The sequence below is a fragment of the Nitrospirota bacterium genome, assembly GCA_016235245.1.
Classification (GTDB): Bacteria; Nitrospirota; Thermodesulfovibrionia; order Thermodesulfovibrionales; family UBA6898; genus UBA6898.
The window spans coordinates 1-57671 of the sequence record JACRLO010000010.1 but is presented as its reverse complement, the minus strand read 5'-3'; the positions used below and the strand labels follow the sequence as shown (position 1 = coordinate 57671).

The following is a 57671-nucleotide window of genomic DNA, read 5'->3' as shown; positions in this document are numbered from 1 at the left end:
AAAGGAGCTTGATTGCCTCCCTGTTGTCCTTGAATTTGTTAACCGCTTCCTCGCCGTCAACAGCATCAATGACCGTGTACCCATACTCCGTCATGACGCTATGGTTAAGTTTCCGAAGCGATTCATCGTCCTCCGCTATCAAAATCGTTTCCTTGCCGCCCACAACAGGCCGCTCTTCCACAATCGGTGCTTTCCCCTCAAATTCCGCTGAGGCCATAAGCGGCAGGTAGATCCTGAATGTCGACCCTGTCCCCTTCTCACTATAAACACTGATATGCCCCTCATGCTGCCGGATAATGCCGTAGGCAACGGCAAGACCGAGTCCCGTGCCTTTTCCTACTTCTTTTGTCGTAAAGAACGGCTCGAAGATCTTCTGCCTGGTTTCCTTGTCCATACCATGGCCTGTATCTGAAATACTGATCAATGCATATCTCCCGGGCATACTGAGCCCTCGTGCAGAGGCAAACTCTTCTGACAGGGTGACCTCTTCTGTCGTGATCGTGAAGGTGCCTCCCTTTGGCATGGCATCACGGGCATTTGTCGTGAGGTTCATAAGAACCTGCTCAAGCTGGTGTGAATCAGCCGATATGACAAGCCTTTCTTCCGAGAGCGTCGTACTGCAGATAATATCCTCTCCAATAACCCTCATGAGAAACTTCTGCAGTTTCCCGATGATCTCATTAAGCTCAACCGGTTTTCTGTCAATCGCCTGTTTCCTGCTGAACAGCAGCAGGTCCTTCGTAAGATGCGCTGCCTTCTCAGAGGCCTCAAGTATGTGTTCAATGTTCAGGCGATTAGGATCATCCTCTGCCATCTTCATCAGACTCAGATGGCCATAGCCGACTATGGCAGACAGGATATTGTTAAAGTCATGGGCCACACCGCCCGCAAGATTGCCGATGGATTCCATCTTCTGTGACTGTCTGAGCTGGTTTTCGAGCTGCCGGTGCTCGGTGATGTCAAAGTTTACGCCGAGCATGCGGACAGGGGTTCCCTCCGAATCCCTGATAACAATTCCATTGGCTTTGAGCTGTCTTACGGTTCCGTCAGGGTGCAGCACTCTAAAGTCCGTATCCCACTCCTGCTCTCCCCTTAAGGTTGCCTGGCATTGTTCAATAGCCCTGTCACGATCATCGGGATGAAGACCGTTCTGCCATGCCTCGATGCCTCCCGGAAATGTCTCGGGCGTAAGGCCGTAGAGTTTGAGCATAAGGGCATCCCAAACCATCACGTTACTGGTGAGGTCCCAATCCCATATGCCGAGCCTGGCAGCCTGGGTCGCCAATTTAAAACGCTGCGTGATTGAAGCGAGCTCTTCCTCCGCCCGCCTGCGCTCGGTGATGTCGATTGTGTATCCCGCCAGCAGGGTTTTATCGCCCAGGACGATCGGGAATTTGATCGAGGTATAGTTGCGGCCATTCAAATCCTCATCTGTCCTGAGAACTTCACCGTTGGACACTACCGTCCAATCGTCAGCGGTCATCTTTGCGGCTAATTCGGCAGGAAACAGCTCGGCCATGGTCTTGCCCATCATGTCCGGGCCGGCGATGCCGATCATCTGTCTAAAATTATCACTGGCCTGCAGTACGCGGCTCTCGGAAGGAGTCACTTCCTTGATGTACGTATAAATGGGTGAATGCCGCATAAACAGGGAGAATTGTTCATTGGATTCCCGCAGTGCCTCAACACTTGCCTTCAGTTCCGCCGTTCTGGTATTGACCGCACTACGGAGGGACCGATTCCAGAGGAACAGGGCCAGGGTCAGCAGGCCGAGACTGCAGGCAACAATACTAAATATCCAGAAGGGAAAAGAACCGGTGAGGGATGAACCGGCCCAGGTGTTTTCAATTTTTTTCAGTTCGGCAGCCGAGATTCTGCCAAAGCCCTCCTGCAGCACCTGCAGCAAATCTTCTCTCCCCTTGCGCACAGCCCGATGGAATTCTCCTACATGCAGGGGGGCTGAGTGTTTGAACTCGTCATGAATACCAAACTTGTAAAGAAAATAGAGTGCGGGCGGTTTATCGACAACAAAGACATTGACTTTATGCTCCCTGGCAGCGCGGATAATTGCCTCGTAGCTGTCGAAAAGCAGCAAGTTGTCGATACCGTTGCGCTTCAGGAGATCAACAGCGTCATCGCCCGCCTTGGCAGCTACCACAAAACCTTTCAGGGATGCTGCATCGCTTATACCTGTAATATTTCTGTTAAAAAATATTGGCACCTCAAGCCTCGCATACGACTTGGTGAAATCAAGCCAGGCTGAGCGCTTCTCGGTCTTGAAGATCGTGTCGATAACATCGAATTCACCGGCCTGCATACGGCTGAGGGCCTTGCCCCAATCCATGGCGCTGATCTCAACCCTGATGCCGGTCTTCTGCTCCCATAAGCGCCATTGGTCGATGAGGATACCCTGCAGCCTGCCGTCACTGTTTTGAAAGACATAGGGCGGGTAGTTATTGTCCATGACGACCCTGAGGGATTGAGGAGGCGGTGCGGTAAAGGCATTTGAAGGCATGGCCGGAAACACGATAAAAATAATGACGACAAAGCAGAGGAGGAAATGCCTGTTACGCATGGACTTCACCGAGCAGGGTGATCTTCGGGGATAGATTCCTGGAGATAGTAATCGCATGTAATCCATTTCGATCTGCCTTTTATTACTGTTAAGCCACCGATCTGCCTACCCGTTCAGCTTTCTCTGATTATAGAAGACAAATCGCCTGCGCGCAATACAATATCCTCCGGGCTGTATTCCTGCCAGTGCATTTGCAGGCAGGCAGAACTCAGAAAACGCTACTCTTCTTTATAAATATCCGGATAGAGTTTTTTTGCGCAGTCAGGACAGATGCCGTGGGAAAATTCGGCCTCGGAATGGTCGCGGATATAGGCCTCGATCTGCTGCCAGTATCCCTTGTCGTCCCTGATCTTTTTGCATGCCGCGCAGATAGGCAGAAATCCGGACAGGAGCTTCACGTTTGAAAGAGCTGCCTGCAGTTGCTCCATCGACTTCCGCTGCTCCTGCTGGTAGAGCAGCTCCCTTTTCCGGTACTCGATGACCTCGCTGCACTTCTGTATGGCAGCAAGCAGCTTTTCCGTATCCACCGGTTTCATTACATAGGCATCGATGCCTGTTTCGATCGCAGAGAGCAGATAGGGGGTGTCACTATGCGCACTGGTAACAATGATTTTGGCCTCCCTATCGATCGCCTTAATCGTCTTTGCCATCTCAAGTCCGTCCATCACCGGCATCCGGATATCCGTTATCACAAGATCAGGTGCGTATTGTCTGAACAGTTCAAGCCCCTCCCTGCCGTCTGCTGCAGCAAAGACTTCCCGCACCCTGCGTTGCAGAAACAGCAGCACCTCCTCACGTGTTGAAGGCTCATCCTCTACATATAATATCGAGATATCATATCGTGCCTGTTCGTTCAAGCTATACCCGCCTTTTCCGCCTGCCGCAAAATGATGGTAAATACAGCCCCTCCCGGACCATTTTTCACGGTCAGACTTCCTTTCATATGATCTTCTATAATTATCTTTGACATGTAAAGTCCGATGCCTGTGCCTTTTGACTGTTCTTTCATCGTGAAATAGGGCTCGAATATACGTGGCATGACCGCATCCGGGATGCCTGTGCCGTTGTCGCCTACCTCGATAATAACATTGTCATCCCTGTTGAAGAAGTCAAATGTCATAAGCCCCTTTATGGATGATTTGTCCTGGACCGTCTCTCTTCTGGTTATTATTGAGTCTTGGGCATTGCTTATCAGGTTGAGGATCACATGCTCGAATTCATTCCTGTATCCCTCAACAATCTTCTCCGGACAGACTTCGATGCCGCCAACCTGCACAAAAGTTCTTGAATGGGTATGACAGGTAAGACGAAATGCAATATTGTTTGACGTCAACTGGGCGGAGAAGAGAGAAAGGACTTCGCCGATCACGGTCATCGTGTCAAACGTTGACAGCTCTTTATCGGGCCGGAAGAAATTCCGGAAGTCATCGATGGTTTTTGACATGTGCTGTATCTGGTCCATCGATTTCTGGACGGTTCTGTCAAGATACGATCTGTTGAGATCGCCATGGATATATGCATCATGAATATTCTGGACACACATGCCAAGGCTGTTCAGCGGCTGGCGCCACTGGTGGGCAATAGCTCCTAACATCTCACCCATGGCCGCAAGTTTTGACTGCTGGATCAGGATCTGCTCGTTTCTTGTCCGTGCAGCGATCTCCTCCTCGACCTGTTTTTCGAGATTGCATGTCAGATGTTCAAGCTGTCCGGTCTTCTCACGGAGGACATCTTCTGCATGCCGGCGTTCCGTAATATCCTGGAACATCCATATCGAGCCATCGGCGGGATCGTTTGGGTTCACCGCCTGCCCGACCAGGCTGGCCCAGAACGTTTCGCCCTGCTTGTTCACAAGCAGCAATTCTGTGGAATAGCTTTTTCCCAGGGCAATATGGGCATATCCTGTTGCGCCCGTTCGTTCATAATCATCCTGGGTCACATACAGGACTCTGGTACTCAGCCCCCAGAGTTCCTGAGGCTCATAGCCGAAGATCTTCTCGACATAGGGATTGGTCCATATGATCCTGCGGTTTTTGATAAAGCTGATGCCGATCGGTGCAGTCTGAAGAATGACCTGCTGCTCGTTCATAAGCTGCTTTATCTTTTCTTCTGCCTGTCTACGTTCGGAGATATCATGAACAATAGAATAGAGCATAGTCTTTCCGCCGGCCTGAATTGGGCCGGAATAAATTTCAACATCCCTGATCGAGCCGTCAGCCCGTCGGTGCTTGAACAGAAAGAAGGAACGCTGTTCTGTTTTGGCTGCCTGCATCTCTTTACGGACATCTTCAGCCTGCAAGATATTGATTTGAGATATCTTCATGGACAGAAGCTGATCATGTGACCACCCATAGAACATTGTTGCTGCAGTATTGGCATCGATGATTGCCCCGTCTGCCGGATCAATGACCAGCGCGACTACATGGACCTTTTCGAACATGCTCCGAAAACGCTCTTCGCTTTCGCGCAGGTCCGCTGTCCGCTTCTCAATGGTCTGTTCGAGGCCTTCATTCATTTTTTGAACTTCTCTGAACTGACCGGCAAGTGCCAGCATCATATTTCTGAAGTTCTCTATCAGAATATGCAAATCAACAATGTTGCTTGAAGGCCATTCAATCTTGTCAGCTGACGCAAATTCAGCCGAAATATCTGAGGATATCAGGGCAAGTGCTTCCAGCGGAGACGCAATGCGACGACTCAGAAGCTTTGCAACTGCCATCCCTGCCATCAGCAGCATGAAAATCTCAAAAAGATATTTTGCATACTTTTCGTAGATTCTTTGCTGAACAGGGGCAATCGGCAACTCCAGTATCAACCCCCACTCTGAAGTGCCTCCGACCCTACTTTCAGCTACATAGAACGAGTCTTTCCAGCGATCAGATCTCGATATGTTCTTTCTGCTTAACGGCAGCCACTGATACAGGCCTTCGGCCAACGGGATTATTTCTCCAGACGGCCGGTTGTACACATCCATGACCTTGAGATCAATTCTGTTGGTAACAATAACCCGTCCTTTTTTGTCCAGCAGGATAAAATTCAGGTCCTTCACGATCTGGCCCTTTGCGTTTAATGCAATAATATCATTCAATCGACCGAGATCCAGGACCCCGATCACATATCCTGAATATTGTCCGCCAGTAACAACAGGCGCCACTATTGCCACCCGTGGTCTGGGTGCACCAACTCTCCCCATTTCTACTTCAGTGAGCATTGTCCTGAGGTTCTTTTTCAGGACCGGAATAAATGGACGGTCGGCATAATTCATGCCAATATTCGGCGTTCCAAGATCATCAACAAGAGGAGAAAAGGCAACAACGGTTGCATTTCTGTCAAGAAGGCCAATGCGGAGAAGGTCTTTCTCCAGGGAATGGATATGTTCAATGCTCTGCTGCATTCTGGCCACAGTATTGCCCTGTGCCATATGCGCAAGATGATCCATCATATTCATATTTGACTTCAGCCACGTTTCAAGGTTGCTGTCAGTTCTCTCTGCTGCCTTGCTGAGGGAGCCCCGAATTGCAATATCTGTCTCGGCCAGTTCTCGCCTGCTTTGGCTGGCCAGTAGAAGCAGCGATGTGGCCAATATTGAAAATGCGAGCAGATTGAAAAAGATATCCCGGAGCTTGAACAGCTTTTCTCTGCCGCCGGAATAGATCATCATAAAGACAAGCCTTGCCACCAGAACATTAGCGATTCCGTTTACCGCCTGCTTCATCATACTGACGGCGACATTGTACATTGGCAGGTGCATGACTCCGTAATAGAAGAGGAAGATCATCGGAATGCCGATGCATACCCAGAAGAGCGTATCAGCAACAACAAGGTCGACTTTTTTTCGGTCATTGAGCAAGCCGGCACAAAACACTTCACACGTCATGATCACCATTGCCCAGGGATGATTCCAGAGAGAAAGCGTACTGGAACTAATAATAAAGGCCGAAAGGACCCCCATGCGGAGACCGAATATCTGAAGAGCCAGCATGGCAAAGATACCGCCGAAAATAAACTGAATGTCAAAAAATAGTTCGTAGTTGAAATAGTTGCCTGCAAGGCCTGCAGCGATCAGGCCGATGAGGAAAAGCAATTCTCTGAGTTTCGGTTCGGTTTTCATCAAACGCTTTCTCTGGTAACGAAGCATCCTTCGGGATACACGATGAGCTCCGCAGGCCTATTCTAAATCTACAAGCAGAGTATTCAGGCAGTCTTCGAGCGCTTCGATTCTGTAAGGCTTGTTCAGAACTGCCGCAAACCCATATGACCGGAATTCTGACATCACCGGGGTATCAGCGTAGCCGCTTGAGACGATTGCCTTCACCGCTGGATCTGACTCGCGCAGAATCCTGATAGCCTCCTCGCCGCCCATGCCACCCTTGATCGTCAGATCAAAGATAACAATATCAAAAGGCCTGCCGTCCTCCTTTGCCTGCCAGAACTTCTCCAGGGCGGCCGCTCCGTCAGCAGCACTTTCCACTTCATGGCCGAGTTCTTCGAACATCTCCTTTGCCACATCCCGCACAATCTCTTCATCGTCCATCAGAAGAATTCGCCGTGATCGTCCGGTGCCGGGCGATGCTTGAGCTTCTGCTTCCTCCTCAGTCTCACAGGAAGGCAGATAAAGAGAAAAACAACTGCCCTTGCCCTGTTCAGAGTCTACTTCTATCACTCCACCGTGGTTCTTTACTATGGAATACGAGGAGGCAAGCCCAAGCCCGCTGCCCTTCTGTTTTGTCGTAAAATAAGGATCAAATATCTTCGATAGATGCAGCTCAGATATCCCAATGCCGGTGTCTCTGATCTGTATCCTGACAAACCGTCCACCGTCCGATATTGCCTGCTTACTCCCTTTGGCAAGTTCTATGTTGTCTGCTGCGATCTCTATCGTCCCGCCCTCAGGCATTGCTTCTGCCGCATTCAACACCATGTTCTGGATCACCTGCCCGAACTGGCCTTCATCTGCCTCGGCTGCCCACAAGCCCTTCTCCACCGTCAGCCGGTAATCAACCCGTGAACCGCTCAAGGCGAACTTCGCAGCGTTCTCGATAACCTCAGCCAATATGATTCTCTTTTTTACCGGCCTGCCGCCCTTAGAAAAAGTCAAAAGCTGACCGGTCAGATTAGTTGTCATCTCCAGGGCCTTTCCGGCCTGATCAAGCATGGCCAGTGCTTTTTCTTTACGATCGATGTTCAGCCGGGCCATAGACATGTATCCAAATACTCCCTGCAGCAGGTTGTTAAAGTCATGGGCTATGCCGCCGGCAAGAACTCCGAGAGATTCCAGTTTCTGGAGTTTGAGACGCTCCTCAGCAGCATGCCTTCGTTCTGTAATATCCCGGCCAATCGAGAGAACTGCTATAGGTTCTCCACCTGAACCAAATACAATACGGTTGGTCCAGTGAACAAAGACCCTTCTGCCATCACGCGTGATGTTCTCATTTTCATTCTCTTGATAGCGCTTCGGATCTGACAATACCGCATTAATCATTTCAGAGAGATCACGATTGGTGACTGATTCCCGCCGTGGGACGATAGTGCCGACCACAGGCTTGCCGAGGATTTCATCAGCTGAATATCCAAAAAAATGCTCGGCAAACTCATTGAAATACGTCACTGTTCCATCAAGCGCCATCCTCAATATAATGACGTTTGCATTTTCGACCAGTTCCCGATATTTTGCCTCACTGTCACGAAGTGCATCCTCCATTTTTTTGCGCTCCGTAATATCGCGCGAGATCCCGTAAACACCTACAACATTGTGCTGGTCATCAAACACAGGCCCTTTTCTGACCTGCATCATCCGCTTCTGTCCTGCAAACGTCAACACATGCTCATACATAACAGACGAGGCCGAACTGATAATTCTCCTGTCATCCGCCATGACCCTTGCCGCTTCCTCAGGCACGAAAAGCGCGTAGTCATCTTTACCCCGCATCTCTTTAAAATCCCTGCCGGTTACATCTGACCATGCCTTGTTCATCAGCAGATACCGCCCCTGGAGGTCTTTGACGAATATCATATCAGCAGAGCTGCCGATAACAGCCTGCAGAAGCGTTTCGCTTGACCGCAAGGCATCCTTGGCACGTTTGCGCTCGGTAATGTCTTCGACCACTTCAATAGCTGCGATAATCTTCCCCTCAGCATCACGAACAGCCGAGGACATCACCAGAAAAGAGCGATATCCACCCGGCATTGGGGTCTCTGTTGTAGCCCGATGAACTTCCCCGTCCTGAAGGGTCTGGGTTGTGGGGCAGTATGAACAGATAACCTCGGCCGGCGGGGAATTAAAGTTCTTGTAGCAGATCGGCTGATTGCTGACATCGATATGAGGGAACCACTGTTTCATGACAGGGTTAAGGGAGATGATCTCCATCTGCGGACTTATGAGCGCCACACCGACGCCTATGTTCGAAAAAATTGAGGAGAATCGCTCCTCGCTCTGCCGCAGCGCGTCCAACTCCCGGCGTAGTCCTGTCAATTCCCGGATAAGCTCTTCTTTTGTCTTTCCGTCGTCTTTCATGGCACCCCTTAACACAGTATGAACATCTCATTATCTTAAAGACTACGGCAAATACCTTATAATTGTAGTTATTATATTTTATAGCATAAAGTTCAGGGTATAACGACATATTTTACTCCCCGGAGAATATTATAGATCAATGAAACAGTTCGAAATCCTGGACATATCCGGCGATGCAGGCATACGAGTATTCGGAAACGATCTGCCGGAGCTCTTTGCAAACGCAGGTATCGGCATGTACAGCCTTATTACCAATATCAATGAATTTCAGAACACGAAAACGCTCGAGGTTTCGGCGCAAGGCAGCTCATTGGAAGGGCTCCTTGTCTCGTTTCTGAACGAGCTGATATTCCATTTCGACACGTATGGTTTTGTCGGAAAGAGCATTGCCATCACGGCATTGGATCATAACAGCGTCGCAGCGACACTATCGGGAGGAGACTTTGACCCTGACCGGCATGAAGGGAAATTATTGATCAAAGCAGCAACCTATCATAAATTGAAGGTAGAGAAGAGGACAGACCGCTGGGAGGCAGAGGTCATTTTCGATATTTAACTGCTCAGACTCTGCCGGACAATGACAGAAACCTCACTGCAATGCAGTGCAGAAAAGCGGACAAGATCAGCCTGTTTCTTTTGCCTTCAGCGCCATAGCGACCTGCGTAAGCAGCATGTCCCTGTCAATAGGTTTCTCCAGAAAGGCGGCCACTCCGGCCTTTTTTAACTGATCGACCTCCAAATTTGAGCTGAAACCGGAACAGAGAATAACCGGCAGGTCCGGTCTGATCTCGAGCGCCCTGATCGCCAGTTGATCACCGGTCATTTCAGGCATGGTCTGATCGGTTAGCAGGAGATCCCAGTCGCCAGGGCTCTGAGACAACGCCTGCCAGGCCTCGAAACCATTGGCAAAGGCTGTTGCATCATAACCGGCATCTGTCAGGAACCGGCAGGTCAGCTCACGCAGAGATCTCTCATCATCCACAACCATAACCCGCCCATAACCTATCAGGACAGGAACGGGCTTAACCGTTTCTTTCGTCTCTGTTGCTGCCTGTTCCTGAATTATCGGCAGATAAACCGTGAAGGTCGTGCCCTGCCCGGGTTCACTCTTCACCGTGATCAGACCATTATGGCTTTCGACAATGCCACGGGTCACCGCCAGACCCAGGCCGGTGCCCCTGCCCTGCTCCTTAGTGGTAAAGTAAGGATCAAAGATCTTTGACATCGTCTCCCTGTCCATACCGCAGCCGGTATCGCTAACCGTAAGCATTGCATACCTTCCCTGCGGCAGATGATAATCATCGCCCATCCCGGCCTGCCCGCTATCGATATCTTTAAGAGTTATGCTGAGCACCCCAACCTGCCCCTGCTCCATCGACTGATAGGCATTGGTACAGAGGTTCATGATCACCTGATGAATTTGGGTCATATCGGCCAGAATTGTGGCCGCCGAAGTGATCTCCTCCTGGATCTCAATAGTGGATGGGATGGATGCACGCAGCAGTTTCACGGTCTCTTTGACTATCAGGGAAAGCTGCAGAGGGACCTTCTCTTGCAGCTGCTTACGGCTGAACGTCAGGATCTGGCGTACCAGCGCCGATGCCCTGTCAGATGCGGCAAGCACATTCTGCAGGTCGGTCTTCCAGCGCTCATCATCTTTTCCCCTCATGAGGGCGAACTGCGTGTAGCCAATAATAGCGCCAAGGATATTGTTGAAATCATGGGCAATGCCGCCCGCAAGGGTGCCAATGCTTTCGAGCCTCTGCTGCTCCTGCTGAATATTCTTCGCGTCCTGGAGCTCTCTGTATTGCCGCATCAGCTCGGCATCACGCTCACCAATCGTCTCTGCCATCCGGTTGACTGATGCGGCAAGAAGGCCCAGTTCATCATTGCGCCGGCCATCGAGGCGGACTGTGTAATCACCGCGGCTGATCCTTTCGGTCGCGATAACAGTTTGGGCTATCGGCTCCGCAACCCTGCGGCGCAGGATGACCGCCATAATGATAAGTTCAAGAAGAAGCGAGGCAAAGCCGATCGCAAAAATGATGCGTGCTGTCGAGAAGGCCAGAGCGGTCAACAGCTTCCGTGGATAGACGGTGACAAAGAACCATTCGGGCCCTTTGATGCGGGAGACTCCCAGAAAAACATCCAGGCCGGACGGCTCGATCGTAGAGGCAATATTCTTAGCCGAGTCAAGCACAGCCCTTACCATTGCCGCCAATTCAGCATCCCCAAGCGTGCTTACATGCAGGTTGCCGCCTGACTTTTCTATCTGGTCTGTCAGGTTTGGGTGAGCGATCAGGTTTGATTGGGCATCAACAATAAAGTTCCAGGTGCCCTGCTCGACATGGTTGGAGACAGTCCGTCTGATGAGGTCAGCTACCTCCACGTCCTGTCCGCCTGTTACTACCCACCGCCCCTTATCGTCACCAGGAGTCACACGGGAGAGCATCCAGGCTTTAGCCCCGGGGTCATAGTATACTGATGTCCAGAAGGGCAGTCGTTCAGGGTTCCTTCCAATTGTTGCCCGCCAGTACGTTTCGTAAGTGGTAATGTCTGTCTCGCGCGTGGCCGATCTCCCCCAGTCTGCGGACGGGCAGAAGTTGATCGAAAGCTGTTCCGGCATATTCATGAAGCCGCTGAAAAAACGGTTCACCAGCATCGGTCCCCACTGATCGAGAAGCTGCCAGCCGAGATATACACGCCTCCGCAGATCCGGTGTTATCGGGACATCATGGCGCAGATATACGGTCGCATGACGACGGTGGTCATTGATCTCCGGACGAACACGTATAAGGCCGTCAGACTCGCGTACGAAGATTCGGTCAAACTCAGCCTTTGGATCACGATCGCCCATTTCCTGCAGACGGTGCAGAAATTCATCGCGCACCATCACAGACTGCCGTTCCGCAAGCAGGAATTGCTCGCTCTCTGCCTTGCTGCGCAGATCAACGTAGTTTGTCAGATTCATGAAGACTGAGGACCGCAAGGTGCTGTAGACATGCCAATAACTCACCCCGGTAGCAATGACAATGACCAGGGCGATGCGCAGTGCCATCCTCAGCAGAGCCTGCCGTGAAAGGGACTGCTTCGTGTCAAAAAATTGCTTTGCTGTCATGGGTATCCTAGCTCTTCCCTCTGCGCTGATTTCATGTTTTCATGAAAAGATTTTTTTGTCAAATTATGGGCACCGGACCATCCTGACTCTTCGGCTCCCTGTATTGATTATCCCTCTTTTACGATATACTTAACAATATAGCTTTCATAAAAAGGAGCATTTATGTCACTTGAAAAACTGAAAAGGCTTGACGATACAAGGCTTGAGGTCCCGGTCTCATACAAGGACGGCATGCAGGTAAAGGGCATCGTCTATGTTGACCGCACACTTGAAAAGGATCTGGAGACATCAGCAATCGAGCAGGTGGCCAATGTTGCCACGCTTCCCGGCATTGTAGGCGCTTCCCTTGCGATGCCTGACATCCATAACGGGTATGGGTTCCCGATCGGCGGCGTAGCAGCCTTTGACCTGCAGGATGGCATCATCTCTCCCGGAGGCGTCGGCTACGACATAAACTGAGGCGTCCGACTCCTCAGGAGCAACCTGATGAAACAGGACGTGCTCCCGAGGATCAGGGACCTCGTCGAGGTCCTGTACAGGGAGATCCCTTCAGGCGTCGGTTCAAAGGGCAAGATACGCCTCAGCCTGAATGACGAAAAACAGGTGCTGATCAAAGGCGCGCAATGGGCCGTGGAAAACGGATACGGTGAAGCATCTGATCTTGAGCGCATCGAATCTCACGGCTGCATTGATAACGCTGACCCTTCCCTGATCAGCGGCAAGGCATACGAGCGCGGACAGGCGCAGCAGGGAACGCTCGGATCAGGAAACCATTTTCTCGAAATACAATATGTTGATAAGATCTATGATCAGCAGGCAGCCGATGGGCTCGGTCTTTTTGAGGGACAGGTTACGGTCATGATCCATACCGGATCCCGCGGGTTCGGCCACCAGGTCTGCACTGACTTTCTTGAAGTTATGGAGCGTGCGGCAAAGAAATATCGGATTATGCTCTATGACAGGGAGCTCGCCTGTGCACCTGTTTCGAGCCCCGAAGCTCGGGACTATCTCGGGGCCATGCGGGCTGCCGCAAACTATGCCTGGGCAAACAGACAGTGCATCATGCACTGGACGCGGGAAGCGTTCATGAAAGAGATGCGGTCCTCCCCCAGGGAACTCGGCATGCAGCTCATGTATGATGTCGCCCATAACATCGCAAAGGTCGAAGAGCATATCGTCAATGGCAAAAAGAAAAAACTGATGGTGCACCGGAAAGGAGCTACGAGGGCGTTTCCACCGGGTCATCCTGAACTGCCTGAGGCATACAGGCATCTCGGTCAGCCAGTGCTGATCCCCGGCGATATGGGAAGGGCATCCTATGTCCTGTTAGGCACCGAAAAGGCGATGCAGGAGACCTTCGGCTCGACCTGCCACGGCGCAGGCAGGATAATGTCCCGCCACCAGGCAATACGCCGCGCAAAGGGCCGGGCGATCTGGCGGGAAATGGAAGACAGAGGCATCATCGTGCGGTCAGCAGGAAGGGAGACGCTCGCTGAAGAGATGTCAGAGGCATACAAGGATATCTCGAATGTTGTCGATGTGGTGCATAAGGCAGGGATATCAACAAAGGTCGCACGTCTGCGGCCCATGGGAGTGGTAAAGGGATGATGAAACTTAAAATCGGCAAGATCTCCTACGCCAATGTCTGGCCCATCTTTTATATGCTTGAAAGAGATGCGGACTGCTCGTCGTATGAATTCGTCGAGGGCGTGCCTTCAGCCCTCAACCGGATGCTCAGGGAAGGAAGTATCGACATCAGCCCGTCCTCTTCCATCGAATACCTGAAGAACCCTGCCTTGTACGATATCATCGAAAACCATTCGATCGATTCAAACGGGCCGGTCGGAAGCGTGCTGCTCTTCAGCAAAAAACCGATCGGGGATCTTGAAGGTGAAACAATCCTCCTGACCTCACAGTCGGAGACATCCATTGCATTGCTCCAGATCACCCTCAGAAAATTTTATGGCCTCTCCTGCAGATATCTGCAGACAGCGGAACCGCTCGGGAAAGCGATCAGGTCTCATGCCGCGTATCTCCTGATCGGTGATGACGCACTCACCGAGGCAGCAAACTGGCCGGACCTGCATATCTATGACCTGGGACAACTCTGGACAGAGCATACCGGACTTCCCTTCACGTATGCGCTCTGGCTTTTAAGAAAAGAGAGCCGCAGGGAAAAAGAGTCGCTCGTCAGAAGGTTTGTGTCCGATCTGGAAGGAGCGCAGCAGCGTGCGCTTGGTGATCTGGACGGCATTGCCGCAGTATCGCCCTTCCGAAGCATCCTTCCGGAAAAACAGCTGGCCGACTACTGGAGAGGCATTTCCTATACCTTCAGCGCTGCCCACAAAAAAGGTTTTGCTCTCTTCAGACAATATGCGACGGAGCTGGGCCTGCTGCCGGCAGAGATATCTTCCTGAAAAAGCACGGTTTTTCCCCAAATCGGAAATAGTTACTTGCGCAGCGTGCAGTTTTTATTGTATTTTTTATGGCACAAAAGTTGTATGCTCCTGAATTGATTGTAATCAGGTTGCTGAAAAACTCAGACATAATTCCCGATGAAAGGAGGTGACACAAGTATGAAGAAAGTATTAGCGCTGATCATTGCTCTCATGTTCGCATTCGCAGTCACCGCAGCATTTGCTGCAGATGCCACAAAGGCTGAGGAGAAGAAGGCCGCTGCTCCTGCAAAGGCTGAGGAAAAGAAGGCTGACGACAAGGCAGCTGACAAGAAGGATGCAAAGAAGGCAAAGAAGGCTGCGGAGAAGAAAGATGCTCCGAAGGCTGAAGAGAAGAAGGCCGCTGCTCCTGCAAAGGCTGAGGAAAAGAAGGCTGCTGCTCCTGCACCGGCTGCTGCTCCGAAGGCTGAAGAGAAGAAGCCTGCTGCTCCTGCAAAGAAGGCAACAGGAGGCTATTAATCCTGATGTCTGTTTACTGAACATCTCCCCGGGGCACCGATCCCGGGGAGATGTTTTTACCCGCAACCTCCCCTGATTGACAGAGCAGAGACAATTCCTTAACAATAACACCATGCGCTTTATCATCAGAAACAGCCTCCGGGACTATTTCCTCAGGCTTTCCCTTAACCAGAAACTGGTCGCCATGATGCTGCTGCTGAGCACAAGCCTTCTGACCGTCTATTTTTTCCTTTATTTTCAGACAGAAAAGGCGATGTACCGTGAGTTCGAGAGCCAGACCGTGGAACTCTCCAAGGCCATTCAGGTCGGTGTTGAGGAAGTGACCAGCACCGGGGCGACTGACGAAAAGCGGCTTCAGGACTACCTGAAAAAACTGAACACAAAGGGAGTCAAGGAGATATCCATCATCAGCACGAGCTCGGATAAGATCATCTCCAGTACCGATCCCAGGAAGATCGGCAAAGATCCTGCTACAAAGCGGAAGGAACTGATCTTCAAGGCAGAGTTAGGAGAAACCGTGCCCGGCGAAGGTCACGCTTACAATGTAATCATCCCCGTTGTTGCAGGCGAAAAGCATTTTGGCTATATCCATCTGACGATCAATACCGACGACTTCTCTACCTTCATGCGAAAGCGTCTTTTTGCCAGGCTCTTTGCGGTCATATTTGTCTTCGGCATCGGTATGCTCCTGACCGTCTATCTTGCAAGGAGCTACACCAAGCCGATCGAAGAGGTCGTGCGAGTAGCACAGAGCGTTGCATCGGGCAATCTGAATCACGAGCTGAACGCAGACAGGAAAGACGAGATCGGAAAACTGGCACAGAGTTTCAACTTTATGGTCGAACGCCTCCGGGAGCAGCGCGACCTTGAAGAGAAACTGCGAAAAGCGGAGCATCTTGCGGGTATCGGCCAGTTCGCCACCAGCATCGCCCACGAGATCAAGAACCCACTCAACTTCATCAGTCTTTCGATCGACCTGATCAGGGAAAAATACAGGCCGGCTGACAACGCCACGCAGCAGAAATTCGAATCCATGATCGTGAACATCAAGAAGGAGATTCAGCGGGTAAGCAGGTTCGCCGAGAGTTTCCTCGAATTCGGGAGGCCCCTTGAACTAAACCGCGTGATGACCGATATGGACAAACTGATCGATGAAGTGATCGATCTGGTAACGGCCAAGGCACAGATGGAAGATATCGAAATCCGAAAGTCCTGCGAGTCGCTTCCGGAACTCTCCATCGATCCGGAGTTCATCAAGACCTGCCTGTACAATATCATCCTCAACTCCTTTCAGGCGATGCCTGCGGGAGGATTACTTACCGTCACGACATCGCAGCGTGGCAGCAGTTTTCTTTGCGTTATTGAAGATACGGGCATCGGGATCCCCGGGGACCGCATCGCAAAAGTCTTTGACCCTTTTTTTACCACAAAGACCACAGGGCTCGGGCTCGGACTTGCCCTGACAAAAAGGGTCATTGAAGAACATAAAGGGAGCGTAGAGATAAAAAGCGCAGAAGGCAGAGGCACCACATTTACCATAACTCTGCCGCTGGAAAGGGAGGCGTAATATGGCGGTAATCCTCGTTGTTGACGACGAACCCCTGCAGCGGGACATCCTGAAGACAATCCTTGATGACGAGGGATACGAGACCCATACCGCAGCCTCAGGAGAGGAAGCGCTCAAGACCATTACAAAATTCCCTCCTGACGTAATCCTGACTGACCTCAAGATGGAGGGCATGGGAGGCATAGAGCTTCTCGTAACCGCACGGGCCGAGAACTCTTCTCTGACATTTATTGTTATGACTGCCCACGGCACGGTCGGCTCGGCAGTCGAGGCAATGAAAAAGGGCGCCTTTGACTATCTGCAGAAACCGCTCGAAAAAGAAAACCTGCTCATTACGGTCAGGCGTGCAACAGAGCATGCTGAACTGCTGAAGGAAAACCTGCAGCTCAAAAAAGAACTCTACGACAGGTTCAAAATGGAAGGCATTGTCGGCAGATCGTCAAAAATGCAGGAAGCCATGGAGATCATGACGAAGGTTTCCGGCAGTCCTGCTACCGTTCTGATCATCGGGGAGAGCGGCACAGGGAAAGAGCTCATAGCACGGGCCATCCATTATAACAGCCCGCGACGCGCCAAGCCGTTTATTGCACTGAACTGCGCAGCCATCCCTGAGAATCTGTTTGAAAGCGAGCTGTTTGGATACGAGCCGGGGGCATTCACCGGGGCCTCGGCCCGCAAGATCGGTCTTTTCGAGGCTGCCAACAACGGTACGCTTTTCCTTGACGAAATCGGCGATATGCCGCTCATGATGCAGTCTAAACTTCTTCGCGTACTCCAGGACAGAGAGATCAGGCGGCTCGGCGGAAAGGAACCGATCAGGATCGATGTCAGGATCATCACTGCTACGAACAAGGACCTGGTGAAGGAGCTCTCAAAAGGCGGTTTCAGGGAGGACCTGTATTACCGCCTCAAGGTTGTAACGATCCAGCTGCCTCCTCTGAGGGAGCGTAAGGAAGACATTCCGGAGCTGGTCGCATTTTTCAGGACTAAATATAACCACGAATTCGGCAAGAGGATAAAGGGCGTTGACCAGTCATCACTGAGGGCTCTTACCGAATATTCCTGGCCAGGCAATATCCGGCAATTGGAATCGGTCATTGAGCGCGCAGTCATCCTGAGCGATCATGACGCGATCACCCTGAAGGATATAAAAAGTGAACTCAGGACCGCTCAACCGTCCGGCGTCTGGGATTTTGAACTCAGTGAGGAGGGCTTAAACTTCGAGGAACTTGAGAAGAACCTGTTGCGAAAGGCCATGGCAAAGTCAAACGGCGTTGTTGCCAAGGCTGCAAAGCTTCTTGGGATGAGCTATAAGACCTTCTGGTACCGCTGGGAAAAGATCAGCATGGGGCCTGCCTCAAAGAGAATTGCGGATGAATAATTCTGATTCTCCGGCCAGGCTCAGCTCGGCCCAGCTCAGTCTCCCCTTTGTCCGTGATGAATATGCGCTGCGGTCTTCCCTGAAGAAACTGCTCGGCAGGGATATCGGGATTACACTGACCGATAACAGGACAAGCATGATCTCCCTAAGAAGAGGGCGGGGCAGGGAGAGCCTTCGGATCCACCGGATATTTCTTGAGGCAGATGATTTTGTTATGCAGGCCGTTGCCAACTTTATCAAAAACAGGAAGACAGCCCGTCCTGCTATTCAGGCTTTCATTGCCCGGCACAGCAGCCTATTGAGATCGGCATCAGCGCAGACTGCTTTGCTCAGAACAGAGGGAGCCAGCCACTCTCTTGCCACATTGTTTCATAACGTCAATGACATCTATTTTCAGGGAGAGATTACTGCCTCCATAACCTGGGGCAGGAGGGTATCCGGCAGGAGATCGCGGCGGGTAACCCTTGGAAGTTATTGCCGGGATTCCCGTATTATCAAAATCAACCCTCTGCTTGACAGGCCGACGGTGCCAAGGTTCTTTCTTGAGTTTGTCATCTACCATGAAATGCTCCATGCGGCTCTTGGGACGGTGGTCGCGCACGGAAGGCGCTTGGTCCATTTCAGAGAATTTCGCCAAAGAGAAAAGCAGTTTGCCGAGTATGAGCGCGCAGTCCTCTGGGAAAAAGAACACCTCGTCAGATAATACTCTCTATTGCGGCTGCTTCCTGACGTTACACCGCCTGATTGCCCGGCTGAATTGTATGCAGGTGCGTTACGCAGAGACGGCAACAAACAGTTGATCAGTTACGAATTATGAACATAAGCTCATCAAATATTCATCAGAATTTCAAACTGAACGCATACGATAAGAGCACCGAAAATACCTCGGAACCCTCCATTTCACTTGGGCCCTGATATTCAGGGCCCCTTTTTTTCTTGACATGATTTGTAACATGTGTTACTTTTGTATCATGTATCACTAATACCAAAAAGGGGAAGGCATTAACAGTGACAAAAAACAGTATTGAGAGAAAAGATCCCCTCTGGCTCCTCTTCTTCTACAGCGTCCCTTCAAGGCCGGTGAGCAGCAGGATGAGGATCTGGAGAAAGCTCGCCCGGATTGGGGCTGCCCAACTGAAGGGGGCTGTGTACATCCTTCCTTTCAATGAGGAACGCTATGAGCTCCTTCAATGGCTCGTCACCGAGATAGCGGGAATGAAGGGTGAGGCTGCAGTCGTCAGCATCGAGAAGATCGATACCATGAAGGATACAGAGATTGTCGCTATTTTCGATCAGCAGCAGGCAGGCGAGTATAAGGTCCTGCAAAAGTCCTTTGATGATCTTGGCCAAAAGCTGAGCAGTATACGCAAAGGCGCAAAACCGCAGAATGTGAAAGCACTATCAGATCAGTTTGAGAAACTCCAAAAAGAGTTTGATGACATGCAAAAAATTGATTTCTTCTCGTCCAGGGAGGGCGCAGCATTAGGCGAAAAGATAAAGCGTATCCATGCTGAGCTCAAGAGTGTTTCAGGCTTTGCTACACAGCGGGCAAGACCTGCAGCCGTGACATTACGAACGCCCGCTGAATATCACGGCAAGATCTGGATCACGAGGAAAAAGCCGTTCATTGACAGGATGGCATCAGCTTGGCTCATTAAGAGGTTTATTGACAGGGATGCAGCTTTTGATTTTATCGATGAAAAGGGTATGGAGACGATAGACAAGCGCTCCATATCCTTTGATATCCGCGGAGGGGAATTCACTCATAGCGAAGACATGTGCACCTTTGAGGTGCTTATGAAATCCTTTGGTCTCAGGGATAAGACCCTCAAAAAGATGGCTGAGATTATCCACGATCTTGACATGAAGGATGACAAGTTCAATGCGATCGAGGCCAAAGGCATCGAAAATATCCTGGAAGGTATACGCCGCACCGCAGACAACGACCAGGATGCTCTGGAAAAGGGTATGACCGTATTTGAGATGCTGTATGCTTCCAAAGGCTGATACAAAGGAGAAATAATTTGGTTCAGAAACCATCATTTAAAGAGGCCTTCCGCTACTGGTTTAAGCTCGGATTTATCAGCTTTGGCGGGCCGACCGGTCAGATAGCGATGATGCATAAGGACCTGGTCGAGAAAAGGAGATGGATCGGCGAGGACCATTTCCTCCAGGCACTCAATTTCTGCATGCTCCTTCCGGGGCCTGAGGCCCAGCAGTTGGCAATCTATATCGGATGGCTCCTGCACAGGACATGGGGCGGAATCGTTGCAGGAGTATTTTTTGTGCTTCCTTCGGTGTTCATACTCTGGGGGCTTTCATGGCTTTATGTATCGCTGGGCACAGTGCCTGCGGTAAATGCGTTTTTCTATGGGCTAAAACCTGCTGTGGTGGCGATTGTTGCCGAAGCTGTGATCAGGATCGGCAAAAAGTCTCTAAAAAACGCAACCTTGGTCACCCTTGCAGCCCTGTCATTCATTGGGATATATTTCCTCAATATCCCCTTCCCGGCTATCGTGCTATCCGCCGGTCTCATCGGATATATCGGCAGCAGATTCATCCCTGATACGTTTTTCAGGATTAAGGCAGGCGGAACTGGGAATGCCGATGTTGCACTGAGTGACGAGGTATTGGCACAGGGCCGCATCAACCCGACGTGGCAGCGCTCACTGAAAGTTATTGCCATAAGCCTGGTCTTCTGGTTCTCTCCTGTTATTCTCCTGGGGCTATGGAGAGGTTGGAATGATATATTTATCGACATCGGAATCCTATACAGCAAAGCTACGGTGGTTACATTCGGCGGTGCATACGCAGTGCTCTCGTACATCAGCCAGCAGGCGGTAAATCACTACGGATGGCTGCAGCCTGAGCAGATGATTGACGGCCTCGGCCTGGCAGAAACAACACCGGGCCCTCTCATCATGGTAGGTCAGTTTATCGGGTATCTCGCAGCGTATACCCATGCAAAAGGGCTAAATCCTGCAACAGCAGGGGCCATCGGCGGACTGCTTACGACATGGGTCACTTTCACTCCGTGTTTCCTCTGGATATTTCTTGGAGCTCCCTACATCGAAAGACTGCGCAATAATATCACATTGGGATCTGCGCTTTCGGCGATTACTGCTGCGATTGTTGGGGTTGTCCTGAACCTCTCGGTGATGTTCACATACCATGTCCTGCTGCCCGAGGGTATGGGATTCGACTGGTACGCACTGACAGCTTCAGTGGTCGCTTTTATCGGAATGCTCCGCTTTAAATGGGGAATGATCCCGGTGATCATCGGGTCTGCAATCGCAGGGTATGTATGGAAAATGTTCGTGTAAAGCCAAAACAAAAGGAGGATTATCATGAAAGAAGTGACAGAGATGGCAGTAAAACTGATGGCAGCGTCGGCGCGGACTGCGCCCAAGGCTGGGGGCAAGGATTTTCTTGAGATCGTTGTGATCACAAAGGATGAGGATCTGAAGGCTATCGCAGAGTCCATGAAAGCATACGCTCCGAAGAGCACGAACGAGGCCTTCTGGCTGAGAGACGCCTCGAACATCGAAAATTCCGAGGCGCTTCTCCTTATCGGTCTGGCAAAACCGGTAACAGCAGGATACGACTGCGGCGCCTGCGGGTACCCAACCTGCGCTGAGTTTGCAAAGAACAGGAATATTCAGGACAAGGAGATGGGCTACACAGGCCCGCACTGTGTGATGAGGATGATAGACATCGGCGTTGCCCTCTCCTCGGCAGCTAAGACTGCAAGCATATTGAATGTGGACAACCGGGTTCAGCAGCGGGTCGGAGCAGCAGCGCGCGCCATCGGTCTGATCAAAGGTGAAGTGGTGATGGGCATCCCGGTCAGCATAACCGGCAAGAGCATCTATTATGACCGGCAGACACCGGCGAAACACTGAGCATTTCACCCTCCCCTCACCAACAGTAGGGGCTTAAGCCAGGGAAGGAATTTATTGGCTGCTTAACGATCTGTCTGGATGTCCTGCCATACACCCTCTCCCCTGGAGGGAGAGGGCATGGGTGAGGGAAAAATTGAGAAAGGTATTAATTCAATGACAAATATACTCTCACCATTTGCTGCACTCTGCTCAGTGGGCTTCTTTGCCAGGCTTTCCTACGCCCTTGCGAGGAGCCCTGTGCTCCCCCTCTTCGCGCTCTATTTAGGCGCAGGCCCGGAGGCCATAGGTTTTGCAGTCGGCATATCGACTATTACCGGCATTTTCTTCAAGCTGCCGGCAGGAGCGCTTTCGGATGTAATCGGCAGGAAGCGCACGATGCTGATCGGCCTGTTCTTTTTTGCCTTTATGCCCTTCGCCTACCTCTGGGTAAGAGACTATAACCTGCTGATCATCATCAGATTCATACACGGTCTTGCAACCGCTATCTATGGACCTGTTGCCATGGCGGTCGTAGCAGACATAGCAGGCAAAAACAAAGGGGAGATGCTTTCATGGTTCTCATCAGTAACTATTATCGGCAATCTTCTTGGCGCGCCGCTGGGCGGCTTTATCCTTCACAGGGCCCCCGGAGCTGCTAATCCATCCCTTGTCGATTTCCGGTATGCCTATCTTGCAAGCGGTATTGCAGGCCTGTTTTCACTTATTTTGGCGCTCAGGGTTTTACGCGGAGATGCTGCACCAGAACACGGGCACGGGCTTCAGGAAGCACTGAAGAAGTTTCTCTCAGGTATTATGGAGGTTGTCAGCGACAAGCGGATTGCAATCACCTCAGCGATGGAAGGTCTGCAGAATATGACAGTAGGCGCTCTTGAGGCATTTCTGCCGATCTATGCAGTCAAAATTGCCGGACTGAACGAGTTTCAGGCAGGCATACTCTGGGGCGTTCAGGTTGTAACGACGATTCTCTCAAAACCGATCATGGGGAAAACCTCTGACCGATATGGAAGGAAGGCACTCATAACCGTCGGCCTCATCATATGCGCGATCTCGTTTGGGCTAATTCCGGTGTTCAGAGACTTTTATCTTCTGATGATAACTGCTGCTTTTTTTGGTCTTGGAGAGGCGCTTGTCCAATCTTCAGGCGCTGCGTTTGTGGCTGATCTTTGCAAGGAAAAACATTTCGGCACTGCCATGGGCACCTTTGGAACAATCTTTGATATCGGCCATGCCACAGGCCCTATCCTCGCAGGAATTCTCCTGGCAAGCCACGGCTATCTCTTTTCGTTTTGGGTAATGGCAGCAATCCTGATTGCGGCAACGCCAATATTTGTTTTGACCGTAAAGGTTAATGATAAACAGGAGGCTACAACATGACATACCGACGCATTGATGCTGACATTGAGATATTAAGAAAAGCAGGTGTATCCGAAGCGGACATAGTCCATTCCCAAAAAGTTTCCGCCAAGGCGGTTGAGATAGCGCAGCGGACCGGCACAGAGATGAGCATGGAACTTGTTGCAAGAGGTGCTCTCTTCCATGACCTTGGCAAGGCAAAGACCCATGACATGGACCACGGAAAGATCGGCGCAGAAATAGGGAAAAACCTCGGCCTTCCGAAGGCCCTGACCGACATCATGGAAAAGCATATCCGAGGCGGCCTGACCGAAGGCGAAGCGCGGGAACTGAACCTTCCGGTCAAAGACTACACCCTCCGGAAGCTCGAAGAGAGGATCGTGATCTATGCAGACAGGCTTGTGGATATCATCACAGACGGTATCGTCGCGATCAGCAATGAAAAAGAGGCCGAAGACCGGTTTGAGGAGATCCTCAGGACTATTCAGAAGTATGGAAAAAACGAGATCACCCTGCAGCGATATCTCAGGTATCATCGGGAGATACAGGGTCTGATAGAAAAGAGGGCAGAATTAGAGTTAGCTTTAGATATGAGGAAGACGATAAAGACAGGTTAGGATTGTCTTGACAGGCAGTTTTGCACTAAGGTAATATACAGACCGGTTGGTATATTATAGTCAAGCAATGAGGAACCATGAAGAATAAAGGACTGAATACACGCCATGAGATCATCTCAAAGGCATTGCTGCTGTTCTCGGTCAAGGGGTATTTTAATACCTCAATTAATGACATTCTTGAGGCAACCGGCCTCACCAAGGGGGGCTTTTACGGCCATTTCCGCAGCAAGGAGGCCCTTTGGGAGGCCGCCTATAAAGAAGCTGCCAGAATCTGGAGGGGGATAATCTTCAGGGACATCAGGGAGTCGATGAATCCGATGGACAGGATTCGACACCTGATAGAAAACGATATGAGACATTATCTGGGGAAAGAGGTATTTCCGGGTGGCTGTTTCTTCCTTAATATGCTGGTAGAGCTTTCAGGCCAGTCCGAGGAGATGACAAACAGGATCCTCAAGGGCTTTGAGAGTGTGGCACGACTTATAGCATTATGGTTAAGGGAAGCTGAAAAGAAGGGTCTGATAGTCAGGGGCCTCGATCACGAAGAGATAAGCAGCTACATACTCATTTCATTAAACGGCGCTGCAGCACTCTACGCTGCAACAAAGGACCCTCTCGTATGGAAGCGGACGATCAACCAGCTTCACGTGTATCTAAGGACCTTCGAAACCAAAAAGAAGGTCAGGAGAAAAGCGTCATGCACAGATTAATCCATGAAAAGCAGGAAACCTAAACATTATGAGAAAAGAATCAATGGGAACCTCGCCTGCGGTGACGGAAATGGAGTTAAGGCAGATCCTCTCAGAGGCCGCATTTGCCAGGCTGTACAATTTCGGGCTTCAGTCGCTTGGGAGCGGAGAATGCACGCTCATCATTCCGTTTCAGGAATGCCTTGAGCGGCCAGGCGGTCTTGTTGCCGGCTCAATCTTCATGACCGCTGCTGACGTTACCATGTGGCTGGCGATCATGACCCTAATCGGAAAAGATGCGATGACCGTAACCACTGAATTGAAGACCACCTTTCTCAGCCCGGCAATACGGGAAGATGTGAACTGCGCGGCAAAGGTGTTAAAGCTCGGAAGAAGCCTGATCTACGGAGTTGCCGAATGCAGCAGCCAAAATGGGAAACTGCTGACACATCATACAATAACCTATCTCAGAAAATGAGACCCTTCACCATCCTTTGCCTAACAGGATTCCTCGCAATCTTCAGCTCGACGATCTCGAAGAGCCCGGTCCTTCCGCTCTTTGCAACGCATCTCGGAGCCGGGCCTTCTGGGGTAGGCATGGTGGCCGCAGTCTCGGCCTTTACCGGCATCATCGCAAGCATCCCTGCAGGCATGCTCTCTGACCGCTGGGGCAGGAAGCGGATGCTGGTCATCTCATCCCTGGTATTTGGTACAGCGCCTTTTCTCTATCTGTTCGTTACGACTATATGGCAGTTGGCGCTCGTCAGGTTCTATCACGGTTTTGCAACAGCCATATTTATCCCTGTCACTATGGCGCTCATCGCTGACCTGTTCCATAAGGAACGGGGCGAAAAGCTAGGTTGGTTTTCGACATCAACCCTTCTTGGCAGATTTGCGGCGCCGATCGCAGGAGGGACTCTATTGGCTTTCTTTGCTGCTCGTCCTGACTATAGCTTCAGGGCCGTCTACATAGCATGTGCAACTGCGGGTGTATTAACACTGCTGCTTTCACTCAGGGTGCCTGCAACTCATGAAGAAAACAGCGTTCTGCAGAACTGGACTGAGACCTGGCTGGCATTCAGGTCAGTGATATCTCACCGCGCCATACGTATTACCGCTTTGATCGAGGCAGCAATCCTTTTTGCATACGGGACATTTGAGACATTTCTTCCTCTTTACACAAAAGAGCATGGCATCAGCACCTATGAGACTGGGATATTCCTGTCCTCTCAGATTCTGACTCTTGCGATCACAAAACCGGTCATGGGCAGGTTCTCTGACAGGCATGGAAGGAGACCGCAGATCATCGCAGGTGCCATGCTTGGCGCGCTCTCTCTAGCAGCCTTCTCTCTATCCTCTTCGTTTCTGCCCCTGCTTATCTGCAGCACTCTCTTCGGTCTCAGTCTCTCTATCGTCACGTCAGCCACCTCTGCGTACATTGCTGATCTGTCAAAGAGAGAGACACACGGTTCAGCCATGGGCCTGCTCGGCTCTGTCATGGACATCGGCCATACTACCGGCCCTCTTGTGGCAGGAATAGCAGCCGCATCTTTTGGATACAGGATCTCTTTTGTCAGCGCATCCGTTGTTTTGGCTCTGGCCTCTTTATTATTCTCAGTTACGATGTTTCACTCACAGCCCGAAACGCAGCCATAATTACAGGCAGCTGCCCTGACAAGCGCATTTGAAATTGCCCTTTGCTTTTTCAAATGCCTCCCGACCCTCTTTAAACGAAAGCACGGCAATGCCGGCTGCGCCGAGGGAATCAAGCATGCCTATGCCGGTGAGTTCGTAACCAATACTTGAAACAAGGAGAACTGCAGAAAGATACATGCAGGCTCGCGTGCAATGTGCATCCGCGATCAGCGCCTGCGAATTATACTGCCTGCCGACTTTCAACTTATAGTGAATAAGCAGCCACATGGTGAGGATCGAGACGCCCGAGACAATAATACCCCAAAATGTGGTCTGCGGCTTGTTCCCCTGATAAAGAGTAACTGCGGCGGTGACAATCAGTCCGACCGTCAGGATATAAAAGGCAGCCCCCGTTACCTTCAAAGCGGTTTTTTCAAAGGCATCATGGTTTTCAGTGCCGTTCAGCCTCATGCGTCTGACCATATGCCAGATCCCTATGCCGGAGATCACCTCAACAAAGGAGTCGAGACCAAAGCCGAAGAGCGCGATCGTGCCGTCTTCATACCCGAAGAGGACCGAAATAACCCCTTCAATGATATTGTAAAAAATGGTAATGAGAGCGAGCGCGTTTGCCCAGCGATAAAAAGTATTTCTCTGCGCTCCGGGTCTAAATACAATTGTTTCCATGTAATTATCCTAACATATGGCTTTCTGCTCTGCCGGCTGATCTGCCTTATCCTTGACCTTAGCCCTTTCTTTGTCTTAGCCTATTTCTATGCTTCTGCGTATCGGCCATCTTTCGACCTTCTATCACACAGCCATGCTCCTTATGGCAGATAAAAACCTCTGTTCTGATATAGACGCTGATATCGAATGGAAGCTTTTCGGCACAGGCCCGGCTATTGTCAACGCCTTTGAAAATAATGAGATCGATCTTGCGTACATCGGTCTGCCGCCTGCGATCATAGGCATTGGGCATGGAGTGCCGATAATCTGTGTTGCAGGTGGACATATTGAAGGTACCGTCATCTGCGCTAAGACCCACTATAGCGCATATCCTGATATCAGGGAATTGGAGGATATCCTGAAGCAGTTCAGGGGCATGACCATCGGCGTGCCGGGGAAGGGCTCCATACATGATGTGATACTCAAGGCCTGTCTGGGAAAGGCCGGGCTCATAGGGGATATTGCAGTCAGAAATTTCGCCTGGGCGGACATGGTCATGGAGGCAGTGGTCAAAGACGAGGTGGCAGCCGCCTTCGGTACGCCTGCACTTGCCGTAGCAGTAAAGCACTATACCGGTGGGAAGATCCTTTATCCCCCTTCCCTGCTGTGGCCCAATAACCCAAGCTATGGCATTGTTGTTGACAGAGACTACCTTCAGGCCAATACTGCGCTTTGCGTCCAGTTTCTCGCTACGCATGAAAAAGCAACCTCACTGCTGAGAAAAGAACCGGCGAAAGCTGCAGAAATTATTTCCGGGTATGTCGGGTTTATTGACTTTGCTTTTGTTCTTGAGACCCTGACCGTATCGCCAAAGTATTGCTCACAGCTTACTGACCAGTATATTGCTTCGACCATGAGGTTCGTGTCAGTATTAAACGACCTCGGGTATATGCAGAAAAGACTGGAGGCTGATGAGATCTTTGATCGCACTCTTATCAACAAAGTCCATCCGGCAACCCATCATTACGATGATGGGATACATTTATCCTGAATAAAGAATAATGGTATGGAGGAGACACATCATGTCTGAAAACGAGAAGCCTTTGCCGAAGCCGCCGAAGACACCCTTTGGGAAAAAACGGATGAGCGAAGAAGAAAGAGAAGGCCAGGCCCCTCTGATGGCCGACCAGATGGCCATGGCTGCAGCAACAGGAAATCTCGACGAGTTTATGCAGCAGAATATCCCTGATAATGAGCATGCACGCAGACTTGCAATGATGATGATGGGCATGACCGGCATGATGCCAGGAGGGTTCTCCGGGGCAGGCGCTGAGACGATACAACCGCCTGCGGCTGCAGCACAGCCCGAGCGTCCAGGGGAAGCATCACCTGAGACCGAGGTGCCTGACGATGTGAGGCAGGCGATCATGTCGGGCAACATGGAAGAGCTGAAGGGGCTTCTGATCCGCGAGCATCAAAGAAGGACAGGCTCTGTCATTGAGGCCCCTGCAGTCGAAGAGGCCGGATTTAATTCTGCGCCTTCGGGCATCGAAAAAGAGGTATTGGACGAGTTGATAAAGATCGCCTCAACCAACAGCGTCACCCTTGACTGGCTGATCATGCGGGCATTGAAGGTCTTTATACAGGAATATCAGAAAACCGGCAGGTTATAAATATGGGGAGGACGGGAAATATCCCGTCCTCGTCCTCACTGGTCTATTGCACTTTTTTCAATTTAGCGCCGCAGCCGCATTTGCCCGGGTTCTGACTGATGGTATCGCAGTTGCATCCCTCGCCGCAGCCGCATATGTATTTACCGGTTGCCTTGAAAGCCCGCTCCTTCTCCCACGAGTCAGCCTTGAGCATCACCTTGTCGCCATCGATACTCATCACCTTGGCCTTCACCATTTCCTTGTCACAGGAGCAGTTACCTGCTTTTCTGGCCATGGTCTTGCAGGGACAGCTATCACCGCAGTTACAGGCATAGATCTCATCGCCTACCTTCAGGTCCATTTTTGACTTCGAAGCGGCAAAAGAAACAGCAACAAAAGCCACCATAACCATAACCGTCAGCATAAGAATCAGTTTCTTCATATACTTTCACCTCCTTTTTTTTGATAATTCTAAACTTATAATTATCAGGTTCTGTTTACAATGTATTGCAATCCGGCCGCCCTGTCAAGCAGTTTATTCGGAACCCGACTATCGCAATATTTCCCACATATCTTCAAAGGCAGCACGCAGAGCACAGTCAAACGTACTGATCGTTCCGCCATTACCTTTAACAAATTTTTCGGCCTCTTTTCTGCTTTCAAACGCCCATTTCCCCTGTATCGACATCACCCCCTGCCTGTCGCCGCCCACCACCCAAAATGCCTTCTGTGCATTGATCAGTTTCTTCGTGCTGTAATCTCCGACCCCGATGAAACGTGGGGCATTATCGTAATGCAGGGCGAGATCAATGGCTGCGCAGTGAATACTGCAGGTTCCGGTTTCGCCCGAATCATTCCGGACAAGAAGCATCCTGCTATAATCGAACTTTCGTCTGTCCATGCCGCAATAGTTGCATTCAGAATGGGCAGGCAGATCACTCTTCTTTGCGGAGGCGGAGAGTTTCCTGCTCTGCGGAAACGTCACATCGCCTGCCATATCGCCAAAAGCTGCTTTCATCGCCTCGTCATATACAGCCAACTTTCCCCCATGCTCCCTGACAAATGTCTCAGCAGACTCCTTCCCCTCAAAAGCCCACTTTGCCCGCCTTGTCATAATACCCGTCCTGCGCCCACCGATGACCCAGAACGCCTTACCGGCAGCGATAAGCTTCCCGGTTTCATAATCGGCAACCATCATGGCGGTTATCGTCTTTTCCCTGTGTACAGCCATGTCTACAGCAGTGCAGCGGAGACTGCATGTCCCTCCAGTTGATCCACCATCGTAGGAAAGCAGCATGCGGCCCTTGATATGATTCTGCCTGTCCATGCCGCAGGTCTGACAGATCCGGTAATCCTTCAGGTCATTGGCTGGCCCACCATTGCTTGCAGCGATCAGGAGGCTGAAAACAGACAGAAGCAGTATGATTTTTCTCATTGATTCTCCTTTTGACTGGCATATTCCTGCAGGATGAGGGCATAGTCTTCAGGTGTGTCCATATCAAGCATCACACCCCGGTCCTGAACGTCCAGATACTCTATAACTGACTCGTTGCGGCCGATAATCTTCCTGAGGCTGCTGCATTCAAATATCTCCTGAATGACCTTCCGTGGGAAAAGCGTCGGATGACCCCGCCGTCTGGCATGGCTCGGAATAAGGATCGCCTTCGGGTTTTTCTGATGTCCGGCAAGCAGTGTCTTTATCGTATCCGGCCGGACAAGGGGATGATCAACCGGAAAGACCAGAACAGAAGATAAATGGTCTTTCAGACAATTCAGTCCAACGCGAACCGATGCAGCCATGTCACTGCCGCGATCAGGATTCGCTGCAAGCATTACCGGTTTATGTCCGATTGCCGCCGAGATTTCCTCTCCGTGCGGACCGATCACCACGACGATGTCGGTGACTCCTGCTGAAATAACGGCGTTGATACAGTGCTCAATTGCCGTGAGACTGCCCAGCGGAAGGAGCTGCTTCAATTGTCCCATTCTCCTGGACGAACCTGCGGCAAGAAGAACGGCTGAAACCTGATGCTGCATTTTCCCTCCTCTTCTGAATGACCTGGGCCATAATGCTGACCGCGATCTCCTCGGGCGTTACCGAATTAATCGGCAGACCGACCGGTATATGTACCCTGCTGATCTGGGCATCGGAAAAGCCTGCATCTCCCAGTGCTTTGAAGAGCAGCGCTTTTTTTCTCCTACTCCCGAGAAGACCGATATACCGAACCGGCGTTCTGAGCGCTGCGATCACTGCGTCGAGGTCGTGATTATGACCCCGCGTTGCAACAACGATATAGGCTTTATCAGGGACAAGCATGCGGGAAAAGATGGAGGGGAAATCATGGACCACAATGTCGTGTGCATCCGGCAGATTTTCATGGTTGGCGTATTCAGGCCGGTCATCACAGACAACCACGCGAAAACCGCTGAACCGTGCAGCCGTTGCAAGCGCCTTGCCTACATGACCGGCACCGAGAATCACCAAGGTCGGTTCAGGGATGACAGGCTCGATGAATATGGACAGTCTGCCGCCGCAGACCAGTCCACCCTGCTTTTCGGTCAGATCAAACGGCAGAGTCGCTGCCTGCTCGTCGCGGATTGCCATAAGTGCAGCCTGAACAACCTCAGCCTCAAGACAGCCGCCGCCCAGGGTCCCGACAATCGTACCGTCATCACGGACCAGCATCTTTGATCCGGTCTTCTGCGGAGCAGACCCGGAACACTGCACGATCGTTGCAAGGGCTGACGATCTGCCCTCTTTTTTCAATCTCAAAAGCTCTTCATATAGTTCCATTCTCTATCCCTCGCGTGATCGGTTTTGGGGATTGGGGTTTAGGTTTTGGCAAATACCAAACACCTGTTGACGCACCAATGTTTTTTCAGAAAGGCAGGATGTGGCATCCGAGCGGTTTCTTTTGCCGATATTCCGAGATCTGCCTTTATCATAAAGAGGCAAAAGCCTCGGAGGTCGATCCGACCGAGAATGAGCGAGGACGCCATATCCTGCCTTTGGATAATCAAGCCTTACCCTTTATCGCCTTCAGGACCGTCTCGGGCGTCATCGGCAATGTCCTGGTCCTCACCCCTGTCGCGTTAAAGAGCGCATTGGCAACGGCAGGTGCAACAGGGGGCACACCAGGCTCCCCGATGCCGCCCAGTTTATCATTGCTCAGCACGATATGCACCTCAATCTCGGGCGTCTCGCTCATGGTAAGAAGCGGGTACGTATCGAAGTTCTCGGTCACTACCTTGCCCCGGGCAAATTCAATTTTCTCTTTCAGGGCAGAGGAAAGCCCCATAACGATCCCTCCCATCATCTGCGCCTTCACCGTGTCAGGATTTACTACGCTGCCGCAGTCGACTGCGCAGACGATCTTCTTCACCTTTATGGTCCCGTCTTTTTTATTCACCTCTATGTCAGCCACCTGGGCAACATAACTGTCGAACGAGAGGTGATAGGCAATGCCCCTTCCGATGCCCTTTGCAGGCTTCTTGTCCCAGCCGGCCTTCTCTGCAGCCACCTGAAGGACTTTTTGCGCCCGTGGGTGCTTGCCCAGAAGTTCCAGCCTGAATTTGAGCGGATCTTTTTTAGCAATATGCGCCAACTCGTCAATAGCAGTCTCTACGGTAAAGGCATTGTGGGAACTGCCGACAGAACGCCAGAACCCTACCGGCACAGGCGTATCGATCCTTACATACTCGACCGAGATATTTGGAATGTCATATTCCATGTTGCTCAGACCTTCAACTGCGGCATTGTCAATGCCGTTTTTCATCGTCGCGGGGAATACACGTGCAAAGATCGAGGGGCAGACGATCTTATGCGACCATGCAGTAAGATTGCCCTTACCGTCAAGCGCAGCCTGTATATGTGAGAGGTTGGCGGGCCTGAAATAGTCATATTGGAAATCCTCTTCCCTCGTCCAGATCACCTTCACCGGCCTGTTGATAGCCTTGGAGGTCTGCACCGCCTCCTCCACAAAATCCTGTTCGAACCGTCTGCCAAACCCACCGCCCAGATAGGTCGTATGCACATGGATCTGCTCAGGCTTAAGGCCGGTGATCCTCTTTGCGGTCATGAGTGTGCCGGTCTGGTTCTGCGTCGGCGCCCAGATATCACAGCGGTCTGCCTGCACAAAGGCAGTGCAGTTCATCGGCTCCATGGTCGCATGACTGAGGTACGGGAGGGGATATTTCAGGTCAAGCTTCTGAGGGGCATCGGCAAATGTCTTTTGAGCATCACCGTTTTTTCGGGCAACAATGCCCTCTTTCGCCAGAGATGTTTCAAAGGACTTTTCGAGGGTATCATTGGTCATGGCAGGATCAATGCCCTGCGTCCAGACAATATGGGTCGACTTTTTCGCCTGCCATGCAGCTTCCAGCGTGTCGGCGCAAAAGGCAACACCACGGTCGATCTGGACGATCTTCTGAAGACCCTTCACATTCTTGGCTGCAGCGTCATGCACAACCTCAACCTTTGCCCCGTAGTTGTACGGCCGCGAAACCGTAGCATAGAGCATGTCCGGCACCATGGTATCAATGCCGAACTTTGCAGAGCCGTCGGTCTTCTCCAGAATATCGAGTCTCGGCATACTGGTGCCGATGTATCTGAACTGGTTCTCTTTCTTCAGCTTCGGCTCTTTGGCTGGAGCAACAGCAGCAGCCTTCACCGCAAGCTCACCGTAGGTAAGCGAACGCTTGCTCGGACCATGCACGACCGCTCCCAGTTTCGCCTCGCACTCTCCAGCAGGCACCTTCCATATCTCTGCTGCTGCAGCCACCAGCATCTCACGGCCCGCCGCACCAGCCTTCCTGAGCGGTTCATACATATGCCTGATGCTCGAACTCCCTCCTGTTGCCTGAGCACCCCATACAGGGTCCTTGTATTGATCGCCTGCAGGCGCCACCTCGAACTTCACCTGCTTCCAGTCGGCCTCAAGCTCGTCCGCCACAATCATCGGCAGGGCCGTATAGATGCCCTGCCCCATCTCCGACTTGTTCACCGTAACGATAACGCTGTTTTCAGGCGTGATCTGAATCCAGACGCCTGCGCTGAGCCCCTTCGTCATCTCTGCCTGGGCCTTTGCCCCCCACAGGATGTCAAATTCTGAGGGCGTTGCCACGACCGCTATGGTCAATCCTGCTATCTTGATGAAGGTCCTGCGTGTTATGGATGAGCTCATTTTTGACCCTCCTTTGCAGCAAGGATAATGGCGCTCTTTATCCTCGGGTACGTGCCGCAGCGACAGAGGTTGCCGTCCATGGCCTTTATAATCTTTGCCTCAGAAGGGTTCTTGTCTTTGGCCAGAAGTTCAGCTGCCTGCATAATCTGGCCGGGCTGACAGTATCCGCACTGTGCCACCTGTTCCTTTACCCATGCCTTTTTGAGAGGGTGTCCCTCAGGTATGCCCTCGATGGTAGTTATATTCTTCCCCTGCGCATCACCTACGGTCATCTGGCATGAGCGTTCAGCCTTGCCGTCCACATGCACCGTGCAGGAGCCGCAGAGCCCTTTGCCGCAGCCGAATTTCGTACCGGTGAGTTTAAGATGGTCTCTGATCGTCCAGAGCAGGGATGATTCAGGGCTGATTTCGAGTGAATGCGTTTTTCCGTTGACCTTGAGCGTTATCATGCAGTCCTCCTGTAATGAAAAACATTGTTCATGATATTGGCGTGGAAAGTGCCGAAACTATAAGAAAATGCTACCCGATGACGGTGTCGCTGTCAATCGAAAATATGGGGGTTTTATAAGGCTTCAGTAGCCAGGGGGTAACCCTCCTCCCCTTTCCAAGGGGAGGTCGGGTGGGGTATTGAAAAATCATCCAAAACCTCCCCGTGCCCCTCCTTGGTAAGGAGGGGATTTTAAATCTGGCCACCCGGAACTAAATGCTCACGAGATTCAGACTTCGTTAATCAGTTCTTCACTCGTCATGACCGCAATACCTTTGCGCCTGTATCGCTCCAGGACAGCTTCCATCTTCTTGCGCGAAAGCACAGCGTCCGTGACCACAGTCACCTTGTACCCGCGGTTCAGGGCGCCGAGCGCAGTGTAAAAGACACAGTACGCGGCATCGACTCCCACGAGAAAGAGTTCGTTGACATGCCTGTCGATCAGGAACTGCTCGAACTGTCTGGACGAAAATGCATCAGTTCGGTTCTTCTCAAAATCGTTTTCATTGATCACCTTAATCCTGCGGTCGATGATGACCCTGCCCTGTCTTCTGCCGCCATGAAGCCGGACGAACAGGTTATTGCTGAAGACCTGCCTGATGTATGCCACCTCCATGCCCGACTCTGCAGCCTTGTCTATGAGGGAGTTGACGATGAAGAGCATCCCGCCCGTCGGCGGTCTGGTGACCGGCTGTCTGGCAGCCGTGCCGGTATAACCTTCCTGGATGTCGAGGACCACGAGTGCTTTCCGCGGCTCAGGATACGCAGCGATCTTCCGGCCCCTCGTGGCCATGAACATGCTTCGGAGCATCATCAAGCCAGCCACAACCGCGATGGCAACAATTGCTGCAAAGAACATAAGAGCAAAGAATTTTATGGACAAGAAGTCAATTTTCTCGACATGCAATAATCACGATAACACCATATGCTTTACAAGCGAGCCAAAGGCAGGCGGGATGGGGGTAGAAAACTGCATCTTTTTCTTCGAGACGGGATGGCTAAAAGTAAGGCTGTACGCATGGAGCGCAATGCGGCGGAGCGGGTTCGTCAATGCCCCGTATTTCTTGTCGCCGACGATCGGGCAATCCAGATCTGACAGATGCACCCGAATCTGATGCTTGCGGCCGGTATCGAGGATTATCTCAAGCAGAGCGTGTGCTTTGTCCGCCTTAAGCACTTTATACCGCGTCACTGCATGCTTGGTCTGATCAGACATGGCGTCCGAATAGACCTTGAACGCCTTTGTCTCATTCAGATAGCTCTCGATCTTCCCTTCCCTCTTCTTCGGCACTCCCTCGACAACCGCATAGTATCGCTTCTCTGCATGCTCCCAGTCATCCTGGAGCTTCTTCTTTACTTCCTCGTTCTTGGCAAATACCAAAAGGCCGGAGGTCTCACGGTCAAGCCGGTGCACAATAAATATCCGGTCAGGCCTTGTAGGGTTACGTTCCTTGAAATAGGCATTCAGCAGGTAGTATGCAGTATCTCTCTTTTCGTTTTCCGTAGCGATCGTGAGCAGTCCGGAAGGCTTGTTGATGACCATAACAGCGTCATCTTCATGCAAGACCTCTATGTCATGTTTTTCGAGAAAATCTTTACCCGGCTCCGGTTTGCTGTCCAGTGCAAGGAGATCGCCCGCTGACAGAAGATAGTCATATCCTGCAACAACCTTCCCGTTTACGGCTATGGCCCGGTGCTTCAGAAGCTGCTTCACCTTGGTCTTTGAATATCCCATATGTACAAGCAGATCAATAAGGCCCGAGGCTGCTTTAACCCTGATCGGTTTCATGATAGTTCAGTCTCCTTCTTTTCCCCATAGGTACCCCGCAACTGTCCGCAGGCAGCGAGTATGTCCTGGCCTTTACTTTCCCGGATCAAGGCAGTCATGTGAGCATCCTTCAGCACCTTCTGGAACCCCAGAACGGTCTTATGTTCCGGCCTTTTCAGCCCGCTTCCCTCATGAGGATTATAGGGGATCAGGTTCACCTTGCAGGGAATATTCTTGAGTATTCTCGTCAGCCTCTTCGCATCTTCCACGGTATCATTAACACCGTCCAGCAGCACATATTCAAAGGTGATCAGTCTCTGAGGCTGAAGCGGATACATCCTGCAGGCGTCCAGAAGCATCTTGAGCGGATATTTCTTATTGATCGGCATGATCCTGTCACGCACCTCATCGGTCGTTGCGTTGAGCGAAACAGCGAGATTCACGTCCGGCGCCTTCTTCGGCAGCTCCAGCATCTTCGGCACAAGGCCTGAGGTCGAAAGCGTGATCCTGCGTTTTGATATGCCGAGGAATTCCGTGATCTTTTTGAGCGCCTCCACCACCTCGTCAAAATTGGCGAGCGGCTCGCCCATGCCCATGAAGACGATGTTCGAAACCCGCTTCGGGCTTATAAGCCTGTTCACAAAAAGGATCTGGTCAACAATCTCATGGGCCTTCAAATTCCTGATGAGGCCGGACTCCCCGGTCAGGCAGAAGCTGCAGGCCATGGCGCAGCCGACCTGGGAAGAGATGCAGAGCGTACGGCGGTCATCGTCAGGGATCAGTACACTCTCGATCGTCTGGCCGTCTTCAAGTCCAAAGAGAAATTTCTCCGTGCCGTCCTTTGACCCCTGGCGCGTGACGAGCGAAAGACTGCTGATACAGGCAGTCCTGCCCAAGTCCTCACGCAGGGACTTCGAGAATTCGGTAATCTCCTGAATGTCCAGGGCAAATTTCTCATACATCCAGTGCAGCAGCTGATCGACGCGGTATTTGGGCAGACCCGCTGCCTTTGCAAAACTGAACAGTTCTTCCCGCGAAAGGGACTTCAGATTAATTCTATCCGGCATGGTAGAAGATGGCAGGATTACTTGCTGCCATTGCACCGTGGGCAGAAAAACTTTGCGGTGAACCAGGGAGTATCGTGCGAAAAATCAGGGATCAGGTCGAGCAGCATCGGCACATTACAGGATGGGCAGATATAGTCATTGAGCCTGAAATCCGCGGAAAGCTTCTTTGCATCATAGAGCGCCTCCTTGATCTCGATCGTATAGTGAGAAACCGCCTGTTCAGCCGGCTTCTGGCTCAGGGCAGCGCGGAGCTTCTCTATGACCTCGTTCGGCTTGGTAACAGACTTTACGATGTAACCGGCAGCCCCAAGGCTCAGCGCCTTCTCCACCTCGTCAGGCTGGCCCTTGGCCGAAAAGACGAGGACAGGGATATCCTTCAGCTTCTGGTCAGTCTTGACGACCTGGAGCACCTTATACCCGTCCATAATCGGCATCATGAGATCAAGAAGAATGATATCCGGTTTGCTGAGCGCGAGGGCCTTGATCGCCTCCATGCCGTTGTCCGCAGTGACCACCGCAAACTGCTCAAGGATAAGCTTATTGCGGTACATCTGCTGGATCGCCTTTGAATCTTCTACAAGAAGGACCTGGTATTTCATCTCGTTACAATGTAATATGCCTTTTTGCCGCTGTCAAAATAGAGGCTACGCCTCTTCTGTCACGATCTCTTCGAGTGTCACGTCAAAAATCAGGTTCTTTCCGGCAAGAAAATGGTTGGCATCCATGATATAACCGGTTTCGGTCTTATCGATAACTTTTACCGCAATAGGCAAACCGTCAGCACGGTACAATTGCATCTGCTGACCAACCTCGGGCGTTATCCCCTCGCTGATTCTGTCTTTATGAAACTCAAAGACCTTCTCCTTCAGATAAGGGCCATAGGCCTTTTCAGCCGGCATAAAGATCGACCGTGCCTCGCCCGGCTCCATACCGATAACACCCTCTTCAAGTCCTTTTATGAATTCACCCCTGCCGATCTTTATCTCAAGAGAAGCGCCTCCCTCGGAGGAGTCAAATACTGACCCATCCTCAAGCTTACCCACATAATGTATTCTTATCCTGTCGCCTTCTTTTACCTGTGCCATTGAGTTCCTTCCTTTTTGGTTGATCCGGTATTTTACCATAGCAGCCATCAAAAGACTGTCTTCCCCAAACGTATTTGGCTAATCTGCAGCCAGCATGGCATACTATTCATACAAAAATTATGGGGAATTCTTTTTGAAATCAGCGGCAATCTTTCCCGGGCAGGGGTCTGAATACCCAGGTATGCTCTCCTGCCTCAGAAAGTCCCCGGCAGCAGATGAGGTCTTCGGCAGGATCAATCATGTTGCCGAAAGAGATATCCTTGAGGCTGCGCAGCATCTTGCGGACTATGGGACCATTGATCCTGTGGTCTCCCAGCTCGCGGTCTTTGGGGCAAGCGCCTCGTACTGGCAGATGCTCGGCAGAATGGAAGACTTTCAATGCGTTGCAGGCCACAGCCTCGGGTTCTATGCAGCAGTCTATGCCTCAGGCGCTGTTTCGCTTGAGGACTCTGCAGCCATTATCCTGAAGGTGCAGCAGGCCATTGAAGCAGTCTCCGGCAATACCTCAGGGCTTATGGCATCGATCATGGGGCTCAGGACAGAGCAGGTGGAAGAGATCTGCATGCTGCTTGATGATGTCTACGTTTCTAATGTTAATTCCATAACCCAGACGGTCATTTCAGGCTCGAAAGATGCCGTTCAGTCGGCATGCAGCATGGCCCTTGAAGACGGCGCCCTGTCAGTAAAAGAGCTGGCCATATCCTATCCCCTGCACAGCCCTCTTATGAGCGGTATCGAAGACGTAATCAGGAACGCTATAGCGCCGTTTGAAATAACAGACCCAAAGGTCCCTGTCATGAGCCACATCGACGGCAGCGTATTGGACTCACAAGGCATTGCCCGCGTCATTTCAACGCAGCTCACGAGGAAAGTGCTCTGGAGAGATACGGTGAAAGCCATCCGGCAGAAAGGCATAAACCGTTTTGTCGAGGTCGGGCCGTCTGACGTCCTGTCAAAATTGGTAAGATGGACAGAACGTGATGCTGAAACATACAGGGCAGAGGAACTGATAGTATGTCAGACCTCGTAGCACTCGTCACCGGCGGAACAAAAGGGATCGGCAGGGCAATTGCCCGCTCCCTTGGAGGCAAAGGCATTCGGGTCTATATGAACTTTGCCTCAGATACAGAGGCCGCTGAAACAGCGCTCAGTGAGCTGACGGCAGAAGGCAGCTCCGCGGCAATCATGAAGGCTGACGTCTCTGATCAGCAACAGGTGATTGCCATGATTGAAACGATCGCGCAGAAAGAAGGCAGGCTCGATATCCTGGTGAACAATGCAGGCATCATCAGGGACGGGCTTCTCATGCTCATGCCGGACAAAAATTGGCACAAAGTCATCGAGGTGAACCTCAACAGCGTGTATTACTGTTCAAAGTCTGTGCTGAGGCCCATGATCAGCAGCAGATGGGGAAGGATCATCAATATCATTTCACCGAGCGCTCTCATGGGCAGGGCAGGACAGACAAACTATGCGGCGTCAAAGGGAGGCGTGCTCAGCTTCACCAGGTCTTTGGCGCGCGAGGTCGGGCGATACGGCATCACGGTGAACGCTGTTTCTCCGGGCGTAATCGCGACAGAACTGACCAAAGACATGGACGACAAGATAAGGAAAGAGTTTATCTCCATGATTCCTGCAGGCAGGTTCGGAAAACCCGAAGAAGTGGCACATGCAGTTTCATTTCTTGCATCGGATGAGGCAGGATATATTACCGGTGAATATATATCAGTTGACGGAGGACTTACCTGATGGAGAAAGCAGCACTTGTTGAAGAACTCAAAGCGCTGATCATAAAGAATCTGAAGCTTGAGGATATAGCGCCGGGAGAGATCGATCCGTCCGCACCCCTTTTTGGCAGCGGTCTGGGCCTGGACTCGATCGATGCGCTGGAACTGGTCGTCGGACTCGAAAAGACCTACGGCATCAGGATCCCTGACGAAGATGTCGGCAAGGAGGCCTTCGCATCAGTCAATGCCCTGGCCGACTACGTGATAAAGAGCAGAACCTAGCAGCCCCATGCGGCCTTATGAGCATCTTCCCCACAGGTATCCTTTTATCATGCTCGATACGGCCGAGATCATTGAAAAGGACAGGCATGCACGGGGTTCAAGACAGATTACGATCAATGATCCCATCGTTCTTCCCGACGGCACGCTGCCTCAGGTCTATATTATCGAGGCCATGGCGCAGATATCGGGCATAGCAAGCAGCAGAAAAGGGATCTCGCTTTTTGCGGGCATCACCGGCCTGACCTTCCACGGCACCGCAAGGGCAGGCGATACGCTTGAGATCGAAAGCACCGTGCAGCGCAGCATAGGCGGACTCTTCATATTTGCTGCCCGCGCCCTTGTGGCAGGAAACGTGATTGCAGAGGGTGGCATCGTTCTTCACTTCGATGAAAGCGCATAGGGCAACGCCGATGACCCGCTGCCCTGCATTTCAGACCGCCAGATCATCCCGGCAATGCGAGGCGTTTAAACCATACGGCATGACCGCTCCTGCAGCGACAGGCTCCCATAATGCAGGATAAGCTCCCTTTCATACGGGCTCTTGCCAAGAGGTTCCCCCTTATCACGGTCCTGGCATCGGCCATCGCCGTGCTGGCGTCGGTCGGCATAATTCTCGGCGCAAAATTTAATACCGATGTCACGCGCCTGATTCCTGCCCATGCTCCGGAAACCTCTCTCTACTTCGATCTTGCAGAAAAGACCGGCGGCATGGACAAGTCCTATATCGTATTCAGTTCCGACAGGGTAATGGACCATGCCGCACAGATCGATGCGATCGGCCAGGAGATAGGATCGTCCCCCATGGTCACGAAGGTCTCCTGGAAGATATCCGAAGAAACAAAAACATTTCTGAGGGAGATCTATGCAAGGAAAGCCCCCCTTCTTCTCTCTCCGGCAGAGATGGAAGAGTTCGTCAGGAAACTCAGCCCCGAGGGCATGGAACATGAACTCGAAAAGACCCGGCAGAGACTCCAGCTGCCCGGCGGCCAGCAGGACCTGGCAATGCACGATCCCCTGAACTTTTTCGAACTGTTCCTGCCTCACATGCGCTTCTCTTCGGAGTCCTTTGATCCGGGTTCAGGCTATTTCCTGACCCCCGACAAAAAAAATCTGATCATGATCCTCACGCCGGCCGGCTCGCCGCGCGATATTGCGTTTTCAGAAAAATTCATCAAAAGCATGGAATCCCTGCTCGAAAAATACAGGGACAGGGGCCTTACTGCGGAAATAACCGGCAGCCATGCCATCACGCTCCATGAAGCCTCCGCCATGAAGAGGGAAATCGTGATGAACACGGTCTCCTCTTTCGCAAGCGTAATGCTGGTATTTCTCCTGTTTTTCAGGTCGCTGAAGGGACTGCTCTACGTGATGTTCCCCGTCGTAACCGCGATGATTATAACCCTTGGCATAACGCTCCTTTTCTCCGATTATCTTTCGGAGGTGACCGGCGCATTTGCCGGTATGCTGGCAGGACTGAGCGACGATCTCGGCATTGTGCTCTATGTCAGATACCTTATTATCAAGGAGGAGGGAATAAACCCTGTGGAGCATATGGACAGGACCATCACGTCCGTGTACCGCAGTATAACAACGGGAACGCTTACCACCACAATCATTTTTTTCCCGATGCTCTTTTCATCCTTCAGGGGGATTCGCGAACTCGGCCTGCTGACCGGCATTGGCATGCTTCTGTGCTGGCTCTTCCTTTTCACGCTGGCGTCGCTCACCATAAAGCCCTCATCCGGAAGATTTATTGAGATACCGGCACTCAAAGATCTGGCTGTTTTTTCCTACCGGAGGCCTTTCGTTGTGATCGGAGCCGTTGTCTGCTCGTCGCTTGTCGCGCTTCTCTTTATTCCCCGTATCCAGTTTCTGGGTGATATTACGAAACTCGGCACTGATGACAACCGGCCGCGCCAGGCATTTGAGCGCCTCAAAGATACATTCATCCGGGAACAGGGCGTCTTTATCACAGACACGTCCATGGAAATGCAGTCAGCCCTGGTAAGAAGTGTTGAGATCAAGGAAGCCCTTGCAAAGGATTTTGAGCATATCATGGCAGCAGGAGATATTCTGCCGCCTGAAGCAAGACAGAAGAAAAACCTTGCAGCCCTTGCCTCTCTTGATCCCGGAAAAGTCATTCGTGATTTCAAAAAGACCGCTTCAGACAAGGGGTTCGATATCCCGGGGTTTCTCAGCTTCACGGAAGCCCTGGAGACGATGCTGCGCAACAGGGAGATGATAACCCTCACGGATGTCAAGCCGGTCAACGATCTGCTAGAAAGACTCCTGATCAACAGAGACGATCAGTGGCAGATTATCGTATCCGGCACGCTCAGAGACGGTGTAACCCTGTCAGCGCTTGACGGGTACAAACATACCGGACCGGCCTTCATACGACAGGAGCTCTTCTCGATCCTGAAGAAGGATATGACGCTCATCGGCATCATCGGCTTGGTAATGGTAAATATCATCCTGTATCTTGATTTCAGAAAGGTCTATCACGTGCTGCTCTGCCAGGTGCCGGTCGTCATCAGCATCCTCTGTACGCTCGGCATTATGGGTCTGACAGGCATAAGTCTGAACTTCATGAATGCAATCGTCTTTGTGCTTCTCTTCGGCATCGGCACAGACTATACGGTTCACCTCCTGCATCAGTATCATGCTGACCGTGACATCGGCTCAACCTTTCTCCAGACCGGTAAGGCTGTGCTCGTAGCAGGACTTACGACCGTGGCGGGAATCGGGACGATCGGCTTTTCGACGTACAAGGGACTTGCGACCATGGGGCAGGTGGCGGCCATTGGCATAACCCTCTGCGTCTTCCTCTCTTTTACCCTCGTGCCGTCCCTCCTGGGAGTTCAAAAAGCTAGGGAGCGGCAATGAACAAACCAATCTGCTGTATAATCCCGGCCTTTAACGAAGAAAAGAGAATCGGTGACGTGATCGCAGGCGTTCGGGGGATGATCGCCGACATCATTGTGGTTGACGACGGATCAGAAGATGCCACTGAAGCGGTGGCGAAAAGATCAGGCGCTCATGTCATCAGACATGACAGGAACTGCGGCAAAGGCATGGCGCTCAGGACCGGGATCAGCCATGCACTCAAACAGGGTTATGCTGCAGTTATAACGATTGACGGCGACGGCCAGCATGCACCTGCCGAAATTGCAACGTTTCTTGCGGCATTTGCGGCCGATAAAGGTGATATAATAATAGGAACAAGGCTCTGGGATCGGGCGGCAATACCGCTTTATCGCTATATCCCGAACCAGATCGGCATATTCTGCATATCAAAGGCGGCAGGCTGCAGGATCGAGGATACGCAGTCAGGCTTCCGCCTTTACCGGAGGGAGGTGCTGGAGACGGTGCAGATCGAGACGACCGGCTTTGAGACAGAAACTGAGCTACTGATCAAGGCGGGGAAGGCAGGGTTCAGGATATGTTGCGTGCCGGTATCGGCGATCTATCACCGCGATTATACGACTAACTTCCGGCCGGTCCGGGACTTTTACCGGATCAGCATTCTCTTTTTGAAATTAACCATCTTCGGAGGTGCGAAATGAAAACAGTCTTCTTCAAAACAGCACTCATGCTTGCGATGGCAATCGGACTGACCGCTACTGCGTCATGGACAGCAAACACGGCAGCAAAAGGGGCTGACGTATACTTCTGCGACTGTGAAGAGGGATGCCCCTGCCCGTCGCCCTATCTTGAGCCGGGCAGCTGCGACTGCGGTCTTGCCCTTGCAAAGGGAAAGGTGATCCGGATCGACAGGGAGAAGGACAAGATCTACCTCTGCAAGTGCGATGACGACAAATGCCCCTGTGCATTCGATCCGAAGGACAATACAAAATGCGGCTGCAATTATAAGGTGAAGGAATATCCGCTCAAGGGCAAGTATGCCTGCAGCTGCGGGCCTGACTGCAAATGCAATACGGTTTCGGTCAACCCGGGCAAATGCTCCTGCGGAGCACCTTTGAAAAAGGTGGAATAGAACGTTTCATTCGAGCAAAAGACTGAAACCGTTCAACAGTGTGAAGTTCAGCCTCCCCTTTCCAGGAGGAGGTCGGGTGGGGTATGGGAACATGGACCGACATTTCCACATGCCCCTATGCCCCTGCTTAATGCATCTGCTTGCGTAGTGATATACTTATACTGAGCATTATAATTGAGGCGTTAGCGGAGGATAATGGAAAACCTGAACGTTCGGGACCTGCTGAGGATTATCAGATCTGGGAATAACCTGATTTATGTAGTTACCGACAAAGAGCGGAGCACAGAGGCAGTTATCGTTGAGGCCGCTGCAGATATTAAGGGCGCTGGGAGTCCGTTTGTATGGACCTGCACCGAAGGGGTCATCCGAGAGGGAAATCCCTGTAAAGAGACTGTAGAGCCTCTTGCTGCGATTAATTTTGCAATGTCGCAGCCGGGTCCTGCCATCTTTCTTTTCAAGGATCTTTCCGCATTTTGGGGAACTAATCCGTTTATTATCAGAAAACTGAAGGAATTTGCAGCTCACAGCCAGTCAAATACCCTGATCATCCTCGGCGCAGAAGAGGCTGTTCCTGAACAATTGCAGGAAGACCTCGTCATTCTTTACCAGGGACTTCCCCGAATTGGAGAGATAAGGGAGCACCTGGCTGTCTTGAGAGATCATATTCCTTCTCTGGCTCAGGCCTGTGCCGAAAATCCTGAATTGGAGGAAAGATTGGCAGTAGCCTCCCAAGGGCTCTATCTATCTGACATCGAACGCAGCAATGATACCGATAAAGACCAGTTAGGGGGGATGGAGAACCTCAAGCTTTGGCTGGAGCGCCGCGAAAAGGTGTTTGGCCTCGATAACATTTCTTCCGGCGCCATGATGCCGAAGGGGGTGCTGGTCATGGGGATATCGGGCTGCGGCAAGTCACTGTTTGTCAAGGTGATCGCTGCGCAGTGGCGTCTCCCTCTTATCCGTCTTGATATGGCGATTTTGTACGGAGGGTCATTCGGCACACCTGAGTCCAGCCTGCGTAAGGCATTCAGGATTGCGGAGGCGATCGCACCCTGCGTCCTCTGGATAGACGAGATCGAAGCCGGCATTTCATCACAGGGATTCAAGGCTGAAGGAGGTTCAGCGTCCCGGGTGCTGGGCTCGTTCCTGACATGGATGCAGGAAAAAAAGTCACCTGTTTTCGTCGCAGCTACCGCTAACGCAATCGAGATGCTTCCCGCAGAAGTCCTGCGCAAGGGACGCTTCGATGAGATATTTTATGTCGGGCTTCCGGATGAGAAGGCGCGCGAAGAGATATATCGCATCCATATGAAGAAACAGAATATCGATATTTCCGGGATTGATCTTTCGTTAATGGTATCGTCACCAAAGCGGCTTTCCGGGGCGGAGATTGAGCAGGTGGTCAAATCCGCGGTTTTCGAGGCCCTTGCAGAGAAACGTCCTGTAGTTGAACAGGATTTTCTGGTCGCTTTCAGCAGAACCGTACCTCTTTCGGTCACGATGGCCGAACAGATAAAAAGCATTGAAGCCTGGGCCTATCAACGCGCAGTACCTGCATCGGGAAAATACCATTAAATAGATCAAAGCAGCGGCAACGTTTCGTTTTACATGGCAGAACCGGGCAGTTTCGAACTGCCGATCTCCGACGATTTCTTTCTGTTATCCTGACATTTCGTGGCCGATGGTTGTTTATTCTTACTGAACAATGACCGTATCCAGCAACTGGGCAAAGGCCTTGAGGACCTCTTTTTCAAAGACATCGGGAACCCGGTCTTTTTTCATTTCAAGCGACTTATTCACAATCACAAGGCTGTCAAAATCGAAACCTTTCACGCGCAGATATTCCCGTCCCATACGCAGGGCAGTCTCTTTTTCGATCTCCTGTATTTTTTTCTTGCCGAATAATCTCTGAAAAATGCCGAGCTCCCTTTTTCTCTTCTCCACTTCATGCTGTATCGCTTCTGCCTTGCGGCTTATCCTCTTCTTCACTTCTCTGAAGCCCTCATATCCCCAGTCAGGCAGGGTCATGCCCTGATGCACCTCAATGCCAAAATTTCTCTCCATGGCAGAGGGTTGCCTGAACTCGTCCGCGTCACGAAGATTTCTTTTTTCCATATTATCGCAGAGCCCTGTCCAGCGCTGGGAGATATCTTTGTATTCTGCGGTCAATTTAGCGATCAGCGGGTCCTTCTCGGTCTTGCGGGAAGATATTCCCTGTAATTTGTCCCGCTCTCTGAACTCAGCGGTCTTCTCCCTCACCATTTTTGCAATGTCGCCGATTACAATGACCCTCTCCTGAACAAGGACATTTATAAGGGTAACACGCCGCTCAACACCCTCTGCATCCCTGATATTGAGGTCGATATTGCAGAGTGAGGTTGCAACGCTCAAAGACTTGCCCAGATACTGTTTGGCATAGCCATAGCCACGCAGCGCCTTCTTGAGATCGGTCCCCGGCAGCGCAGCCTTCACGACCACCCCATCCAGGGGGTGAGAGGAAATACGATCGTCAGAAAGTCTTCTGAAGACCATAAACTTTGTCCCCTTTTGCCAAAACGTGAACGTGCCCTTTTTCAGGATGTCTTCCACGGTTCGATTTCTTGATTCGAGGAGCAATTCTTTCAAGGCAGTCTTTTGCTCATTGCTCAGCTCGAAATCGGAAGCAGAATACTCAGCAAGGTAATTATTTGCAACAAAATGCGAAATCACAGTTTTAATCAGGACCTTTTTATTGACACCCGTTGGAACCATGATGCCTGCATATCCTGTCCCGACCGGCGGCTTTTCCTGCCGGCTGGCCTCTTCGACGTTAACTTCATCCTTCAGCTGTGAAACGGCTATCTTCATATTCTTTTTACCATCCCTTACCGTTATTACTCTATCGAAGATGAGCTATGATATCATGCACGGGAGTGTAGCCCCTCCCGGCTGTACTCACCCATTCGTCAAAACCTTTGCAAGCAGGGCCGTGGCCACGCAGAGATGCTCCTCTGGGTTAAGCGTAGGGCCCAGAACAGCAACCTGGGCAGGCCGGGTCAGAAGGCGCTCGTCATATTGAGCCTCCGGACATTGTCTGCGCAGTTCAGCGATCAGCCAGTTGAAGTTCAAGGCGCGTGAAGGCTGCAGCGCCGGGCCGAGTGAATCATACATAAGGCCGTTCTCGCGAAAAACAATGACAGGGTTGTTTCCGGCATATAGGTTAAAAAACGCTGCACGGTCTTCCAGTACCACTTCCTGCACGGTCTTCGTTGTTTTGGTAAGCAGCAACCCTCCGGACATTACTGCACGCCCCGGGCTCAGCGATCGATTAGTTACCGTCTCTTTAGTGGCTTCTCTGACAATCCCGATGCCCCGCACGATAAGTCGCACACTCTCAAAAGAGATGCGCAGACTCTGCCCGGTCTCTGTTGCCACGGCAAGCTCATGATCACCCATTACAAATTTTCTTGCGATCAGGGGAGAGCGCTCGGCACTAATCGCCTTGTCAGTCAGGACAACGGCGCTGAACCCTGATGACAGAAGCTTTTCTTCCATCTGCGCTGCCCGCGCCTGATCAGCAAACACACCGACCGTAAAAGGACCATTCCCCGGTGACCGGAGACGGGAAAGCGCCTCATACATGGTTATGGTAAGGGCAGAGGCAAGGGCAGACGCGCGGGCCTCTCTATCCTGTCCCAGGCTATGCATTGCCACAACGTGCATCTCTTATCTCCGGGTCATGAAACAATAATCTCATGACCTTCGAATTCAACCTTGTCCCCTTTGCGCAGCTTGCAGCGCTTGCGCAATTCCACGATGCCATTGACCCTGACCAGACCTTCCGCAATGGCAGCTTTTGCCATACCTCCGGTATCGCAAAGTCCAAGCACCTTCAGGAGGTTGTTCAATTCGATATATTCCCGATTACTCAGGGCGAACTCTTCCATAGATCACTTCAGAACCTCCCGGCTCCTACTTTACCTCCCTGTTATCGATGAAGATCCGCGAAATGAGCGCCTTGCCGTCCCTGCGCAGGGCAGCCTCCACATGAAGTCTGCTTTGGCCTCTAACCAACGGCTGAGGCTGCTGAGAGGGTTGAGTATTCTGCTGCTTTGCAAGCGCATCAATGCTGCCCTTTCCCTCCTCGACAAAGTAACTCTCAATGCCGTATTCAGCGCTGAGGATCTTCTCTTTTATTTCCTGAGATTCCACCAATGCACCGGAGAACGACTCATCTTCCCTGCTGCATTGAGGAGTATATTTTTCGGTGAAGCGCTGAAAATCGACCTGCCCCCACCGGTGAGTGCAGAAAAGCACCCTGTCACCAATATTGACTCCGGAGAACCATCTCAGTTCGAACTGTTTAGTCTCTCCGGCGTCTCCTGCGGCCTTCACCATCCAGCGTGACTCATCAAAAACATTCGTCACCCTTCCCTGAATAAAGGTCCCGTTTTCCGGTCTCTGATGAGATATGCCGGAATATTCGAAGGTATTATCCGGCTGCTTCTGCAGAAGGGCAAAAAACCTGTCGTTCCGTTTATATGCATCCCGGATACCAAGTTTGGTGAGGTTGATCCGCGAAATGTCATAGGTCAGGGTCATATAATCGCCGCGAAACATATTCCATGGATCGACCGGGACTGTCTTAAGCATAACTTTTTCTCCGGTGCCCACCCAATACTGACGGTAAGCAATGATCCCGACGAGGAGGACAGCCTGCATAAGCACAATCGCGATGAATTTCTTTGCCATCACAGATCATCCTTCATGCTGAATGACGCAAGCACACGCTTGCGCTTTCGCTCAAGGAACAGACTGCCGAAAATAAGCAGGAGACCGCCAACGACAAAAAAGAGTGACCGCGGCAGCATCTTCCAGAAAAAATCAAAATACCGCGCAATAACATCCAGAACAAAAAAGAACAGGCCGACATTGACGTAAAAGGCCGCCTTTCTGGCAAACCCCAGCACGATCATACCGATGATCGCAGCAGCAAACAGAAGGTTGGACGACAGGGAGAGGACAGTGACAACACCACTCTTTACGGCCGAGCCATAATGTCTGGCCGCACCCTGGACAGACTCATCAATCGCAGGATTATTTACGAGCAGAAACAGTATCACTGCCGCAAGGAACATCAGTGATGCAGCCTCAGCCGTAAACCACTTTGTCTTCTCCTGCCGGTCTAACAGGAAAGCGACTGCAAGGGAGCCTGCAAAAATGACGAGCATGCCTGCGTAGAACATCACGAGCGAAGGAGCGCTGAAATCAGACCTGAACATGTCGCCAAAGGTGAAGATATACCATGAGAACATGGTCACAAACGTGCCAAGCCAGAGATAGGGGCCATGATAATAGGAAAAACGCTCTGAACCCCTATGCGCAAGCCCCACCGCAGTCAGTGTGAGACCCGCTGCCAGATAAAGGGGTATAAATGCTGCGACTGAAGAATAGTAATGGGGCTCCCGCAGCCAAAAACTCGCTTCCATGCCGAGCCAGATGAGAAGGTTGAGAAGCGCCAGGGTCAGGATCGTCCTGAGCCTCAGGACATAGGCAAGCGGAAGCGTGCCGAGCACCCAGAGAAGTTCACCGTTAGGATAATGGACGCTTATATTATAGATCTGCGCTATCAGGTAGATATTGGCGCCGAACGCCATGGTGCCGAGGAATATGAGAGATGCTCCGACCTTTACATAATTCTGCCTCGTATACCTCATGTAATACCCGGCGCTGTACATCCCAATCATGGTGGTAAACAGAAGGGCAAGCTTGCCGGCCTTCGGAATGGCATGCCAGTTTGAGGCAACAAAAAGAATAATGCCGAGACCGACCAGAACAGAACCCAGGACAGAGACAACGGTTATCAGTCTGCCTGACCCCGCCCTGGTCTGGACTTCTGAAACCGCACGGTAGTGGAAAAGGATTCTGTCCCTCTGCTCCTGGCTGATGAAACCCTTCTCGACCCATGAGCCCATTTCAGCCCGCAACTTCCCGAGGAACCAGCCAGGATCTTCGCTATCGTTCATTGTCTGTCCCTCACATAACCTCTGCAAAACGCATGATCACCCCAGTATCTCCTTAACCCGCCCCACGTCACCGCTTTCGAGACGGACCTTTATCCCATGCGGATGGGTCGGTGATTTCGTCAGGATATCCTTGACGACCCCTCTGGTAAGCGACCCGGTGCGCTGGTCCTTCTTTAAGACAATTGCAACGTTTAGCCCTGTTTTAATCGTATCGCGTCTAGTCCCGTCCATTATCTTCTCCTGTTATGTATCAGGCCGGGCGTATGTCATCGACCGAAAAGCCGGCATCGTCAAGATAAAGCCGCCGGATAAACTCCTTCAGTTTCTGTCTGTCCGGCTCAGGCATGTCGAGAATTTCAATGCCGACCTCAAAGCAGGAAGCAGTATCAGGAGATACGATACAGGAGGCAACCCTTCCGGTAAACGAAAGCTGCATGTCTTCAGGAAGAGTTATCCCCATATAGATCCGCGTGTCAGTCTCGAGGCCGTGGCTGCTTTCGATAAGCAGGCCGCCAAGGCTCAGTTTTTTTACCCGGTATGTCTCGGCAACATTCAGCACAGCCGTTTCCTTTGCATCCACATGGAACCTGATATTGCATCTGCAGCCGCTCATCTCATGCACTTTAATATGCGTATGCTTATCAAGGAGATGGGCCTCGATAAAGGTGATCAGACTTACCACAGTCTCCTGCTGAAGATCGTCGAATCGCAGGCCCGCAGCAAATTTCAGATGGCTGTGCTCACCCTGCGTCCCTGCCGATTCATTCTCCGTGCACCAGATAACGGTCCCCCGGATTAGCAGGTCCAGTCCGTTGTCCAGGATCCTCAGAGAATATTCCACTCCCATCTCCAGCTTTCGGTCCGTGATCAGTGAAACACCGGTGATACTGATATCATTGATAACGACTTCGCTGACAAAAACAGCGTTGCCCTTTATATCCATAAAATCTACGCTGAAGCGCCTGTGCCGTCTCTTTTTGTCAAATGGTGTCATGCTGTATTCTCCCATGAATTATGAAAACGCTCAATTATTTTTTCTCTGCAGGAGCCTTTGCCCTGAGATAACGGACCCCCGTCCAGATCAGGACCGCAGCAAAAATAATCCGCAGGGCTGCCTCAGGCAGTCCATGCGCAAGGGTCCCGCCGAGGTACGTGCCGAGAAGAATCCCGGGGATGAGACCTGCAAGCAGCGACCCCTGAACATTCCCAAGCTTCCCGTGTGTGTATGCGCCTGCAGCGCCGGCCGGCACCATGGCAAGAAGCGATGTGCCCTGGCTGACATGCTGCCCCATGCCTGCAAGCAGGACCATTGCAGGCACCATGATCGTGCCGCCGCCGACCCCCATCATACCTGATAAGAAGCCGGTAAAGACGCCGGTCAGAAGAAGTATTGCGGCCTTGTACCAGCCGGCAGTCGAAAGCACAAGGCCGGGCAGATACGGCTTAATGAGCAGAAGCAGAGAGACGAAGATCAGAAATGCGCCGAAGGAGCGCTTCAGTTTCCATTCAGGCAGCGCATGTGCATACTGAGCGCCGGCCCGCGCCGTGAAAACCGCCGTAACGGCAAGGAGTGCAGCGGCAGCCATGTCGACAGAACCCTTCATAAAGTAGGTTATGGCGCCTGCTATGCCGGTGAAGACCAGTGCCACCAGACTGGTGCCGTGCGCCTTGTGCTGGGTGAGCTTCCTGATGCCGACCATGAGAGGGATCATGATCACGCCTCCGCCAAGGCCCACCAGCCCGCCGAACAGCCCTGCGATGAGACCGATAAAAAAATTCATCATGCTGCCTGAGATTATAACAAAATAGCTCTGCCGTTTTATCCGATCGGCAGCCTTATGATATGATTCGTCATGGTGTACAAACGAATCTACCTCATATCTCCCTGCAGGAATGAGGACATCTGGAGAAAGCGGAGAGCAACCTTTGTGCTGCCCCAGATGTCCCTTGCCATACTCGCAGCACTGACACCGGAGAGGTTCGAGGTCAAAGTCACGGACGAACTTGTTGATGACATTGATTTTTCCTATCCTGCAGACCTTGTTGCAATCTCGACGAATTCTACGAATGCGCCCCGCGCCTATGAGGTCGCAAAGAAATTCAGGGAAAAGGGTTCCCGGATCATCATGGGCGGTATCCATCCGTCAGTCATGCCGGATGAAGTGCTCCGGCAGGCCGACGCCCTTCTTGTCGGCGAGGCAGAGGAGATGTGGCAAATTATCCTCGATGATTTTCTTTCGGGCAGTCTGCTGCCGATCTACCGCGCTGCAGGCTATCCGGCCGCAGAGAGCATTCCTTCCGGCAAGTGGGAGATGATTCATCAAAAACGCTACTATGTGCCGCGCACGTTTCAGACATCACGCGGCTGCCCTTACGGCTGCTCCTTCTGTTCGTCAACCCAGTTTTTCGGTACAAAGCAGCGCTGCCGGCCGATTGGAAACATTATCTCCGAGCTGAAGGGGTACAACGGACGCCTTGCCGTCTTCATTGATGACAACATTGCCGGCAACAGCACCTATGCCAAAGAACTCTTCAGGGCATTGAAACCCCTGAAGCAGCGATGGGTCGCTCAGTCATCCATAGACATAGCAAGGGACAATGAACTGTTGCGGCTTGCAGCAGAGAGCGGCTGTGCCGGCCTGCTGATCGGATTTGAAAGCGTAAATGCCAACAATTCGGCGGACATGAAAAAACTGAGGAAGGCAGAACAGTATGCCGAGCATGTAAGTGAGATCAGGTCAGCAGGCATCGGCGTGCATGGCTCATTCATCTTCGGCTTTGACCATGACACCCCGGACATTTTCGACAGCACGGTCGATTTCGTGATGAACAACAGGCTTGAGGTCGCCAACTATTGCAAACTCACCCCCTTCCCCGGCACGAAACTTTTTGAAGAGATGTCAAAGCAGGGAAGGATCCTGCACCACAACTGGGAAAAATACGACCGGTATCATATCGTGTATAAGCCAAAAAATATCCCCGCAGAGGAACTGCATCAAAAGACTCTTGAGGCATATCTGAAGACCTATTCGCTCGGTTCTATTCTCAAGAGAATGCCCGCAAAGATACAGAACATCCTGCCCTATTTTGCGATGAACATCAGCTACCGCCTGGGATCAAAACGTTTGAGGAGATCCTGAAAAGGCAGCACCTGCTTATCCGTATGTTCGATCTCCTTAAAATAGCCGGAAGGGATATCCGTATCATATTCCGGCTCCCGGAGTGTGATATGCATCTCGGTCCCCCTGCCGAATGAAAGTTTTGTCTTTTCCGGTACCTTTCCGTTAAAACCGTCAAAATCGATCGTTATGACCGCCTCCCCTTCCCGATAGATAATAATCCGCCGGTTCAGAAGATAAGTCTTGTCGAAGAGATATTTCATGGTCGGTGCTGCTGCGTCCGAAGCAGAATCGTAGGCAAGCAGGACATAGGAGTCCCCTTCCTCCTGCATGACATAACGGAACTTCCCGTTCATCAAGGAGGAAAACGATAGCTCGGGAGACCTCATCTCATAGAGGATATTTTTGGGCGGCACGTAGACCTGGACCATATCATGGGCGATCAGAAACTCCATTACGGTGATGCCAAAAGGACCGAAGAAGCCGGTCTTGAGAAGATCAGGGGCCTGATAGCCGAAAATGCCGCTGAAACTGCCTGCAGGCTCCCCGTCTTTGAATATCCTGACGTCAGTCAGCGCCTTGATAGTCTTCGTGTCCCTGAACCCGATGGAATGCGTTAAGACCTCGACCGTGACCGGGCCTGAGTAGGGCTCAAGCCCAGGCTGCCGAACAAGCTCTTTTGGGGCGCAGGAGGTTATGGAGCAGGCGATCAGGCATACAAAAAACCATGCCGGACGCAATGACCAGTACCGATACAAAGAGAGGGGCCGGATCCAAACCATGATTGATAGTATCAAAATTCTTTTACGATAGAAAGAGTTACTTTTGATTAAGGCCGGCTTCTCCCTGTCATGCAGACCGCTCCTTCGGCATCTCACCAATGCTCCTCATTGATAAACCTGCAGCAATTAAGATATTTTAGTAGAAAGACATGAAGATAAGCCACAGACTGATCTCAGGAAATATCATTATCATCGTTCTGGTCATTACAATCGGAATTTTCGGCTATTTCTCGCGCAACGATATCGTAACATCCTTCGAAAGCTCCGAGAAACATTTCAGGAGCATCATCACTTCTGCAACCGAGGTCTCGAGTTATGCAAAAAGAACCGAAGGACATCTTATCCTTTTTCTGACCCTCCAAAATAAGGAGGACCGGGAGAAATTCTTCGACCGTTACAATTCACTCGTTCAGGAAATCAAGGTTCTTGATATTGCGGTTAAGGTACCGGAGGCAAGGGAATACGTCGAGAAGATCAAGGCAAAGTCAGCCAGACTTCTGTCAACAGGTGAATCTCTGCTGAAGGCTTATGACCGGGACATGTCTCTGTCCGGACATTTTATTCCGGCAGGGCACGAGACAGAAATAAGGACCTTTAATGAGGTCGCCTCTGACATACGTCAACACGGCGTTGACCTTGCTATCGCTGAGGCGGTAATGAGCGAAGATGCCCACAGGACTGCGCTACAAAAAGCCTCCCACTTCCAGATGTATGGGCTTGCGATCATCCTCGGAGGCGTTATCATAGCGCTGATCCAGGGCTACGTATTTTCGAAAAAGATAGCGCAGCCGCTCCTGGATCTGAAGGAGAATGTTGCTGAACTGACCAGGGGAAATCTCGATATCGAAATGGCCCATACCTCAAGCGATGAAATAGGCGAGCTTACATCCTCGTTCAACATCATGACAAGGGCGCTCCGGGATTCACGACATGAGCTCCTCTCGGAGAAAGAACGGCTGCTGGTAACGCTCCGCTCAATAGGAGACGGCGTCATAACCACCGACATCAACGGCAACGTCGTTCTGTTAAACATCGTAGCAGAAACCCTTACCGGCTGGAAACAGGAAGCGGCCGGCGGCAAACCGGTGCAGGAAATTTTCCATATCGTCAACGAAAAGACGCGGGAGACAGTCGAAAATCCTGTCGAAAAGGTCATGAGTACCGGCAGGATTGTGGAGCTTGCCAATCACACGATCCTGATAGGCAGAGACGGAACTGAAAGGGATATCGCTGACAGCGGAGCTCCGATTATTGACGAAAGTGGAAGGATAATAGGCGCAGTCCTGGCGTTCCGTGACGTCACCGAGAAGCGGAAAATTGAGAATGAGCTGATGAAGGCGAGGAATATTGAGTCTCTGGGGTTGCTTGCCGGCGGCATTGCTCATGACTTCAATAATATCCTTGTGGGCATACTCGGCAACATTACCCTCGCAAAAAGAAAACTCGAGAAAGAGGATAAGGAAAAGATCGCAGAGAGACTTGCAGGCGTTGAGAAGGCAGCATTTCGTGCCAAGGACCTGGCCTATCAGCTGCTTACGTTTTCCAAGGGCGGGGCACCGTTGCTGAAAACCACCTATATCAGCGGACTGATAATGGACTCGGCCAAGTTTACGCTCTCAGGCTCCAGCATCATCTGCAATTTCTTCTTCCCTGACGGTCTGTGGCCGGTTGATATCGACAGAGGTCAACTGAGCCAGGTCATCCATAACCTTATCATTAATGCAAAATGGGCCATGCCTGAGGGCGGCAAAATAGAGGCAAGGGCTGAAAATATTATTCTCGACGGCAGATCTGCCGGCACGACCATACTGCCGGATGGCAAGTATATCAGGATATCGATAAAGGATGAGGGCATCGGCATTCCGCCTGAACATTTAGACAAAATTTTTGATCCCTATTTCACCACAAGAGGCAAAGGCTCGGGTCTCGGGCTTGCGACGGCCTATTCTATAATCAAAAGGCATGGAGGCATGATTACGGCCGAGTCTATTGCCGGTGAAGGCACAACGTTTTATCTCTATCTGCCGGCATCCGAAAAGAGTGTCATGCCCGAAGCTGATGAGGGCGCACCAGGGACAGGCAAAGGAAGCATCCTGCTTATGGACGATGAAGAGATCGTCAGGGAAGTCACCGAAAATATGCTGATCGAACTCGGGTATGACATAACACTTGTTAAAAACGGGGCCGAGGCAGTTGAATGCTACCGGGAAGCGGCAAAATCTGACCGTCCGTTTGCTGCAGTCATTCTTGACCTGACGATACCAGGAGGTATGGGCGGCAGAGATACGTTGCAGGAACTCCGCAAGATTGATCCGACGGTCAGGGCAATTGTTGCAAGCGGCTATTCAGCAGACCCGGTCATGGCAGAGTACAAAAAATACGGATTCAGTGATGTGCTGAAAAAACCGTTTTCCCTCCAGGAGATAAGCAGTTCACTGCAGAAGGTCCTGGCATAACAGCAGCAGCCAATATTACTCCTTCTTCTGATAGTTCTCTTCCCACGCCTTGTCGGCAAGCTTGCCCCATTTGACTGAATAGTCATCGATCTTTTCGGCGAACCCTTCGACAATGTTCTCGGCTCCCTGATGCGTGAAATAGACCCCCGGCATCCTGCAGACATCGCGGTACACATTGGGGTGGTCAATAATCATGCAGGGCCTCAGTTTGTTGTCATGCGTCTTCTGATATGATTGGATCTTCTTAAAGAGCGGAGAGGTGACCGCCTCCTGAAGACTTACATTCTTGATATTATGGGAAGCAAAATGGCAGAAGACGCAGGGCTCAACATCCCCCTTTGAATTGATATGGAAGTATTTCCTGCCTCCTGCAATACAGCCGCCCACAACAGGCCCGTCATTCCAGAAATCGCCGAAGAGCATCTCTTTGCAGGTCCGGAAATAGGCCACACGGGCCCTCAGCATCTCGCGCTGTTCAGGCGTCGGCACAAGGTCCCAGTTCGGCTCACGGCCGACAGGCGTGTACAGGAAATACCAGCCGACCGTCGTGCCCTGGGCCATCCAGTGGTCCACGAACTTGTCAGATACCATGATATCAGCATTCTGGCGGGTCATGGTCGCCGAGTATCCAAAAAGCACGCCTGCTTCCTTCAGGAGCTTCATCGCCTTCAGCACCCGCTCATAGTGGCCCTCTCCCCTGCGTTTGTCTGTCTCTTCCTTAAACCCCTCAACGCTGATGGCAGGCAGGACATTGCCGAGCTTTGCAAGCCTTGCAACAAGCTTCTCGTCAAGCAGTCCGCCGTGGGTAAAGACATGGAAGGCCATATCATTATGTTTTTCGAAGAGATCGAGAAGGTCTTTTCTGAAGAAGGGCTCCCCGCCGGAGACGACGATAAAGTAAACGCCCATCGCCTTTGCCTCGGTCAATACGCGGTCGATAACCTCATAGGGAAGGTCCTCGTCCTTTTTGTACATGCCTGCATAACAGCCAAAGCAGTTGAGGTTGCATTTCATGGAAGGGCTGATCACCAGAAGTCCGGGAGGATAGAACCCCCCTGCGCCGTCCGAAAAGGCCGTGCGCTTGGTGCTGCCCACCAGAAGCTGGTTCATGATAAAGCACCTTAGGATC

At 51.5% G+C, this 57671-nt stretch carries 53 protein-coding genes and 1 pseudogene (1 of these 54 running past the window's edge); 27 read left to right on the top strand and 27 right to left on the bottom strand.

What is annotated here, in order from left to right; all coding sequences use genetic code 11:
* The 4 genes from HZB31_04985 to HZB31_04970 form a co-directional block, all read right to left on the bottom strand.
* Positions 1-2575, bottom strand: part of the annotated coding region (locus tag HZB31_04985; GenBank protein ID MBI5847294.1) for a transporter substrate-binding domain-containing protein (this coding region is incomplete at its 3' end). 136 nt of the annotated region lie to the left of the window's left edge; 2575 of its 2711 annotated nt are in view.
* A gap of 218 nt (positions 2576-2793) precedes the next feature.
* The gene (locus HZB31_04980; GenBank protein ID MBI5847293.1) at positions 2794-3432 is read right to left on the bottom strand and encodes a response regulator; all 639 of its coding nucleotides are present in this window, start codon (positions 3430-3432) and stop codon (positions 2794-2796) included.
* Complete coding sequence (locus HZB31_04975) at positions 3429-6686, bottom strand: PAS domain S-box protein (GenBank protein ID MBI5847292.1); 3258 nt, start codon at positions 6684-6686, stop codon at positions 3429-3431. Before HZB31_04975 ends, HZB31_04980 begins: the two co-directional genes overlap by 4 nt.
* A 57-nt stretch (positions 6687-6743) precedes the next feature.
* Positions 6744-9089, bottom strand: coding sequence for a PAS domain S-box protein (locus HZB31_04970; protein MBI5847291.1), 2346 nt, complete (start codon positions 9087-9089; stop codon positions 6744-6746).
* Positions 9090-9228: 139 nt separating this feature from the next.
* Between HZB31_04970 and HZB31_04965 the strand changes: the two genes are divergently transcribed.
* Positions 9229-9645 carry an archease gene (locus HZB31_04965; GenBank protein ID MBI5847290.1) on the top strand — a complete coding sequence of 139 codons (417 nt, stop codon included), beginning with the start codon at positions 9229-9231 and terminating at the stop codon, positions 9643-9645.
* 66 nt (positions 9646-9711) lie between these two features.
* On the opposite strand, the gene HZB31_04960 is transcribed toward HZB31_04965, so the two are convergent.
* Positions 9712-12207: a response regulator gene (locus tag HZB31_04960; protein ID MBI5847289.1), complete on the bottom strand. Its 2496-nt coding sequence runs from the start codon at positions 12205-12207 to the stop codon at positions 9712-9714.
* 162 nt (positions 12208-12369) lie between these two features.
* Between HZB31_04960 and HZB31_04955 the strand changes: the two are divergent.
* From HZB31_04955 to HZB31_04890, 14 genes and pseudogenes are all read left to right on the top strand, one after another.
* Positions 12370-13815, top strand: a pseudogene (locus HZB31_04955) (RtcB family protein).
* The gene (locus HZB31_04950) at positions 13812-14624 is read left to right on the top strand and encodes a menaquinone biosynthesis protein (GenBank protein ID MBI5847288.1); all 813 of its coding nucleotides are present in this window, start codon (positions 13812-13814) and stop codon (positions 14622-14624) included. Before HZB31_04955 ends, HZB31_04950 begins: the two are co-directional and overlap by 4 nt.
* A 159-nt stretch (positions 14625-14783) precedes the next feature.
* Positions 14784-15122 carry a hypothetical protein gene (locus tag HZB31_04945; protein MBI5847287.1) on the top strand — a complete coding sequence of 113 codons (339 nt, stop codon included), beginning with the start codon at positions 14784-14786 and terminating at the stop codon, positions 15120-15122.
* A 112-nt stretch (positions 15123-15234) separates the two neighbouring features.
* The gene (locus HZB31_04940; protein ID MBI5847286.1) at positions 15235-16689 is read left to right on the top strand and encodes a HAMP domain-containing protein; all 1455 of its coding nucleotides are present in this window, start codon (positions 15235-15237) and stop codon (positions 16687-16689) included.
* Position 16690: 1 nt separating this feature from the next.
* A complete protein-coding gene (locus HZB31_04935; protein ID MBI5847285.1) occupies positions 16691-18070 on the top strand; it encodes a sigma-54-dependent Fis family transcriptional regulator in 1380 nt (459 codons plus the stop codon).
* A complete protein-coding gene (locus tag HZB31_04930) occupies positions 18063-18773 on the top strand; it encodes a hypothetical protein (GenBank protein ID MBI5847284.1) in 711 nt (236 codons plus the stop codon). The genes HZB31_04935 and HZB31_04930 overlap by 8 nt, the downstream gene beginning before the upstream one ends.
* A gap of 305 nt (positions 18774-19078) precedes the next feature.
* Positions 19079-20077, top strand: coding sequence for a chromate resistance protein (locus HZB31_04925; GenBank protein MBI5847283.1), 999 nt, complete (start codon positions 19079-19081; stop codon positions 20075-20077).
* Entirely contained in the window at positions 20074-21393 is a 1320-nt protein-coding gene (gene chrA, locus HZB31_04920; protein MBI5847282.1) for a chromate efflux transporter, read from the top strand. The genes HZB31_04925 and chrA overlap by 4 nt, the downstream gene beginning before the upstream one ends.
* Before the next feature lie 24 nt (positions 21394-21417).
* Positions 21418-21972 (top strand): hypothetical protein, encoded by a 555-nt coding sequence (locus HZB31_04915; GenBank protein ID MBI5847281.1) that lies wholly within the window; start codon positions 21418-21420, stop codon positions 21970-21972.
* A 153-nt stretch (positions 21973-22125) separates the two neighbouring features.
* Positions 22126-23346 carry an MFS transporter gene (locus HZB31_04910; GenBank protein ID MBI5847280.1) on the top strand — a complete coding sequence of 407 codons (1221 nt, stop codon included), beginning with the start codon at positions 22126-22128 and terminating at the stop codon, positions 23344-23346.
* Positions 23343-23942 (top strand): HDIG domain-containing protein, encoded by a 600-nt coding sequence (locus HZB31_04905; protein ID MBI5847279.1) that lies wholly within the window; start codon positions 23343-23345, stop codon positions 23940-23942. Before HZB31_04910 ends, HZB31_04905 begins: the two co-directional genes overlap by 4 nt.
* A 77-nt stretch (positions 23943-24019) precedes the next feature.
* Complete coding sequence (locus tag HZB31_04900) at positions 24020-24652, top strand: TetR/AcrR family transcriptional regulator (GenBank protein ID MBI5847278.1); 633 nt, start codon at positions 24020-24022, stop codon at positions 24650-24652.
* A 28-nt stretch (positions 24653-24680) separates the two neighbouring features.
* Positions 24681-25109 carry a PaaI family thioesterase gene (locus HZB31_04895; GenBank protein ID MBI5847277.1) on the top strand — a complete coding sequence of 143 codons (429 nt, stop codon included), beginning with the start codon at positions 24681-24683 and terminating at the stop codon, positions 25107-25109.
* On the top strand, positions 25106-26287 hold the full coding sequence (locus HZB31_04890; protein MBI5847276.1) for an MFS transporter: 1182 nt from the start codon (positions 25106-25108) through the stop codon (positions 26285-26287). The genes HZB31_04895 and HZB31_04890 overlap by 4 nt, the downstream gene beginning before the upstream one ends.
* Here HZB31_04890 and HZB31_04885 read toward each other — a convergent pair whose 3' ends face one another.
* Entirely contained in the window at positions 26288-26953 is a 666-nt protein-coding gene (locus tag HZB31_04885; GenBank protein MBI5847275.1) for a cation transporter, read from the bottom strand.
* A gap of 82 nt (positions 26954-27035) precedes the next feature.
* Here HZB31_04885 and HZB31_04880 point away from each other — a divergent pair, with 82 nt between their 5' ends.
* On the top strand, positions 27036-27983 hold the full coding sequence (locus HZB31_04880) for an ABC transporter substrate-binding protein (GenBank protein MBI5847274.1): 948 nt from the start codon (positions 27036-27038) through the stop codon (positions 27981-27983).
* 31 nt (positions 27984-28014) lie between these two features.
* Positions 28015-28605: a hypothetical protein gene (locus tag HZB31_04875; GenBank protein MBI5847273.1), complete on the top strand. Its 591-nt coding sequence runs from the start codon at positions 28015-28017 to the stop codon at positions 28603-28605.
* 43 nt (positions 28606-28648) lie between these two features.
* Here the strand turns inward: HZB31_04875 and HZB31_04870 are convergent, their stop codons facing one another.
* The 11 genes from HZB31_04870 to HZB31_04820 form a co-directional block, all read right to left on the bottom strand.
* The gene (locus tag HZB31_04870; GenBank protein MBI5847272.1) at positions 28649-29026 is read right to left on the bottom strand and encodes a hypothetical protein; all 378 of its coding nucleotides are present in this window, start codon (positions 29024-29026) and stop codon (positions 28649-28651) included.
* 108 nt (positions 29027-29134) lie between these two features.
* Positions 29135-30019 (bottom strand): nitrous oxide reductase accessory protein NosL, encoded by an 885-nt coding sequence (locus tag HZB31_04865; GenBank protein MBI5847271.1) that lies wholly within the window; start codon positions 30017-30019, stop codon positions 29135-29137.
* Positions 30016-30570 (bottom strand): nucleotidyltransferase family protein, encoded by a 555-nt coding sequence (locus HZB31_04860; GenBank protein MBI5847270.1) that lies wholly within the window; start codon positions 30568-30570, stop codon positions 30016-30018. The genes HZB31_04865 and HZB31_04860 overlap by 4 nt, the downstream gene beginning before the upstream one ends.
* A complete protein-coding gene (locus HZB31_04855; GenBank protein ID MBI5847269.1) occupies positions 30521-31378 on the bottom strand; it encodes an XdhC family protein in 858 nt (285 codons plus the stop codon). The genes HZB31_04860 and HZB31_04855 overlap by 50 nt, the downstream gene beginning before the upstream one ends.
* Positions 31379-31601: 223 nt before the next feature.
* Complete coding sequence (locus tag HZB31_04850; GenBank protein ID MBI5847268.1) at positions 31602-33767, bottom strand: xanthine dehydrogenase family protein molybdopterin-binding subunit; 2166 nt, start codon at positions 33765-33767, stop codon at positions 31602-31604.
* Entirely contained in the window at positions 33764-34216 is a 453-nt protein-coding gene (locus HZB31_04845; protein MBI5847267.1) for a (2Fe-2S)-binding protein, read from the bottom strand. The genes HZB31_04850 and HZB31_04845 overlap by 4 nt, the downstream gene beginning before the upstream one ends.
* A gap of 267 nt (positions 34217-34483) precedes the next feature.
* Positions 34484-35137, bottom strand: a complete 654-nt coding sequence (locus tag HZB31_04840) for a cysteine hydrolase (protein ID MBI5847266.1) — start codon at positions 35135-35137, stop codon at positions 34484-34486.
* A 27-nt stretch (positions 35138-35164) separates the two neighbouring features.
* Positions 35165-36043, bottom strand: coding sequence for an RluA family pseudouridine synthase (locus HZB31_04835; GenBank protein MBI5847265.1), 879 nt, complete (start codon positions 36041-36043; stop codon positions 35165-35167).
* The gene (rlmN, locus tag HZB31_04830; GenBank protein MBI5847264.1) at positions 36040-37089 is read right to left on the bottom strand and encodes a 23S rRNA (adenine(2503)-C(2))-methyltransferase RlmN; all 1050 of its coding nucleotides are present in this window, start codon (positions 37087-37089) and stop codon (positions 36040-36042) included. The genes HZB31_04835 and rlmN overlap by 4 nt, the downstream gene beginning before the upstream one ends.
* A 17-nt stretch (positions 37090-37106) precedes the next feature.
* Positions 37107-37688 (bottom strand): response regulator, encoded by a 582-nt coding sequence (locus HZB31_04825; protein MBI5847263.1) that lies wholly within the window; start codon positions 37686-37688, stop codon positions 37107-37109.
* A 45-nt stretch (positions 37689-37733) separates the two neighbouring features.
* Positions 37734-38174 (bottom strand): FKBP-type peptidyl-prolyl cis-trans isomerase, encoded by a 441-nt coding sequence (locus HZB31_04820; GenBank protein MBI5847262.1) that lies wholly within the window; start codon positions 38172-38174, stop codon positions 37734-37736.
* Positions 38175-38307: 133 nt separating this feature from the next.
* On the opposite strand from HZB31_04820, the gene HZB31_04815 reads away from it, so the two are divergent.
* The 8 genes from HZB31_04815 to HZB31_04780 all read left to right on the top strand — a co-directional run bounded on the left by HZB31_04815 (position 38308) and on the right by HZB31_04780 (position 45755).
* Positions 38308-39204: an ACP S-malonyltransferase gene (locus tag HZB31_04815; GenBank protein MBI5847261.1), complete on the top strand. Its 897-nt coding sequence runs from the start codon at positions 38308-38310 to the stop codon at positions 39202-39204.
* On the top strand, positions 39189-39923 hold the full coding sequence (gene fabG, locus HZB31_04810) for a 3-oxoacyl-[acyl-carrier-protein] reductase (protein MBI5847260.1): 735 nt from the start codon (positions 39189-39191) through the stop codon (positions 39921-39923). Before HZB31_04815 ends, fabG begins: the two co-directional genes overlap by 16 nt.
* Entirely contained in the window at positions 39923-40183 is a 261-nt protein-coding gene (locus HZB31_04805; protein MBI5847259.1) for an acyl carrier protein, read from the top strand. The genes fabG and HZB31_04805 overlap by 1 nt, the downstream gene beginning before the upstream one ends.
* Before the next feature lie 7 nt (positions 40184-40190).
* The gene (locus tag HZB31_04800) at positions 40191-40583 is read left to right on the top strand and encodes a hypothetical protein (GenBank protein MBI5847258.1); all 393 of its coding nucleotides are present in this window, start codon (positions 40191-40193) and stop codon (positions 40581-40583) included.
* A gap of 110 nt (positions 40584-40693) precedes the next feature.
* Complete coding sequence (locus tag HZB31_04795; protein MBI5847257.1) at positions 40694-43069, top strand: MMPL family transporter; 2376 nt, start codon at positions 40694-40696, stop codon at positions 43067-43069.
* Positions 43066-43749: a glycosyltransferase family 2 protein gene (locus HZB31_04790; GenBank protein ID MBI5847256.1), complete on the top strand. Its 684-nt coding sequence runs from the start codon at positions 43066-43068 to the stop codon at positions 43747-43749. Before HZB31_04795 ends, HZB31_04790 begins: the two co-directional genes overlap by 4 nt.
* Complete coding sequence (locus HZB31_04785; protein MBI5847255.1) at positions 43746-44180, top strand: hypothetical protein; 435 nt, start codon at positions 43746-43748, stop codon at positions 44178-44180. The genes HZB31_04790 and HZB31_04785 overlap by 4 nt, the downstream gene beginning before the upstream one ends.
* A gap of 195 nt (positions 44181-44375) precedes the next feature.
* Positions 44376-45755, top strand: a complete 1380-nt coding sequence (locus HZB31_04780; protein ID MBI5847254.1) for an AAA family ATPase — start codon at positions 44376-44378, stop codon at positions 45753-45755.
* Positions 45756-45875: 120 nt separating this feature from the next.
* Here HZB31_04780 and HZB31_04775 read toward each other — a convergent pair whose 3' ends face one another.
* From HZB31_04775 to HZB31_04740, 8 genes are all read right to left on the bottom strand, one after another.
* Entirely contained in the window at positions 45876-47027 is a 1152-nt protein-coding gene (locus HZB31_04775; protein ID MBI5847253.1) for a hypothetical protein, read from the bottom strand.
* 87 nt (positions 47028-47114) lie between these two features.
* The gene (locus HZB31_04770; GenBank protein ID MBI5847252.1) at positions 47115-47882 is read right to left on the bottom strand and encodes a hypothetical protein; all 768 of its coding nucleotides are present in this window, start codon (positions 47880-47882) and stop codon (positions 47115-47117) included.
* Between the two features lie 14 nt (positions 47883-47896).
* Complete coding sequence (locus tag HZB31_04765) at positions 47897-48106, bottom strand: RNA-binding S4 domain-containing protein (GenBank protein ID MBI5847251.1); 210 nt, start codon at positions 48104-48106, stop codon at positions 47897-47899.
* Between the two features lie 25 nt (positions 48107-48131).
* Complete coding sequence (locus tag HZB31_04760; protein ID MBI5847250.1) at positions 48132-48911, bottom strand: GDYXXLXY domain-containing protein; 780 nt, start codon at positions 48909-48911, stop codon at positions 48132-48134.
* On the bottom strand, positions 48911-50185 hold the full coding sequence (locus HZB31_04755; protein ID MBI5847249.1) for a DUF2157 domain-containing protein: 1275 nt from the start codon (positions 50183-50185) through the stop codon (positions 48911-48913). The genes HZB31_04760 and HZB31_04755 overlap by 1 nt, the downstream gene beginning before the upstream one ends.
* A 36-nt stretch (positions 50186-50221) precedes the next feature.
* Positions 50222-50416: a YwbE family protein gene (locus tag HZB31_04750; GenBank protein ID MBI5847248.1), complete on the bottom strand. Its 195-nt coding sequence runs from the start codon at positions 50414-50416 to the stop codon at positions 50222-50224.
* 19 nt (positions 50417-50435) lie between these two features.
* A complete protein-coding gene (locus HZB31_04745; GenBank protein ID MBI5847247.1) occupies positions 50436-51179 on the bottom strand; it encodes a PilZ domain-containing protein in 744 nt (247 codons plus the stop codon).
* A gap of 34 nt (positions 51180-51213) precedes the next feature.
* Positions 51214-51966 carry a sulfite exporter TauE/SafE family protein gene (locus HZB31_04740; GenBank protein MBI5847246.1) on the bottom strand — a complete coding sequence of 251 codons (753 nt, stop codon included), beginning with the start codon at positions 51964-51966 and terminating at the stop codon, positions 51214-51216.
* A gap of 72 nt (positions 51967-52038) precedes the next feature.
* On the opposite strand from HZB31_04740, the gene HZB31_04735 reads away from it, so the two are divergent.
* Positions 52039-53325: a B12-binding domain-containing radical SAM protein gene (locus HZB31_04735; GenBank protein ID MBI5847245.1), complete on the top strand. Its 1287-nt coding sequence runs from the start codon at positions 52039-52041 to the stop codon at positions 53323-53325.
* Here the strand turns inward: HZB31_04735 and HZB31_04730 are convergent.
* The gene (locus HZB31_04730; GenBank protein MBI5847244.1) at positions 53289-54086 is read right to left on the bottom strand and encodes a hypothetical protein; all 798 of its coding nucleotides are present in this window, start codon (positions 54084-54086) and stop codon (positions 53289-53291) included. The genes HZB31_04735 and HZB31_04730 overlap by 37 nt on opposite strands.
* A gap of 149 nt (positions 54087-54235) precedes the next feature.
* Between HZB31_04730 and HZB31_04725 the strand changes: the two genes are divergently transcribed.
* Positions 54236-56542, top strand: coding sequence for a response regulator (locus HZB31_04725; GenBank protein ID MBI5847243.1), 2307 nt, complete (start codon positions 54236-54238; stop codon positions 56540-56542).
* 15 nt (positions 56543-56557) lie between these two features.
* Here the strand turns inward: HZB31_04725 and HZB31_04720 are convergent, their stop codons facing one another.
* The gene (locus tag HZB31_04720) at positions 56558-57652 is read right to left on the bottom strand and encodes a radical SAM protein (GenBank protein MBI5847242.1); all 1095 of its coding nucleotides are present in this window, start codon (positions 57650-57652) and stop codon (positions 56558-56560) included.
* Positions 57653-57671 lie beyond the last annotated feature (19 nt).

Bases quoted from the DNA above. Each gene is read 5' to 3' on its own strand.
- HZB31_04720 (MBI5847242.1), bottom strand. From the start codon at position 57,652: ATGAACCAGCTTCTGGTGGGCAGCACCAAGCGCACGGCCTTTTCGGAC.
- HZB31_04785 (MBI5847255.1), top strand. From the start codon at position 43,746: ATGAAAACAGTCTTCTTCAAAACAGCACTCATGCTTGCGATGGCAATC.
- HZB31_04805 (MBI5847259.1), top strand. From the start codon at position 39,923: ATGGAGAAAGCAGCACTTGTTGAAGAACTCAAAGCGCTGATCATAAAG.
- HZB31_04825 (MBI5847263.1), bottom strand. From the start codon at position 37,688: ATGAAATACCAGGTCCTTCTTGTAGAAGATTCAAAGGCGATCCAGCAG.
- HZB31_04900 (MBI5847278.1), top strand. From the start codon at position 24,020: ATGAAGAATAAAGGACTGAATACACGCCATGAGATCATCTCAAAGGCA.
- HZB31_04845 (MBI5847267.1), bottom strand. From the start codon at position 34,216: ATGATAACGCTCAAGGTCAACGGAAAAACGCATTCACTCGAAATCAGC.
- HZB31_04850 (MBI5847268.1), bottom strand. From the start codon at position 33,767: ATGAGCTCATCCATAACACGCAGGACCTTCATCAAGATAGCAGGATTG.
- HZB31_04765 (MBI5847251.1), bottom strand. From the start codon at position 48,106: ATGGAAGAGTTCGCCCTGAGTAATCGGGAATATATCGAATTGAACAAC.
- fabG (MBI5847260.1), top strand. From the start codon at position 39,189: ATGTCAGACCTCGTAGCACTCGTCACCGGCGGAACAAAAGGGATCGGC.
- HZB31_04970 (MBI5847291.1), bottom strand. From the start codon at position 9,089: ATGAAAGACGACGGAAAGACAAAAGAAGAGCTTATCCGGGAATTGACA.
- HZB31_04910 (MBI5847280.1), top strand. From the start codon at position 22,126: ATGACAAATATACTCTCACCATTTGCTGCACTCTGCTCAGTGGGCTTC.
- HZB31_04750 (MBI5847248.1), bottom strand. From the start codon at position 50,416: ATGGACGGGACTAGACGCGATACGATTAAAACAGGGCTAAACGTTGCA.
- HZB31_04745 (MBI5847247.1), bottom strand. From the start codon at position 51,179: ATGACACCATTTGACAAAAAGAGACGGCACAGGCGCTTCAGCGTAGAT.
- HZB31_04820 (MBI5847262.1), bottom strand. From the start codon at position 38,174: ATGGCACAGGTAAAAGAAGGCGACAGGATAAGAATACATTATGTGGGT.
- HZB31_04945 (MBI5847287.1), top strand. From the start codon at position 14,784: ATGAAGAAAGTATTAGCGCTGATCATTGCTCTCATGTTCGCATTCGCA.
- HZB31_04735 (MBI5847245.1), top strand. From the start codon at position 52,039: ATGGTGTACAAACGAATCTACCTCATATCTCCCTGCAGGAATGAGGAC.
- HZB31_04940 (MBI5847286.1), top strand. From the start codon at position 15,235: ATGCGCTTTATCATCAGAAACAGCCTCCGGGACTATTTCCTCAGGCTT.
- HZB31_04915 (MBI5847281.1), top strand. From the start codon at position 21,418: ATGAAAGAAGTGACAGAGATGGCAGTAAAACTGATGGCAGCGTCGGCG.
- HZB31_04725 (MBI5847243.1), top strand. From the start codon at position 54,236: ATGAAGATAAGCCACAGACTGATCTCAGGAAATATCATTATCATCGTT.
- HZB31_04760 (MBI5847250.1), bottom strand. From the start codon at position 48,911: ATGGCAAAGAAATTCATCGCGATTGTGCTTATGCAGGCTGTCCTCCTC.
- HZB31_04855 (MBI5847269.1), bottom strand. From the start codon at position 31,378: ATGGAACTATATGAAGAGCTTTTGAGATTGAAAAAAGAGGGCAGATCG.
- HZB31_04780 (MBI5847254.1), top strand. From the start codon at position 44,376: ATGGAAAACCTGAACGTTCGGGACCTGCTGAGGATTATCAGATCTGGG.
- rlmN (MBI5847264.1), bottom strand. From the start codon at position 37,089: ATGCCGGATAGAATTAATCTGAAGTCCCTTTCGCGGGAAGAACTGTTC.
- HZB31_04895 (MBI5847277.1), top strand. From the start codon at position 24,681: ATGAGAAAAGAATCAATGGGAACCTCGCCTGCGGTGACGGAAATGGAG.
- HZB31_04875 (MBI5847273.1), top strand. From the start codon at position 28,015: ATGTCTGAAAACGAGAAGCCTTTGCCGAAGCCGCCGAAGACACCCTTT.
- HZB31_04935 (MBI5847285.1), top strand. From the start codon at position 16,691: ATGGCGGTAATCCTCGTTGTTGACGACGAACCCCTGCAGCGGGACATC.
- HZB31_04775 (MBI5847253.1), bottom strand. From the start codon at position 47,027: ATGAAGATAGCCGTTTCACAGCTGAAGGATGAAGTTAACGTCGAAGAG.
- HZB31_04860 (MBI5847270.1), bottom strand. From the start codon at position 30,570: ATGGGACAATTGAAGCAGCTCCTTCCGCTGGGCAGTCTCACGGCAATT.
- HZB31_04755 (MBI5847249.1), bottom strand. From the start codon at position 50,185: ATGAACGATAGCGAAGATCCTGGCTGGTTCCTCGGGAAGTTGCGGGCT.
- HZB31_04965 (MBI5847290.1), top strand. From the start codon at position 9,229: ATGAAACAGTTCGAAATCCTGGACATATCCGGCGATGCAGGCATACGA.
- HZB31_04960 (MBI5847289.1), bottom strand. From the start codon at position 12,207: ATGACAGCAAAGCAATTTTTTGACACGAAGCAGTCCCTTTCACGGCAG.
- HZB31_04950 (MBI5847288.1), top strand. From the start codon at position 13,812: ATGATGAAACTTAAAATCGGCAAGATCTCCTACGCCAATGTCTGGCCC.
- HZB31_04795 (MBI5847257.1), top strand. From the start codon at position 40,694: ATGCAGGATAAGCTCCCTTTCATACGGGCTCTTGCCAAGAGGTTCCCC.
- HZB31_04930 (MBI5847284.1), top strand. From the start codon at position 18,063: ATGAATAATTCTGATTCTCCGGCCAGGCTCAGCTCGGCCCAGCTCAGT.
- HZB31_04800 (MBI5847258.1), top strand. From the start codon at position 40,191: ATGCGGCCTTATGAGCATCTTCCCCACAGGTATCCTTTTATCATGCTC.
- HZB31_04730 (MBI5847244.1), bottom strand. From the start codon at position 54,086: ATGGTTTGGATCCGGCCCCTCTCTTTGTATCGGTACTGGTCATTGCGT.
- HZB31_04890 (MBI5847276.1), top strand. From the start codon at position 25,106: ATGAGACCCTTCACCATCCTTTGCCTAACAGGATTCCTCGCAATCTTC.
- HZB31_04975 (MBI5847292.1), bottom strand. From the start codon at position 6,686: ATGAAAACCGAACCGAAACTCAGAGAATTGCTTTTCCTCATCGGCCTG.
- HZB31_04835 (MBI5847265.1), bottom strand. From the start codon at position 36,043: ATGAAACCGATCAGGGTTAAAGCAGCCTCGGGCCTTATTGATCTGCTT.
- HZB31_04790 (MBI5847256.1), top strand. From the start codon at position 43,066: ATGAACAAACCAATCTGCTGTATAATCCCGGCCTTTAACGAAGAAAAG.
- HZB31_04740 (MBI5847246.1), bottom strand. From the start codon at position 51,966: ATGAATTTTTTTATCGGTCTCATCGCAGGGCTGTTCGGCGGGCTGGTG.
- HZB31_04885 (MBI5847275.1), bottom strand. From the start codon at position 26,953: ATGGAAACAATTGTATTTAGACCCGGAGCGCAGAGAAATACTTTTTAT.
- HZB31_04865 (MBI5847271.1), bottom strand. From the start codon at position 30,019: ATGAGAAAAATCATACTGCTTCTGTCTGTTTTCAGCCTCCTGATCGCT.
- HZB31_04905 (MBI5847279.1), top strand. From the start codon at position 23,343: ATGACATACCGACGCATTGATGCTGACATTGAGATATTAAGAAAAGCA.
- HZB31_04770 (MBI5847252.1), bottom strand. From the start codon at position 47,882: ATGCACGTTGTGGCAATGCATAGCCTGGGACAGGATAGAGAGGCCCGC.
- HZB31_04870 (MBI5847272.1), bottom strand. From the start codon at position 29,026: ATGAAGAAACTGATTCTTATGCTGACGGTTATGGTTATGGTGGCTTTT.